The sequence below is a fragment of the Enterococcus sp. DIV1067f genome, from assembly GCF_050543505.1.
GTDB classification, from domain to species: Bacteria; Bacillota; Bacilli; order Lactobacillales; family Enterococcaceae; genus Enterococcus_D; species Enterococcus_D entomosocium.
Genome location: NZ_CP172940.1, coordinates 3,275,001 through 3,332,671, shown reverse-complemented (window position 1 = coordinate 3,332,671; position 57,671 = coordinate 3,275,001). Strand labels below are relative to the sequence as shown.

At 44.6% G+C, this 57,671-nt stretch carries 55 protein-coding genes and 1 rRNA gene (2 of these 56 cut by a window edge); 44 read left to right on the top strand and 12 right to left on the bottom strand.

The genetic code is table 11. From position 1 onward, the window contains the following. From IGJ42_RS15500 to IGJ42_RS15470, 7 genes are all read left to right on the top strand, one after another. A protein-coding gene (locus IGJ42_RS15500; protein ID WP_429946851.1) for a TIGR00730 family Rossman fold protein crosses the window boundary here: on the top strand, positions 1–264 show its end. 297 nt of this gene lie to the left of the window's left edge; 264 of the gene's 561 nt are visible here — the last part of the coding sequence; the start codon falls outside the window, past its left edge; it ends in the stop codon at positions 262–264. 147 nt (positions 265–411) lie between these two features. Further along, positions 412–1,398, top strand: coding sequence for a tRNA dihydrouridine synthase (locus tag IGJ42_RS15495; RefSeq protein ID WP_005230648.1), 987 nt, complete (start codon positions 412–414; stop codon positions 1,396–1,398). Positions 1,399–1,548: 150 nt separating this feature from the next. Next, a complete protein-coding gene (locus tag IGJ42_RS15490) occupies positions 1,549–1,989 on the top strand; it encodes a MarR family winged helix-turn-helix transcriptional regulator (RefSeq protein ID WP_005230651.1) in 441 nt (146 codons plus the stop codon). After that, on the top strand, positions 1,986–3,422 hold the full coding sequence (locus tag IGJ42_RS15485) for an MDR family MFS transporter (RefSeq protein WP_228100784.1): 1,437 nt from the start codon (positions 1,986–1,988) through the stop codon (positions 3,420–3,422). The genes IGJ42_RS15490 and IGJ42_RS15485 overlap by 4 nt, the downstream gene beginning before the upstream one ends. A gap of 156 nt (positions 3,423–3,578) precedes the next feature. Beyond that, positions 3,579–4,484 carry an EamA family transporter RarD gene (gene rarD, locus IGJ42_RS15480; RefSeq protein WP_008380213.1) on the top strand — a complete coding sequence of 302 codons (906 nt, stop codon included), beginning with the start codon at positions 3,579–3,581 and terminating at the stop codon, positions 4,482–4,484. 278 nt (positions 4,485–4,762) lie between these two features. Further along, entirely contained in the window at positions 4,763–5,605 is an 843-nt protein-coding gene (gene licT, locus IGJ42_RS15475; protein WP_005233287.1) for a BglG family transcription antiterminator LicT, read from the top strand. A gap of 137 nt (positions 5,606–5,742) precedes the next feature. After that, positions 5,743–7,614, top strand: coding sequence for a beta-glucoside-specific PTS transporter subunit IIABC (locus tag IGJ42_RS15470; RefSeq protein WP_086372413.1), 1,872 nt, complete (start codon positions 5,743–5,745; stop codon positions 7,612–7,614). A 187-nt stretch (positions 7,615–7,801) separates the two neighbouring features. On the opposite strand, the gene IGJ42_RS15465 is transcribed toward IGJ42_RS15470, so the two are convergent. After that, positions 7,802–8,473, bottom strand: coding sequence for a cyclic nucleotide-binding domain-containing protein (locus IGJ42_RS15465; RefSeq protein WP_005233292.1), 672 nt, complete (start codon positions 8,471–8,473; stop codon positions 7,802–7,804). Positions 8,474–8,669: 196 nt separating this feature from the next. Here IGJ42_RS15465 and IGJ42_RS15460 point away from each other — a divergent pair, with 196 nt between their 5' ends. The 5 genes from IGJ42_RS15460 (at position 8,670) to IGJ42_RS15440 (ending at position 12,898) form a co-directional block, all read left to right on the top strand. Further along, on the top strand, positions 8,670–9,599 hold the full coding sequence (locus IGJ42_RS15460) for a phosphate/phosphite/phosphonate ABC transporter substrate-binding protein (RefSeq protein WP_086372412.1): 930 nt from the start codon (positions 8,670–8,672) through the stop codon (positions 9,597–9,599). 160 nt (positions 9,600–9,759) lie between these two features. Beyond that, positions 9,760–10,551, top strand: coding sequence for a phosphonate ABC transporter ATP-binding protein (phnC, locus tag IGJ42_RS15455; RefSeq protein ID WP_005230661.1), 792 nt, complete (start codon positions 9,760–9,762; stop codon positions 10,549–10,551). Beyond that, positions 10,523–11,302, top strand: coding sequence for a phosphonate ABC transporter, permease protein PhnE (gene phnE / locus IGJ42_RS15450; RefSeq protein WP_008380208.1), 780 nt, complete (start codon positions 10,523–10,525; stop codon positions 11,300–11,302). Before phnC ends, phnE (IGJ42_RS15450) begins: the two co-directional genes overlap by 29 nt. After that, positions 11,299–12,081 (top strand): phosphonate ABC transporter, permease protein PhnE, encoded by a 783-nt coding sequence (phnE, locus tag IGJ42_RS15445; protein WP_005230666.1) that lies wholly within the window; start codon positions 11,299–11,301, stop codon positions 12,079–12,081. Before phnE (IGJ42_RS15450) ends, phnE (IGJ42_RS15445) begins: the two co-directional genes overlap by 4 nt. A 4-nt stretch (positions 12,082–12,085) precedes the next feature. Beyond that, complete coding sequence (locus IGJ42_RS15440; protein WP_016620314.1) at positions 12,086–12,898, top strand: metallophosphoesterase family protein; 813 nt, start codon at positions 12,086–12,088, stop codon at positions 12,896–12,898. Positions 12,899–12,967: 69 nt separating this feature from the next. On the opposite strand, the gene IGJ42_RS15435 is transcribed toward IGJ42_RS15440, so the two are convergent. Further along, positions 12,968–13,444, bottom strand: coding sequence for an ImmA/IrrE family metallo-endopeptidase (locus IGJ42_RS15435; protein ID WP_034858679.1), 477 nt, complete (start codon positions 13,442–13,444; stop codon positions 12,968–12,970). 5 nt (positions 13,445–13,449) lie between these two features. Further along, on the bottom strand, positions 13,450–13,782 hold the full coding sequence (locus tag IGJ42_RS15430) for a helix-turn-helix domain-containing protein (RefSeq protein ID WP_005230670.1): 333 nt from the start codon (positions 13,780–13,782) through the stop codon (positions 13,450–13,452). Between the two features lie 163 nt (positions 13,783–13,945). Between IGJ42_RS15430 and IGJ42_RS15425 the strand changes: the two genes are divergently transcribed. Further along, positions 13,946–14,311, top strand: a complete 366-nt coding sequence (locus IGJ42_RS15425; RefSeq protein ID WP_008380201.1) for a hypothetical protein — start codon at positions 13,946–13,948, stop codon at positions 14,309–14,311. A gap of 54 nt (positions 14,312–14,365) precedes the next feature. Here the strand turns inward: IGJ42_RS15425 and IGJ42_RS15420 are convergent, their stop codons facing one another. Both IGJ42_RS15420 and IGJ42_RS15415 read right to left on the bottom strand, forming a co-directional pair. Then, complete coding sequence (locus IGJ42_RS15420; RefSeq protein WP_008380198.1) at positions 14,366–16,117, bottom strand: ABC transporter ATP-binding protein; 1,752 nt, start codon at positions 16,115–16,117, stop codon at positions 14,366–14,368. Between the two features lie 59 nt (positions 16,118–16,176). After that, positions 16,177–17,022: a MarR family transcriptional regulator gene (locus IGJ42_RS15415; RefSeq protein WP_081119242.1), complete on the bottom strand. Its 846-nt coding sequence runs from the start codon at positions 17,020–17,022 to the stop codon at positions 16,177–16,179. Between the two features lie 201 nt (positions 17,023–17,223). Between IGJ42_RS15415 and IGJ42_RS15410 the strand changes: the two genes are divergently transcribed. The 9 genes from IGJ42_RS15410 to IGJ42_RS15370 all read left to right on the top strand — a co-directional run bounded on the left by IGJ42_RS15410 (position 17,224) and on the right by IGJ42_RS15370 (position 24,955). Continuing rightward, entirely contained in the window at positions 17,224–17,829 is a 606-nt protein-coding gene (locus IGJ42_RS15410; protein WP_005233311.1) for an NADPH-dependent FMN reductase, read from the top strand. Positions 17,830–17,864: 35 nt separating this feature from the next. Next, positions 17,865–18,386 carry an NADPH-dependent FMN reductase gene (locus tag IGJ42_RS15405; protein ID WP_005233313.1) on the top strand — a complete coding sequence of 174 codons (522 nt, stop codon included), beginning with the start codon at positions 17,865–17,867 and terminating at the stop codon, positions 18,384–18,386. A gap of 222 nt (positions 18,387–18,608) precedes the next feature. Next, positions 18,609–19,448, top strand: a complete 840-nt coding sequence (locus IGJ42_RS15400; protein WP_008380189.1) for a glycosyltransferase family 8 protein — start codon at positions 18,609–18,611, stop codon at positions 19,446–19,448. A 297-nt stretch (positions 19,449–19,745) separates the two neighbouring features. Beyond that, the gene (locus IGJ42_RS15395) at positions 19,746–20,063 is read left to right on the top strand and encodes a PTS cellobiose transporter subunit IIB (protein ID WP_008380187.1); all 318 of its coding nucleotides are present in this window, start codon (positions 19,746–19,748) and stop codon (positions 20,061–20,063) included. Between the two features lie 54 nt (positions 20,064–20,117). After that, the gene (locus IGJ42_RS15390; RefSeq protein ID WP_430615787.1) at positions 20,118–22,142 is read left to right on the top strand and encodes a BglG family transcription antiterminator; all 2,025 of its coding nucleotides are present in this window, start codon (positions 20,118–20,120) and stop codon (positions 22,140–22,142) included. A gap of 22 nt (positions 22,143–22,164) precedes the next feature. Next, entirely contained in the window at positions 22,165–22,479 is a 315-nt protein-coding gene (locus IGJ42_RS15385; RefSeq protein ID WP_016620318.1) for a PTS cellobiose transporter subunit IIA, read from the top strand. A gap of 15 nt (positions 22,480–22,494) precedes the next feature. Beyond that, the gene (locus IGJ42_RS15380; RefSeq protein ID WP_086332733.1) at positions 22,495–22,998 is read left to right on the top strand and encodes a hypothetical protein; all 504 of its coding nucleotides are present in this window, start codon (positions 22,495–22,497) and stop codon (positions 22,996–22,998) included. 7 nt (positions 22,999–23,005) lie between these two features. After that, a complete protein-coding gene (gene celB, locus IGJ42_RS15375; protein WP_008380179.1) occupies positions 23,006–24,361 on the top strand; it encodes a PTS cellobiose transporter subunit IIC in 1,356 nt (451 codons plus the stop codon). Positions 24,362–24,487: 126 nt separating this feature from the next. After that, the gene (locus IGJ42_RS15370; protein ID WP_005233316.1) at positions 24,488–24,955 is read left to right on the top strand and encodes a TspO/MBR family protein; all 468 of its coding nucleotides are present in this window, start codon (positions 24,488–24,490) and stop codon (positions 24,953–24,955) included. Between the two features lie 47 nt (positions 24,956–25,002). On the opposite strand, the gene IGJ42_RS15365 is transcribed toward IGJ42_RS15370, so the two are convergent. Continuing rightward, positions 25,003–26,808: a M3 family oligoendopeptidase gene (locus tag IGJ42_RS15365; protein WP_034872886.1), complete on the bottom strand. Its 1,806-nt coding sequence runs from the start codon at positions 26,806–26,808 to the stop codon at positions 25,003–25,005. Positions 26,809–27,199: 391 nt separating this feature from the next. On the opposite strand from IGJ42_RS15365, the gene arcA reads away from it, so the two are divergent. From arcA to IGJ42_RS15325, 8 genes are all read left to right on the top strand, one after another. Then, positions 27,200–28,423: an arginine deiminase gene (arcA, locus tag IGJ42_RS15360; protein ID WP_008380174.1), complete on the top strand. Its 1,224-nt coding sequence runs from the start codon at positions 27,200–27,202 to the stop codon at positions 28,421–28,423. Between the two features lie 19 nt (positions 28,424–28,442). Next, positions 28,443–29,462 (top strand): ornithine carbamoyltransferase, encoded by a 1,020-nt coding sequence (gene argF, locus IGJ42_RS15355; RefSeq protein ID WP_008380172.1) that lies wholly within the window; start codon positions 28,443–28,445, stop codon positions 29,460–29,462. A gap of 17 nt (positions 29,463–29,479) precedes the next feature. Then, the gene (gene arcC / locus IGJ42_RS15350) at positions 29,480–30,415 is read left to right on the top strand and encodes a carbamate kinase (RefSeq protein ID WP_142437230.1); all 936 of its coding nucleotides are present in this window, start codon (positions 29,480–29,482) and stop codon (positions 30,413–30,415) included. 42 nt (positions 30,416–30,457) lie between these two features. Continuing rightward, a complete protein-coding gene (locus IGJ42_RS15345; protein WP_005233329.1) occupies positions 30,458–31,147 on the top strand; it encodes a Crp/Fnr family transcriptional regulator in 690 nt (229 codons plus the stop codon). Positions 31,148–31,191: 44 nt separating this feature from the next. After that, positions 31,192–32,643 carry a YfcC family protein gene (locus IGJ42_RS15340; RefSeq protein WP_008380167.1) on the top strand — a complete coding sequence of 484 codons (1,452 nt, stop codon included), beginning with the start codon at positions 31,192–31,194 and terminating at the stop codon, positions 32,641–32,643. Positions 32,644–32,720: 77 nt separating this feature from the next. Then, positions 32,721–33,227 carry an arginine repressor gene (locus IGJ42_RS15335; RefSeq protein WP_086298764.1) on the top strand — a complete coding sequence of 169 codons (507 nt, stop codon included), beginning with the start codon at positions 32,721–32,723 and terminating at the stop codon, positions 33,225–33,227. A gap of 214 nt (positions 33,228–33,441) precedes the next feature. Then, positions 33,442–33,957 (top strand): VanZ family protein, encoded by a 516-nt coding sequence (locus IGJ42_RS15330; protein ID WP_008380164.1) that lies wholly within the window; start codon positions 33,442–33,444, stop codon positions 33,955–33,957. A gap of 63 nt (positions 33,958–34,020) precedes the next feature. Next, entirely contained in the window at positions 34,021–34,716 is a 696-nt protein-coding gene (locus tag IGJ42_RS15325) for a YoaK family protein (protein ID WP_008380162.1), read from the top strand. 33 nt (positions 34,717–34,749) lie between these two features. Here IGJ42_RS15325 and IGJ42_RS15320 read toward each other — a convergent pair whose 3' ends face one another. The 3 genes from IGJ42_RS15320 to IGJ42_RS15310 form a co-directional block, all read right to left on the bottom strand. Continuing rightward, the gene (locus IGJ42_RS15320; RefSeq protein WP_016611997.1) at positions 34,750–35,079 is read right to left on the bottom strand and encodes an SdpI family protein; all 330 of its coding nucleotides are present in this window, start codon (positions 35,077–35,079) and stop codon (positions 34,750–34,752) included. A 161-nt stretch (positions 35,080–35,240) separates the two neighbouring features. After that, positions 35,241–35,723, bottom strand: coding sequence for a VOC family protein (locus tag IGJ42_RS15315; protein WP_005233337.1), 483 nt, complete (start codon positions 35,721–35,723; stop codon positions 35,241–35,243). Between the two features lie 39 nt (positions 35,724–35,762). Further along, the gene (locus IGJ42_RS15310) at positions 35,763–36,641 is read right to left on the bottom strand and encodes an aldo/keto reductase (RefSeq protein ID WP_016611992.1); all 879 of its coding nucleotides are present in this window, start codon (positions 36,639–36,641) and stop codon (positions 35,763–35,765) included. Between the two features lie 97 nt (positions 36,642–36,738). Here IGJ42_RS15310 and IGJ42_RS15305 point away from each other — a divergent pair, with 97 nt between their 5' ends. Continuing rightward, the gene (locus IGJ42_RS15305) at positions 36,739–37,107 is read left to right on the top strand and encodes a winged helix-turn-helix transcriptional regulator (RefSeq protein WP_005233339.1); all 369 of its coding nucleotides are present in this window, start codon (positions 36,739–36,741) and stop codon (positions 37,105–37,107) included. A gap of 64 nt (positions 37,108–37,171) precedes the next feature. On the opposite strand, the gene IGJ42_RS15300 is transcribed toward IGJ42_RS15305, so the two are convergent. The 3 genes from IGJ42_RS15300 to IGJ42_RS15290 form a co-directional block, all read right to left on the bottom strand. Continuing rightward, positions 37,172–37,471, bottom strand: a complete 300-nt coding sequence (locus tag IGJ42_RS15300; RefSeq protein WP_005233340.1) for a hypothetical protein — start codon at positions 37,469–37,471, stop codon at positions 37,172–37,174. A 152-nt stretch (positions 37,472–37,623) separates the two neighbouring features. Next, positions 37,624–39,021: a L,D-transpeptidase family protein gene (locus IGJ42_RS15295; RefSeq protein ID WP_430615786.1), complete on the bottom strand. Its 1,398-nt coding sequence runs from the start codon at positions 39,019–39,021 to the stop codon at positions 37,624–37,626. 269 nt (positions 39,022–39,290) lie between these two features. Beyond that, entirely contained in the window at positions 39,291–40,274 is a 984-nt protein-coding gene (locus tag IGJ42_RS15290) for an L-lactate dehydrogenase (protein ID WP_005230720.1), read from the bottom strand. Between the two features lie 355 nt (positions 40,275–40,629). On the opposite strand from IGJ42_RS15290, the gene pth reads away from it, so the two are divergent. The 13 genes from pth to IGJ42_RS15225 all read left to right on the top strand — a co-directional run. Next, entirely contained in the window at positions 40,630–41,190 is a 561-nt protein-coding gene (pth, locus tag IGJ42_RS15285) for an aminoacyl-tRNA hydrolase (RefSeq protein WP_008380153.1), read from the top strand. 11 nt (positions 41,191–41,201) lie between these two features. After that, on the top strand, positions 41,202–44,720 hold the full coding sequence (mfd, locus tag IGJ42_RS15280) for a transcription-repair coupling factor (protein ID WP_016620327.1): 3,519 nt from the start codon (positions 41,202–41,204) through the stop codon (positions 44,718–44,720). A gap of 15 nt (positions 44,721–44,735) precedes the next feature. Continuing rightward, a complete protein-coding gene (locus IGJ42_RS15275; RefSeq protein ID WP_008380151.1) occupies positions 44,736–46,367 on the top strand; it encodes a putative polysaccharide biosynthesis protein in 1,632 nt (543 codons plus the stop codon). Beyond that, positions 46,354–46,620: an RNA-binding S4 domain-containing protein gene (locus tag IGJ42_RS15270; protein ID WP_005230745.1), complete on the top strand. Its 267-nt coding sequence runs from the start codon at positions 46,354–46,356 to the stop codon at positions 46,618–46,620. The genes IGJ42_RS15275 and IGJ42_RS15270 overlap by 14 nt, the downstream gene beginning before the upstream one ends. An 83-nt stretch (positions 46,621–46,703) precedes the next feature. Then, the gene (locus IGJ42_RS15265) at positions 46,704–47,150 is read left to right on the top strand and encodes an FtsB family cell division protein (protein ID WP_005233351.1); all 447 of its coding nucleotides are present in this window, start codon (positions 46,704–46,706) and stop codon (positions 47,148–47,150) included. Between the two features lie 74 nt (positions 47,151–47,224). Then, entirely contained in the window at positions 47,225–47,668 is a 444-nt protein-coding gene (locus tag IGJ42_RS15260) for a S1 domain-containing RNA-binding protein (protein WP_005233352.1), read from the top strand. Between the two features lie 100 nt (positions 47,669–47,768). Next, a complete protein-coding gene (gene tilS / locus IGJ42_RS15255; protein ID WP_008380147.1) occupies positions 47,769–49,169 on the top strand; it encodes a tRNA lysidine(34) synthetase TilS in 1,401 nt (466 codons plus the stop codon). A 19-nt stretch (positions 49,170–49,188) separates the two neighbouring features. Continuing rightward, a complete protein-coding gene (hpt, locus tag IGJ42_RS15250) occupies positions 49,189–49,734 on the top strand; it encodes a hypoxanthine phosphoribosyltransferase (protein WP_005230750.1) in 546 nt (181 codons plus the stop codon). Positions 49,735–49,807: 73 nt separating this feature from the next. Next, positions 49,808–51,916, top strand: coding sequence for an ATP-dependent zinc metalloprotease FtsH (gene ftsH / locus IGJ42_RS15245; RefSeq protein ID WP_005233354.1), 2,109 nt, complete (start codon positions 49,808–49,810; stop codon positions 51,914–51,916). Between the two features lie 142 nt (positions 51,917–52,058). Next, a complete protein-coding gene (gene hslO, locus IGJ42_RS15240; protein WP_005233356.1) occupies positions 52,059–52,940 on the top strand; it encodes an Hsp33 family molecular chaperone HslO in 882 nt (293 codons plus the stop codon). After that, positions 52,941–53,954 carry a tRNA dihydrouridine synthase DusB gene (dusB, locus tag IGJ42_RS15235; RefSeq protein WP_005233357.1) on the top strand — a complete coding sequence of 338 codons (1,014 nt, stop codon included), beginning with the start codon at positions 52,941–52,943 and terminating at the stop codon, positions 53,952–53,954. It abuts the gene before it with no gap. Between the two features lie 96 nt (positions 53,955–54,050). Beyond that, positions 54,051–55,544: a lysine--tRNA ligase gene (gene lysS / locus IGJ42_RS15230; RefSeq protein ID WP_005230758.1), complete on the top strand. Its 1,494-nt coding sequence runs from the start codon at positions 54,051–54,053 to the stop codon at positions 55,542–55,544. Positions 55,545–56,206: 662 nt separating this feature from the next. Further along, positions 56,207–57,671: ribosomal RNA gene (locus IGJ42_RS15225) — 16S ribosomal RNA — on the top strand (it continues 95 nt past the right edge of the window).

The following is a 57,671-nucleotide window of genomic DNA, read 5'->3' as shown; positions in this document are numbered from 1 at the left end:
TTTGTCGCACTGCCAGGTGGTCCGGGTACGCTGGAAGAAATCACGGAGATGATCTCGTGGTCAAGAATCGGTCAAAACCCGAATCCTTGTGCTTTTTATGATGTGAACAACTTTTACCACGCAACGAGAGCCTTGTATGACAATATGGTGGAAAATGAGTTCTTGACGCAGGCCGATCGCGAAAAAATCGGCTTTGCGCAAACAACCCAGGAGCTGGAAGCTTTTATTCAAGCCTACGAACCGCCAGTTATTCGGCAGTATTAAGCGTCTGTTGCAAAAGAGCAAGGCGAAGCACCGGCGGGTGTCGTCTTGCTCTTTTGCTTCTTTGACGCATTCTTAGTATAATGGGGTTTGTTTTGCAAGTGGGGGTCATAAAATAAGATCCTTGGACAAAGAAATGGAGCGTAAATCATGACAACAAATTTTTGGGCTGAATTGCCGAAGCCTTTTTTTATTCTAGCACCAATGGAAGATGTCACCGATGTCGTTTTTCGGCATGTCGTTCAAGCTGCCGGCGCACCAGATGTTTTCTTTACGGAATTTACCAACTCCGATAGTTACTGTCATCCAGAAGGACGCGACAGTGTGCGGGGACGTTTAGTCTTCACCGAAGATGAGCAACCGATGGTGGCGCACATTTGGGGTGACAAGCCAGAGTATTTCCGTGAAATGAGTATCGGATTAGCCGAGATGGGATTTAAAGGGATTGACTTAAATATGGGCTGTCCAGTGCCAAACGTTGCCGGACGAGGCAAAGGCAGCGGCTTGATCTTGCGACCAGAAGTTGCTGCTGAGCTGATCCAAGCAGCCAAAGCTGGCGGCTTGCCGGTCAGCGTCAAGACGCGTTTGGGCTATACCGAACTAGGGGAAATGGAAGCCTGGTTGACCCATGTCCTGCAACAAGATATCGCTAACCTTTCGATCCATTTGCGAACCCGCAAAGAAATGAGCAAGGTCGATGCCCATTGGGAATTGATTCCTGAAGTGGTGGCCTTGCGGGACCGAATCGCCCCACAAACGAAGCTGACGATCAACGGCGATATCCCTGATCGTACCAAAGGTTTAGAGCTAGCAGAAAAATATGGCGTAGACGGAATCATGATCGGTCGGGGTATTTTCAAGAATCCCTATGCCTTTGAAAAAGAACCGAAAGAGCATACCTCAGAAGAGCTATTAGGCTTGCTACAGCTGCAATTAGACTTGCAGGATCATTACGCCAAAATGGTGCCACGCTCGATCGCAGGATTGCATCGTTTCTTTAAAATCTATGTCAAAGGCTTCCCTGGAGCCAGTGATTTGCGGGCAAAATTGATGAATACCAAATCAACGGATGAAGTTCGGCAACTGCTGGCAGAGTTTGCGGAGAAAAAGAACCACGAGGAAAGTATTGAAGCGTAAGTTTCAATGCTTTTTTCGTTTTTGGTTGCTGTACCCGCTCTCAATGTCAATCCTTTCTTGACAATAGATAGGTACCTATGTAAAATGGAGAACGGACTTTTAACTAGGTACCTATCTAAATAGTGAAGAGGCGAAAGGAGCTGAAGATCGATGGTTTCCGAACAAGAAATCGTGGAACGATTGTTTGAAGTGTATAAATTAAATCGGCGGTATGCGGAACAAAAGTATGGACGCTTTATGCCGGGACGGGGGCAGTTCAATTGCTTACTGGTATTGGACGAAAAAGGCACGTTGACCCAAAAAGATCTCGCCGCGTATTTAGCGATTCGTTCGACATCCACTGGCGAACTACTAAAGAAACTGGCTGAAAAAGGGCTGATCCAAAAAGAAGTCGATCCGAAAGATAAACGCAGTCATTTGATTTCGCTGACAGAAGCAGGCAAGGAAGAGGCACAGCGAATGAAAGAAAAACGCAGCAAGGCGCACCAAGAAATGCTGACCTATTTGACGGCAGAAGAAAAACAAGCCTTTGGTCAAGCCTTAGCAAAAATCGAACAGTTTTATCTTGAGAAGGAGGCGGACGTTGATTGAGTGAAACAGTCCAACGAACGGAACGTCAGCGGACGCTGATTTTTATTAATTTAATGATTACATGTATTGCCGTATCCATGTTGGCGACCGCATTGACGACGGCTTTACCCGCCATCGTCAATGACTTGCAGATTTCCGTCACTACGGGCCAATGGCTGACTAGCGGGTATTCTTTGGCAATGGCGATCGTTATGCCCTTGACGGCATATCTTATGAATCGTGTGCCAACCAAAAAGCTCTATCTCGCTGCATTAGGAATCGCTCTGGTGGGTTTGCTGCTTTGTGCCACAGCGCCCAATTTTCTAGTCATGATGCTTGCTCGTATTTTGCAGGCCGTAGGCAATGGAATCTTGACCGCGATGGCACAAGTGATCCTCTTATCGATTTATCCGATCAATCGCATCGGTGTCGTGATGGGCTGGTATGGACTCTCAATCACCGCGGCACCTGTGATCGCACCGACGATCGCTGGGCTGATCGTGGACCGCTTGAACTGGCATGCGATTTTTTATATCGTTGCCGTGATTGTTTTGATCTCATTGATTTGGGCCATAAAGGTTTTTGATGATGTGTTGCCAGTAAGCAACAGCAAATTTGATCAGACCTCTTTTGTTTTGAGTGCCTTCGCCTTTGGTGGGATCACTTTAGGCTTTGGAAACATCGGCAGCTATGGCTTTTTCAGCTTGCCGGTTTTAGGAACCTTAGCGATCGGTTTAATAGCAGGGATCTTCTTTGTCTTCCGTCAATTAAGAGCAGAAACCCCATTTTTGGATCTGCGGGTCTTAAAAACAAAAGAGTATGCCATCAGTGTCTTTGGCAGTATCATGCTTTACTTGGTCTTGATGGGTTCGGCGATGCTGATGCCGCTTTATGTGCAGTCGATTTTAGGCAAATCAGCGACGATCTCAGGATTAGTCGTTTTGCCAGGTTCCCTAGTCTCGGCTTTTTTAAGTCCGGTGGCTGGACGAATCTATGACAAAGTCGGCATCCGTCTGTTGACGATTTTCGGCGGCGGCTCACTGGTCTTGAGCAACATCGGCATGTATTTCATCCATATACACACGGGTATTTGGGTAGCAGTGGTCTTGAACATGCTGCGCTGTGCCGCCACAGGCTGTTTGTTGATGCCCTTCGTGACGTGGGGAAATAAAAATATTCCGCCGCAGTTGACGGCGCATGGAACAGCATTATTGACTTCTTTGCGGACGGTGGCAGGCGCTATCGGGACAGCATTATTTGTCGGGATCATGAATAGTGTGGCGCAAAACAGCACGACCTTAACGGGGACGAGTGCACTGCTTCACGGGATGAATGTTTCTTTCTTATTGATGACGATCGCTTCTGGTCTGCTGTTTGCAACGGGGCTATTTTTGATTCGTGATCAGAAACCAGAAGCCGTGTGGCTGGAAGGTGCGGAGGAACCGCTGGAATAAAGAGGGGCACCTTTCTTTGAAGGGTGCTTTTCTTGATTTATTTCATGAAACTCTATGAAAAACCAAAAAATTCGATATAATAAGATAACTTATGGTTTAGGAGGAGTATTTTTTTTCAGGAAAGACTTGTTTTCATGGAAAAAAATCAGGGAGAAAATGAAGAATAAAGGCGTTTATTTTGGGTTGTCTGCCTATGTCTTGTGGGGCTTGGTCACACTATATTGGAAAATAATCGTTGGGGTTTCGCCATTAGCAACGATGTGCTACCGAATCGTGTGGTCCTTTGTTTTTATGGTGCTGTTTATTTTGCTTTCCGGGAAGAAAAAGCAATTTTTACAAGAAGCGCGTCTGCTGTGGAAGAACAAAGTGTTTGCTGGACTGATCGTTTTAGCTTCTGTGCTGATCTCCATCAACTGGTTCACCTTTATCTTTGCGGTGAGTGCGGGCCATGTGATGCAAGCCAGCTTAGGCTATTATATCAATCCGCTAGTCAATGTCTTGTTAGCAACCGTTTTTTTGAAAGAACGTCTTAGTCGTACTGGCATGCTGGCGTGTCTGCTGGCAAGTATCGGGGTGATCTTATTATCGATCCAAACAGGAACGATTCCTTATGCCTCACTGATCATGGCCTTTTCCTTTAGTACGTATGGCTTGATCAAAAAAAGAATCCCTATTAGTTCCGTCACTGGGTTAACGATCGAGACGATGGTGATTTTTCCCTTTGCGCTCGTGTATATTTTAGGGTTTTCAACCGTCGGCTTTATGAATTATCCCTTGCAAACCAATCTCTTATTGATGGGTGCCGGGATCGTGACGGCTATTCCGTTGTTGCTGTTTGCGGAAGCAGCGAAAAATGTTTCTTACATTACGCTTGGATTTATTCAATACGTCAATCCGACGATCATGCTTTTGTTGGCCATCTTTTTGTTTCACGAAACCTATTCACTGGCCCAATTTTCCGCCTTTGCGTTTATTTGGCTGGGGATCGCGGTCTTCACCTATGGTACGTTAGGCACGGCGATGAAAGAGCGGCGCATGGGACAGCAAAGAAAGCAACTCTGATACATTAGGAATGGCTGCAGCTGAGCCATTCCTTTTTTTATTAAAAAACAACTCAATTTAGATAGTGAAGGATGTTGCAAGGAGAATTGTTCAATGGTATAACAAAGGAAAAGCACGTTGCAGAAATTCTGATTGAAAAGGGTTGCATCTGCCACAGGGGTGTGTTATTATTCTTTCAGTTACAAGGATTGTTACTGTTCGGCAGGCAAAACCAGAATTGACCGTAGCGCGCTAATGGGGAGATTCTAGGTTTTTTTATTTTGGAGTGAGGGAAAACGATGGTTATTGGGAAAATATTAAATAATAATGTCGTCATCTCGACCAATGATGCCGGTCAGGAAGTGATCTATATGGGTCGTGGCATTGCGTTTAAGAAGAAGGTCGGCGATCCAGTGGATGAAGCCTTTGTCGAAAAAGAATTTGTGTTAAAGGATACGTTTACCGCAAATCAGTTTCAGCAATTGTTTTCAGACATTCCTGTGGAAGAAGTCGAAGCCGTCAAGCAAGTGGTGGATGATGCAGAAGCGTCATTGGGGATCGAGCTGTCGCCAAATATTTATTTGACACTGACCGATCATATCCATTATGCGCTAGTTCGGGCACGTGAAGGCATTGAGCTGCCGAATCCATTGTTGTTTGAGACCCGCAAATTTTATCCGAAAGAGTATGCGGTTGCAGCAGATGCCGTTGCTTATTTTGAAAAAGTCTTCGGGATTTCATTGCCGGAATCGGAAATTGGCTTTATCGCCTTTCATATCGTCAATAGCGAACAAGCAAATGGTACGATGGAAACCACGATGCAAGCGGTAGAGATCGTTCGTGACGTATTGGCGATCATCAGTCGTTTTTATGGACGAGTCTTTAACCCAGATTCCTTGAACTATCAACGGATCACCACGCATTTACAGTATTTTGCGCAGCGCTATTTAAGCGATGAACTTTCGGGGGAAAAAGATGAATTTTTATTTGCCCTTGTGCAATCGAAGTACCCTAAAGCGTTTCAAACGGTTCAACGGATCAACGAATATTTGATCAAAACCTACGACAAATCGATCGGTGAATCAGAAATGATCTACTTAACGATCCATATCGAACGTGTCGTCAATGATCAAACCAATTAACATTCAATCATTAACGGATTGTTACTGTCAGGCAGGCAATACCCAGATTGAAAAGACAACAGTCAGCGAGGAAAAGACTCGTTGGACGGTCGTTTTTTCAATCTGGGTTTTTTTATTAAAAAAGGAGTGTTGAAAAAATGAGTTCAAATAAAGAAATTGCCGTTCGCGTCCTCGATGCGGTGGGCGGCAAAGAAAATGTCAATAGCGTGGTGCATTGTGCGACCCGCTTGCGTTTCAAATTAAAAGATGAGAACAAAGCGGATACGGCACGCTTGAATCAAGACGACGACGTGATCCAAGTCGTTCAAAGCGGCGGACAATACCAAGTGGTGATCGGCAGTCATGTCAGCGACGTTTACCGTGAATTGAATGGAGTAGCGAACTTCGATGGTGAAGCAGACAGCAAAGGCGACAAAGGCAACCTGTTGAATCAACTGGTGGATATTATTTCGTCGATCTTCACGCCGTTTTTAGGCGCAATGGCAGGTGCCGGGGTCTTAAAAGGATTCTTGACGCTGGCAGTCACCTTGAATTGGTTAGCAGCTGATTCTGGGGTCTACACCGTATTGTATGCGATTGCCGATGGGTTGTTTACCTATTTACCAGTGATGTTGGCTTTTACTGCAGCGAAAAAGTTTCGCACCAATGAATTTCTAGCGGTTTCCTTAGCGATGGCGTTGGTTCATCCAGACATTACCGCTTTGGCTGGACAAACCTTGAGTTTCTTAGGCCTACCGGTCATTATTGGTGCTAGTGCTTATACGTCTTCAGTCATTCCGATTATTTTAGCGGTCTTTTTACAAAGCTATGTGGAGCGTTTCTTTAAAAAAGTCATTCCTAGCTTCTTACAGATCATCTGTGTACCTTTAGCGGTCTTCTTGATCATGGCGCCATTGACCTTTATTGTCGTCGGTCCACTAGGAACGATTTTAGGAAACTTGTTAGGTAGTGCTTACGACAGCATTTACCACTTCAGCCCACTGATCGCTGGTGCTGTTATGGGTGGTTTATGGCAAGTCTTTGTGATGTTTGGCATGCACTGGGGCTTTGTGCCGATCATCATGTTGAATCTCAGTCAAACCGGTGTCGATACCATGGTACCAATGCTGTTGCCAGCTGTCCTTTCTCAAGGTGGTGCAGCGCTAGCAGTGTTCTTTATGACAAAAAATGTGAAATTGAAAGGCTTGGCCCTTTCTTCAACGATCACCTCAATTTTTGGGATCACAGAACCGACGGTGTATGGGGTAACCTTGCCATTGAAAAAACCATTTATCGCCGCGTGTATCAGTGGTGCCATCGGGGGAGCCTTCATCGGCTTCAGCCAAGTCGAAAACTATACCTTTGGGTTAGTCAGCTTACTAAGTCTTCCTTCCTTTATCCCACAAGATACGAAAGATCTAAGTGGTCTGATCGCAGCTTCAATCGGAACGGCTATCGCTTTTGGCGCCGCGTTTGTCTTGACCTTCTTCTTACGTTTTGAAGATCAGCCAGCAACCGAAGCCAGTGCAGCACCAGCAAAAGAGCCAGCAGCACCCACAGATAGTTCGTCTAAAGAACGAGTGATCCTCAGTAGTCCGTTAGAAGGCAAAGTGGTTCCCTTAGCAGAAGTCAAAGACCAAGTCTTTTCTTCTGGTGCATTAGGAAAAGGCATCGCCATCGAACCGACCGTCGGGGCTTTGTATGCGCCGGCAGATGGCACCATCACGACGCTCTTTCCTACCGGCCATGCTGTTGGTTTGACCACTACGGATGGAGCAGAAGTCTTGATGCATATTGGTATGGATACCGTGGAACTAGATGGCAAAGGCTTTGAGGTCTTTGTTAAACAAGACGATCAAGTCAAACGCGGTGATTTGTTGGTGAAGTTTGATCTAGATACGATCAAAGCTGCCGGCTTATCCACGATTACACCAATCGTTGTGACGAATACGCCGCAATATTTAGATGTGATGGATATGAATCAAACCGATGTCTTGCAAGGAGAAGACTTCTTAGCCATCGTAAAATAAGCAAAAGAAACCCGATCCTCGACTGAATATCAGCAAGGATCGGGTTTTTTGTAAGAAAATAAGGCGCAGTTGCCGGTCTCGCTTGCCTTCTTCGGTGGAGAATGCTTGTCACAGCGCTAGTTAAGGGCAAGACCAACAGCAGGAACGCGTACTCAGGGAAAATCCGAACATTCTTATGGGCTGCTCCTTATACATGGCTTAAATTTTCGGCAAGCGACTCTAAAGCGGGGAAATCGAGAATTGCATAGCCCTGTTTTTGTTTTTCGATCAGCTTGTCTTCACGAAAGCTGGTAAAGGTTCGCAGCAGGTGGCGATAGCTGACATTCAAGATTGCGGCACAGGTGGTTAACTGAAAGGAAAAGTGTTGGTTTTCTTGATGCGCAAGAATAAATTTGGCCAACCGTGTCTCTACAGGTTCCGTCAATGAATTCGCTAAGTTGATCCCCGAATTCAAGCGGGAACTGAGCAACTGACAGATGGTTTGCAAAAAGCGGACGTCTTGTTGCAAGGTGCTGCGGTAGCGATTCAAAGGGATGCAGACGCAGACGCAAGCAGAAGCGGCTTTGACACTGCTTTTCGGCAAGAGTTCCCATAAAGAGGAAGCTTCCCCTAAAGGTGCAGCCGGCTTGGCGTAATCAATACAAATCGTTTGGGTATCCGAAGAGAAGGAATAGACCATCACGGTTCCTTCCACGAGAAAATACAAGTATTCAGAAGGCGTGCCCGTTCGAATCAGGTGCTCTTCTTTTTCAAAGGAATGCAAAGTGGCCATCGCTAACAAATCATTGTCCATATAAGATTGCAGATCGTATGTGTCAATGTAATTACTGAGGCGTGCGGTATCATCGATTTTTTTCATGGGAATCAGCCACTCCTGAATGGTTTTCTTTAAGTATAGCTTAGTTCCCCTTTTGACTCAACACGAACGATAAATAAAAACTAATGTAAATTGTATGTAAAAATAAGGTAAAATAGGACATGTGTCACTTCATTTTGAAGGGATACTTGGTATGATTTGAATGTAAGAAAGCTTCAAACCATTAGGAGGAGAAAAAATGCCATTGAAACGAATTGTTAAAGGGATGTTAGGAATTGCGTTAGTTGCAGCATTGACCGGCTGTGGGAATGGGAGCAGCAGCGACAGCAGTGCCGCAGCCGAAAAAGAAAAGCTGGTGGTACAATTCGTACCGACCAATAATGACGGCTCGATGCAAGCCAAAGCAAAACCGTTTGCTGAGTATTTATCAAAAAAATTAGACCGTGAAGTAGAAGTAACGTTAGCAACGGATTATTCGACGATCGTAGAAGCGATGGCTTCTGGACAAGTTGATTTAGGGATCATGCCGCCAGCCGCTTATGTTCAAGCCAAAGATATGGATGCAGCAGAAGCGATTTTGACTTCTCAATTAGGTGCCTATGATCCAGAGACCGGCTTGCCATTAGAAGGCGAAAAAACCAATACCTTCAAAGGGGAGATCTTGGTACGTGCGGATAGCGATATGACAGAATTGACGGACTTAAAAGGGAAAAAAATCGCTACATTGAGTCCGAACTCTGCCAGCGGCTATATTTACCCAGTTGCCGAGTTGAAAGATGCAGGAGTTGATCCAACGACGGATGCTACATTAACGACGGTGAACGATATTCCAAGTGAGATCACTGCAGTCTTGAATGGTCAGATGGATGCCGCCTTTGTGTTTCAAGGGGCACGGAATGTCTTTGCGTCAAGCTTCCCAGATAACGATTTATTCGAAGATCTAAAAGTTCTTTACTTAACCGAAGGGGACATCCCGAATGACGCCATTGCCGTTCAACCGACGATGGATGCTGAACTAAAAGAGCAGATCAAAGAAGTGTTCTTGAATATGGCAGACGATGAAGAAGGCGCCGAAGCAATGAGCTTGTGGGGACACCAAGGGTATGAAGAAGCAGCTGATTCTGCTTACGATACCATTCGCGACTATACTAAACGAGCAGCAGAGTAAAAAATCAGGGATTGCGGTAGAAGGATAACGGGACACGGAGATGTGCAGCGATTTACTAGGGGAATAGGTGGAATACGCAGTATCAGTGCATTTTTTAGTGAGATAGACCGTGACCGATTGGGGAAACTTTGCCGCGGTCCCTACATAATGGAGAAGACAGATGATAACTTTTGAGAATGTATCCAAAGTCTACCCGAATGGGGTCAAAGGATTACAGAACATAGATGTAACGATTGAACAAGGAGAATTTGTGGCAATCATTGGTTTGAGCGGTGCTGGTAAGAGTACCTTTTTGCGCTCGATCAATCGCTTAGTGCCAATCACTGAAGGAGATATCCGGGTAGATGGCAAATCAGTCACGAAAGCCAATAAAAAAGAATTGCGCTTGATTCGCCGACAAATCGGATTGATCTCCCAAAGCTTCAATTTGGTCAAACGTAGTACTGTCCAAAAGAATGTGCTATCTGGTCGTTTGGGGTATTACGGGACATGGAAAAGTATTTTAGGGTTGTTTACGAAAGAAGACTACGAAAGAACGAAAGAAGCACTAGCGACTGTCGGCTTGTCAGACAAACTGCAAACGAGAAGCGACCAGTTGAGTGGTGGGCAACAGCAGCGGGTATCCATCGCCCGTGCCTTGGTCCAACAAGCACCAGTGATTTTAGCAGATGAACCCGTGGCATCGCTAGATCCCATCACGACAGAGAAAGTGATGGAGGATCTGAAGAAGATCAATCAAGAAATGGGCAAAACGATTGTCATCAATCTGCATTCGATTCCCTTGGCTCGTCAGTATGCGACAAGGATCATTGCCTTAAAAGCAGGTGCAATCGTTTTTGACGGCAACGCAGCCGCTTTGACGGATCAGCGTTTAGAACAAATCTATGGGAAAGCAATTTTTGAAGAAAAGGCAGGAGAAATCGATGAAACTGAAAGAAACAGTTCATTTTAATTGGTACAAACACCTGCTGCTGATTCTTTTATTGCTGCTCTTTTTTCAAAGCAGTGCCTGGATCACGGGGGCTGATTTTGCCCAAGTGTGGTCGAATCGAAGCCAGATGACGGCTTTCATGGCTCGCTTTTTGCATCCGGATTTTAGTTATTTACCACAACTGATGATGCCCTTGATCAAGACATTGCAGATGTCCTTTTTAGGCACCGTTTTAGGAGTAGTCGCAGCGATACCGGTGAGTCTGTTGGCGACGACAGTCGTGACAGAAAGCCGGTGGGTCTCTGTGCCGATGCGTTTTCTCTTAGGTCTGGTGCGGACGATCCCCAATTTATTGTTGGCGGCATTGTTCGTAGCGATTTTTGGGATCGGTGAAGCCACTGGTGTTTTGACCATCGCGGTCTTTACCTTTGGGATGGTTTCACAGCTGATGTTCCAAGCGATCGAAACCATTGATTTTGCGCCAATCGAAGCAGCGGCGGCGGTAGGGGCAAATAAATTTCAAGTGACTGTTTGGGCGATCATACCTCAAGTCATCAGCCAGTTTGCCAGCTATACTTTTTATGCCTTTGAAGTCAATGTTCGAGCTTCGACGGTGTTAGGATATGTTGGTGCCGGCGGGATCGGGGTCATCTTGAACGCCTCATTGGCATTGTTGAATTATGAACGGGTCTCGATCATTATCTTGACGATTTTGTTAACGGTAGCGATCGTTGATTTTCTAAGTGAGCGGGTAAGGAGGTCATTCCTATGATGATCAGAGAAGTGAAGAAAACGACTTGGCTGTTATGGGGACTCTTTGCTATCTTACTGGCATTATCCGCAGCGACGCTGGATTATTCCGGATTGAGTACTTTTTCCTTAGCGATGGGAAGAGATGTCCTGCAAGGGCTGAGTCAGCCAGACTGGTCTTTCTTTTACGACGGTAGCGGGGAGGATCTGTGGAGCTTATTGTTACTGACGATCGGGATCGCTTGTCTAGGAACGATGATCGCAACAGTCTGCGCGATACCGGTGACCTTGCTGAGTGCCGCCAACCTATGGTCTTCTGCGCCGTGGGTCGCGAAGATCGGCAAAATGATCTGCAATATCTTGCGGGCATTTCCAGAGCTAGTTTATGCGATTATTTTTGTCCGTGTGGTAGGTCCGGGACCTTTCGCTGGGGTTATGGCGATCGGTGTCCACCAGATCGGTATGCTGGGCAAGCTGTTCACGGAAGAAATGGAAGCCATGGATGAGCGCTTGACGGAAGAGATGCAAGCAGTCGGTGCCAACTTTTGGCAAACGATGTTTTTCGTGCGGGTTCCTTATTTAGCACCCATCTATAGTTCCTTTGCGTTGAATCATTTTGAAATTGCGGTCCGCAGTGCGGCAACGTTAGGGTTAGTCGGTGCCGGCGGGATCGGTGCACCATTGATTTTTGCTATTCAAACCAGAACCTGGAGCAAGGTAAGTATTATTTTGTTGGGCGTCGTTGTGACCGTCTTCTTATTAGACCAGTTGACTGGAATCATCAGAAAGAAATTGAGATAAACCTATGAATGTATTGCATATATCAGATATCCATTTTCGAGAAAGTTACCTGCCTTGTGAAGAAGGGTATCAAGGAATGCTGGCAGCTATGCAAAATCCCTTGATTCCTCTTGAAGAGTGTATCCAAGATGCCAAGGCGCGAGGGGCGATTGATTTGGTGGTGATCAGCGGTGATTTGACCGAAGATGGCGCGCCTGCCGATTATGCCTCTTTGAAGCATTATCTAGAAAAAGCCTTTGGCTCAGTGCCGATCGTAGTAACGCTAGGCAATCATGATATTAAACGGCATTTTCGCCAAGGCTGGCAAGGCAAGTCAGTAGAAACGGCCAGTGATACACCTTTTAATCAAGTCTATGAAACGGAGACATTGGCGGTCGTGACTTTCGATAATTCCTGTTACGGCTATGCCGACGGTATCGTAGATGAGCGACAGTTTGAATGGCTGCAAGCCACGCTGGCGCAGCTCAAAGAGAAAAAGATCATCTTTGTGACGCACCATCATTTGTTGCCTTATCAAGCAAGCACGCCGGCATGGGCCGGTGCCAATCGTTTGGTGGCATTATTGCAGCAGTATCAGATCTCTTGTATTCTCAGTGGACATACCCATCATGCATTTACGGGAACGATCGCAGGGATTCCTTACTATACTGTGGCAAGTATGTCGTTTGTCGGGGAAGATGAAGGCGAGGGGATGGTCCGTTTTGAAGAACGCTATGGATACAATTTGTATCGTTTTGAGGAAGGCGCGCTGGTTCATCAATCCTCAGAAAACTATCGACCGAACCGCGTATTGATGCGGGTCAACATGCAAGGATAAAAAACAGACGTTCCGTCAACGCTGAATTTAGCAGCAGGAAAGGAACGTCTGTTTTTGTGCAAAAAAGGCTTAACCTTGATTGCCAAAGGTTTTGACAACTTCAATCGTGCCGTCGATATGGAAAAACAAGGTATAGTTTTCTTCGGTTTTGATACCGTCAAAGCGGCGAGCATAATAGGTGACTGCGTCTTTGAAGGTTTGTGGGGGGACACCTAAAAAATCAGCGCATGCCGCCAACGTTTTGCAGCCTTCTTCAAAACAAGCGATGATATCATAGGGCGTGACCACGATCGCAGAACCAATGTCACGGGCTTTGCGTTCTTGTTTGCGTTTTTCGTTGGTGTCTTGGGCGGTAATGTCGCCAGCACTGGTCAAATAATGACCGATTTCTTCACCGATGGTGCTCAAGAGGTCTTCTTGTGATTGGTCAGGGTTCAAGTAAATATGGTGATCGATGTACAATCCTTGCTGACCATCAGGCATATTTTTATCGAAAATAAAGTGCAAGTCTGGGTAGGCGGCCATCAGTTCTTCTACTTTATCCATTTCCATCATTCCTTTTGGGCGTGCCGCTGTTTTATAAATTCAATGTAGCTGAGGATATCTTCCATCTGCTCATCGGTGACGTCATCATCAATATGGGCCGCAACGGTTTGAACTTTTGCAGAGGGCGGCGTAAAGCCTGCCGGGACTTGTCTGCCTAATAAAAAATCGGTGGATACTTGAAAAATCTCCGCGAGTTTGACGATGGTCTCGCCATCGGGTTCGTTACGATCATTTTCGAAATGCGAATACGCTGCGCGGGTGATCCCTAGCTGATCTGCGATCTGCTGTTGGGTTTGGTTGGTTCGTAGTCTGAGTGTTCTTAGCCGTTCGCCAAGCATGAGTGATCGCCTCCTTTTTTGTAGTATAGCACGTTGGATATAATTTGTATCTATTTTTGTATTATTTGATATAAAAAATATCACATCAGTTGACGATACGAATCGTATCTTTTATACTGGAAACAGATGATATGAATCGTATCAAAAAGAATGGGGGAGGATCATGGATACATCGATCGTAACAGTTGTCTTGCCGTCACTCATTACTGGTGTACTTACTTATTTGGCTACCCGAGTATCCAGCAAAGCGAATTTGGAACAAACGAATATCGAAAATGCCCAAAAGCTTTACCTAAAATATGAACAGATCAATCAAGAATTGACCCATAAAATCGATCAGTTAGAAGAAGAAGTCCAAAAGACCGCCAAAACCTACCAAGAAGAAGTCTTGGTCTATCAAGGAAAGCTTGCTACTGCCCAAAGCGAACGGGATTTTTTGCGGGCAGAAAACCAGGTGCTGAAAGAATTACAGCGAGGGAATCAAGTGCCTGTGGCGCGTGAAGAGAAGCAACATTCAGCCGTTGGCTAATAGAAAAAAACTGCTTATCCATCAATAAGCAGTTTTTTTTCTAGTTTTTATTCTTTAATTGATCATTTGTTCATTCACGTAGGCAGCATAAAGCGGGTGATTGTTGATCAATTCTGCATGGGTACCTTGACCGGTAATGGTACCTTTTTCTATAAAGTAGATTTGATCGGCATCCACGATGGTCGACAAGCGATGGGCGATCACTAATGTCGTGCGCCCTTCCATTAGATGATCCAACGCCCGCTGGACCTTTTCTTCCGACTGAGAATCTAGGCTGGCGGTCGCTTCATCGAGCATCAGCAGCTTGGGGTCTCGCAAGAATGCTCGTGCGATGGCGATCCGTTGTTTTTGCCCGCCAGATAGTTTGACGCCGCGTTCGCCGATTTGTGTTTCTAGTTTTTCGGGGAACTCTTGGACGAACTGATCGGCATAAGCCAATGCCAGTCCTTGCCACAATTCCTCCTCTGACAGTGTTCGGCTTAATCCGTATTGCAAGTTTTCCCGAATCGTACCGGCAAAGACCGCACTGTCTTGGGAAACATAGCCGATCTGTGCCCGCCAGTCCTGCAGATCAATGTCAGCTATCGGCTGTTCACCAATCAGCAAGCGCCCGCTGGTGGGTTCATAAAAGCGTTCCAGTAAAGCGAAGATCGTGGATTTTCCGCCGCCGCTTGGTCCCGCAAAAGCAATCACGGTGTTGGGTTTGGCTTCAAAAGAAATGTTTTGCAAAATCGGCCGTTTGGGATCGTAACTGAAATCGATCTGTTCTGCCCGTAGGACTGCGCCGTCGATAGCGGCTTTGGGTGCTGCCTGGATCGGCTCCAGCGGCGTATCCAAAATTTCTTGGATCCGTTCCGTAGCACCCATCGCTTTTTGGACTTGTGAAAAGAACATCGCAAACGTCGTCACAGGCGCAATAATATTAAAGAGATACAGTAGAAAAGCAATCAATGCGCCACTCGTCAAGGTGCCGGCTTGGACACGGATCGCGCCATAACCGAGGATTCCTACGAGTAATCCCAGCATTGCCGTCGTCATGATTGGCTGCAAAATCGCACTAACTTTCGCATCCTTGACCCCGAGGGTAAAGATTGCCCCAATGTTGCGCCGACCGTTTTCTTGTTCACTAGCTTCTCCGTTGCTGGCTTTGATCAAACGGATCTCTGAGAGTTTTTCGCTGGCATCCGCATTGAAATCGGCAGTCGCTGCTTGTAGTTGGCGTCCTAGTTTCGACATGATCTTGCCGATCGGCCACATGATCAAGGTGATCAAAGGCACCGCACTGAACATGATCGCCGCCATCTTCCAATCCATCAAAAACAAGATGATCATCGAACCAACCAATTGGATCAAGCCAGTGACAAAGCTGGGAAATTGCGAGGTGACTAGTTCTTTGATCACGGAAGTATCATTAACGAGTCGCGAACTGCTTTCCCCCGACTTATGGTCATCAAAATAGCTGACTGGCAAATGCAGCAGATGTTTCCAAAGACGTTCTCGTAATGTTTTCACGGCACTTTCTCCCACATAGCGCAAGAGAAAGCCGCCTAAAGTGCCTACGCCTAATTGCAGCACAAAGGCTAGGATCAAAACGACCAGCATGGAGGTGCTGAACGTGGGGGTGCCGCTGGCATCGACTAGCGTTTTCGTCAGCTGCGGCACGACCAAACTGGCGGCACTCGTGATCAGGCTAAAGAGCATCCCTAAAAGAAACAAGCCTTTCTTGGGATTGACACTGACGATCAGGTGGATAAAGTCTTTCATTTTAAATTTGTTTTTGTTCACTGTTGGTGTCGTTGTTTCCATTCGTTTTCCTCCGCTACAAGCAAGATGTCCTGCAGCTTTTTCTTTTTCATTAGGTGCTATTAGAAATCCTGCCAATCATCTTCGGCTGCTTCGTCTTTAGAAGCGGAATCAGGTCTTGCTTTGCGGTCTTGTCCAAACCCGTAGGCATCAAAAAAGTTGCCTTTTCCCCATGTGTCCCGTGGATCATTCGCCTCGCTACTATCAAATGGCCCAAATGGCCCAAATGACCGATTGCCAAACATGCCGCGGTGTCCAGGAAATGGCATTTGCCGCATGGCTTCTTTGATCTGCTTTTTCATTTGACGCCGCTCGTCAGCGCCCATATCTTGCCAAGTATCTTTCATTTGTTGCTTCATTTTTCGGCGATCGTCATTCGTCATTTCCTGCCAATTTCCACCCCATTGCTTCATCATCTGTTCCCGGATCTCCTGCATAGCTTGTAGACGATCCATCGGGTCAATAAAGCGTTGCGTCTGTTGCTGAAAGTCAGCTTCCCACCCAGCGGCGATGTTTTCAAGCAGACGAGCAAATTCGGTTTGTTCTTCCTCTGTTAACCCAGCAAAAAACGTTTGACTGCTGGCGGCTTCTTTTTGTGCCAGTAATTTTTCTGCTTTTTTTCGTCCAGTCTCTGTCAGAAAGATTCGTTTGATCCTTTTGTCGGCTGCATCTTCTTTGCGTTGGATATCCCCACTGCTTTCCATTTTCTTCAATAGTTCTGCCAAGGAACTTGGCCGTAAATCTAAAACTTCTGCGAGGTAATTTTGCACCAAGCCATCTTCTAAATTTAAAACGGCTAGGACGCGTTGCTGTCCAGAAAGGCGTTGGTTATTTTGACTCATAAAAGCATTGCTGGCTTCGCTGATAAAACGAAGCTGTTTCATTAAGTGATCGGTCATTGTACTCATTGAGAACACTCCTTTTGAATTATTGTTCGGTACCTAATGATATCGATGAGTTGATTATAGTTCGGTGCCGAACGAATGTCAAGAGGAAGTAGCTGGGATTTTTTTCTAACAAAAAGTAAGCAAAATGATTGACTTACTAAAAGTAAGTTTGATATGCTGAGTCCATCGTTAAAGAAAACACAATAAAAGGAGTACAAAAGAATGGTCTTTGGATTTGGGAAAAAAGAACAAATAATTGAAAAAGAAGTAATTAAAGAGGTGTATCGCACTCCGGAAAAGAAAAAAGCGCAAAAAATCGGAATCATCGTTGGCAGCACGAGAGAAGGCCGCGTGAGTCCGCAAGTAGCCAATTACGTTTTACAAACAGCACGAGCACATAGCGACCGCTCATTTGAAATCATTGATATCAAAGACTACGACTTGCCCTTTATGGGTACAGGCGAAGCGAACCAAGCGTGGAATGAAAAAATCGCTGAATTAGACGGTTATATCTTCATCGTACAAGAATACAATCATGGGCTATCGGCTTCCTTGAAAAATGCGTTAGACAGCGCCCGCGAGGAATGGTTCAACAAAGCAGCAGCAATCGTCAGCTATGGTTCAGCAGGGGGTATTCGGGCCGCTGAGCAAGTTCGCTTGATTTTGGCGGAACAAAAAGTAGCCACGGTGCGCACTAATCCAGCCTTCAACTTATTTACTGATTTTGAAAATTTTGCCACCTTTACTCCTGGCGAACATATGACGGCAGGAATGAACGATATGTTGACGGAATTACTGGACTGGGCAGACACATTTGCCAATCGTTAAAAAACAAACGAAAACAATCTTAGGAGGAACCTATCATGAAATTTGGTATTATTTTAGGCAGTACAAGAGAAGGACGCGTAAGTCCGCAAGTCGGAGCATATATTCAAGAAATTGCTACTCAACGGTCAGAGCATCAGTTTGAGATCGTTGATGTAAAGGCATTTGATTTACCGTTTATGGGAACGGCTGAGCCAAACATGGCGTGGAACAAAAAAATCGCTGAATTAGATGGCTATATCTTCATCGTACAAGAATACAACCACGGTTTTGCGGCTTCCTTGAAAAATGCCGTAGACTCTGCACGGGAAGAATGGTTTGATAAAGCAGCTGGGATCGTCAGTTATGGTTCTGGCGGTGGGATTCGTGCCGCTGAACAATTGCGTAACGTTTTAGCTGAACAAAAAGTTGCCACCGTGCGGACTAACCCAGCCTTCAATCTCTTCACAGATTTTGAAAATTTCAGTACCTTCAAACCCGGTGCGCACATGGCTGCAGGTGTCAATGACATGCTGGATGAATTGTTGTTGTGGTCAAAAGCTTTTGCCACGATTCGCTGATCTGTTTTAGGAGGTCACCATTTATCATCGATCATTTGCTGTTTCATTCATTGAATGGAGCAGCATTTTTTTGCGTTTCCAAGGAATGGTTTTCACTGGAAAGGCTATTTCACTGAAAGAATGACTAAAAATCGGGTATACTAGAAGAACAGAAGATGCGGGCAACTGCGTTCGATTTTTTGCCCAACGAGTGCATCCAGTAACAGAGGAGTGAACAAGAGCATGAATCTACTTTTTGCGATTGATGATCGATTCAGTGAACAATTAAAAACAACGTTATATTCAATCAAACGCCATACGACAGCAGCATCTTTCGATGTCTATGTCTTACAAGAAAAAGAATTGAGGCAAGGTGCAGAGCTAGAGGTCTTTTGTCAAAAATTGGCGATGACCTATCATCCCGTCATCATCGGTTCTGGTTCGATCTTTAAAACGGCACCAGTTAGTGACCGCTACCCAGAATCAATCTACTATCGATTGTTGGCACAAAATTACTTGCCGCAGCAGGTGGAAAAAATCCTGTATCTGGATGCGGATATTTTGTGCATCAATGATTTGCGCCCCTTGTATGAGCTGACGTTAGGGGATTTTCTGTATGCCGCTGCCAGTCATTCCAAGCTGACAGAAGTGACGACGGTCATCAATAAAGTCCGTTTGCGCAATTATGAGTCAGAAGGCTACTATAATTCAGGTGTCTTGCTGATGAATGTGCACCAGCTACGGCAAGAGGTCAAAGAAACAGAAATCGCAGCCTTCATTGAGAAAAATCATTTGAACCTCTTTTTGCCGGATCAAGATATTTTAAATGGGTTATATGGTGATCGGGTGCTGGCGATTCCTGATCAGCTCTATAACTATGATGTACGGAAAAACCGTACGTATGAGACGATCAGCCTAGGGGAATGGAGTTTGGATTGGGTCATCGAACATACCGTTTTGCTGCATTTTTGCGGCAAAGAGAAACCATGGAAGAAAGGCTATCGCAGCCGCTACGGTTCGTTATACAAATATGTAGAAAATGAACGGCGGAAGTTTGAAGAGGAACAATCAAAGAGCGTATGATTAAAAAAGCTTTACTTGGACAAAAGACAGGTAAAGCTTTTTTTTCGATCATTTTTTGAAGGGAATTCTTGTAAAATCAAGTAGACGCATCTAATTTGCTTCCGCATCGATAAGGAAACACCTTGTGTTCAAAAAGAAAGCGCTATCTATTATGATGACATTATCAACCCATTGCCATGCTAAATCAGGTGAGCAACTGATTTATTCAACGTAAGGAAAATCAGTACTACACCACTATTTAGCAGCTACTGAACATAGATAGTGAAAATGAGTGTATTCGTTAAGGAGGAAAACTATATGAAAAAAGCATTAATCATCTGTGCAGGCGGTATGTCTTCATCGGTCATTGCCAAAAAAACGACGGAATATTTTAAAGAGCGAGGAAAAGAAATTGAACTAGATGCAACGTCTGCCTCTCAAGGAGCAGCCACGATCGCCAAAGATGAATACGACCTATACTTAGTCAGCCCTCAAACTAAGATGTACTTTGCGAATCTTGAAAAAGCTGCCATCAAGTACCAACGACCCATCGTAAATATTCCGCCCCAAGCCTATGTTCCGATACCGATGGGTATTGAAAAATTAGCTGCTGTGGTAGAACAAAATATCAAATAGCAGTTCAAACAAGTAGCTAGATGAAAATAGGTTGATGAAAAAGGTTGATGAATAATGTTGAGTAAAAAAGAAATCATCATGCTAAAGATGCTCTACCAAAACCGCAACACATACACTAGCAGCAAACAGATCGCAAATCAACTGGGGGTCTCGGATCGGACTGCTCGCAAGTACCTTCAAGGTCTGGGTCTTATCCTGAAGAACCATAAGCTTGGTCAAATTTGTGCCAAGCAAGGACAGGGGTATCGCTTGAACATCACGGACCAGCGTTCCTTTGATCTGTTTTATTCAGAGAAGACCAATCTCAGGCCAACAGCTGACGATCTAACCACGATCAATGAAGCCAATGACCGGCAATATTTTTTGCTAAATCAATTGTTATTTGGGCATAAGCCCGTTTTTGTTGATGATTTAGCAGCGGATCTATGTGTTTCGCGCTCGACGATTTCAAATGATATCGTTGAAATCAAGCAATTATTAAAGCCTTATACGATCGAGTTGAAACATCGAACCAGCCAAGGCATTTATGTTGAAGGATCTGAAAACAGTCTGCGGCATTTCATCATGAATTACTTTTTCATGAATCGCCTGCAAGACAATCTTTATGCATTCTCAATGTACAAACATCTGTTAGAGGGGATAGCGATCGAGGAGATCGTGATCATCGTCTTGGACACCTGCCGTAAATACTTTTTGAAACTCTCTGATTTTATGATCTACACGATCGTCCTGCATATAGGCTTAGCGATAAAACGGCTGCAGTCGGGCTTTGAGATCCAGCTGCATCCGCAGGATCCTGAATTGGAACAAGAAGCAGAATACCAGTCGGCTATAGAGATCGTTGAGAAGATTCGCCAACAGATGAGCATTGCTTTGCCGCCAGAAGAGGCTTTTTATATCGCCATTCACTTAAAAAACAAACTAGTTTCCGAAACTATCCGTGAACAGATCGATTTAGATGATAACGAGGTGAAACAACAGCTGTTAGCTGTTTTGCATAAAATCGATCAAGAAACCGGCTTTTGCTTAGTCGAAGATCCACTGTTGATAGAAGGGCTGATGATGCATATCACCCCCTTATTGCAACGATTGAATAACGGTACGAGTATGGAGAATCCTTTGCTAGAGACCATCAAAAAAGATTACAGTGACTTTTTTCAGTTAACGATTCGGCATTTTTCTGATGTTCCCTTCTTTGCCCCCTATAGAGTGACCGAAGGAGAGCTTGCCTATTTGACGATCCATTTAACTGCTGCGATGGAACGCTTAGCGAATCAACAAAAAGCCAAGGTCATAGTGATCTGTGCAACAGGAATTGGTAGTTCGCAAATGTTAAAAAATCGTTTGGAACACGAACTTGGTTCAAAAATCGTGATTGAAGATATGATCAGCTATTACGAAATCAGTGAACAAAAACTAGCAGGGATCGATTTGATCATTTCATCCATCAAAGTACCAGATGTGGTTCTAAATATCCCCATCGTCACCGTCAGTGTTTTTTTAGATAAAAAAGATATCCAAAAAATCAATCGCCAGTTGAAGCAGTATAAAATCAAAAAACAGTATGGTAGCATACTGAAACAACAGCCGAAATCTTTATCTGACAAGGAGCGGGAATTGATTGAGACCAGCTTTCGCTCAGAACTTTTTCTGCTGATAGAGGAAGAGACTGACAAAGCAACTGTTATGGATCAGTTGCTGACGAAAATTGAAGGCTTGGAAAAACGTTCAGTGAAAGAAGCGCTAGGCAAGCAGCTTGCTTTACGAGAAGCCTATAGCTCAGTAGCTTTTTCGGATCATTTGGCGGTGGCGCACCCCATTGAACCGATCACCAATGATGCTTATGCGGCCGTTGCTATACTAAAACAAGGCATAAAATGGGATGACGAGCATGACCAGATCCAGCTGATTTTCTTACTTTCCCCTGATCGATTGGGGCAATTAGAATTGAACAAAATCAGCCAACTGTTAGTACCGATCATTGAAGATGAATCATTTAAAGATGCACTCATAGCAAGTGGTGATTTTGAACATTTTATGAAATGTTTTATTGGGTATCACCTAGAAGCACATATATAGCACATGTAAGGGAGAAAGAACAATGGAATCAGAAAAATTACAAGAGACCGCTTTTCAAATCATTCTTAGCAGCGGGGATGCTCGGACAATCGTTCATGAAGCATTCCAAGAGATGCGCCAAGGAACTTTTGAAGCAGCACAAGCAAAACTGGATCAAGCAAATGAAGCACTAGTAGAGGCCCATAAAGCACAGACGGGCTTATTACAAGAATACGCCAGCGGCGAAAAAATCGACATGGAGATTATCATGGTCCATGCACAAGATCATCTAATGACAACGATGACTTTGCGAGAAGTGGCGATTGAAATGCTGGCGTTATACCAGCGAGAGCGGTAGAAAGGAAGGGAACAAATGACCAATCAAGAACAACAGAAAAAAATGGCAGAAAAAAATTTTCGGTTTAATCGCTTTTTATTTCTAAGGTATGTATTAGCAGTGTTTTTCTTTGCAAATCTTTATTGGTTATTGGCTGCGATGGCCAGCAATGCCCTACTCCTGATTCTTCCGCTGGCGCTGTTGGTTTTGGCTATTTCGGCAATTGGAGAATACGTGCGCCTTTATGGCAGCCACTCAGAGCAAATAGCAGAAAAACTGCGGTGGACGCGCTTGTTTTATCTTTGTCAACTGACGATGAATCTCCTTTTATGCGCCGTTTGTTTCTTCTCTCCTCTGTTTTCATTCGTTTTTCCTTTTCTTGATAATACACTGCACAATCGAGGCATTCTTACACTCTGGCTTAGTGTGGGGCTAACGTTAGCTGCGCTATGTTTGCAGCGTGTGAATAAGATCCGTCACAAAAAAGATACGTATTATGGATATATTAAAGAATACCAAAAACTCATTGAAGGGAAGTAGTTACATTATGGAACAATCAAATAGCAAGTTGTTCAGTCTCTTAGAAACGGCCGTCATGGGACCGTTAGGAAAAGTGGCACAGTTCAAAATCGTACGTGCCATCATGGCTGCTGGGATGGCTTCGATTCCTTTTACGATCGTTGGCTCGATGTTTTTAGTTATCAATGTATTGCCGCAGACCTTTACCTTTTTAGAAGATTTCTTCAATAATACTTTTTTCAGAGTCAGTGAATTGTATATGCTGGCAAACAGCACGACAATGGGACTTTTGGCATTATATTTTTGTATCGTTCTCGGCTATGAATACACCAAGATCTATGCGGAAGAAGAAGAGTTGGATCTTGCGCCTATGAGTGGGGCGTTATTATCGATGTTTGCCTTTTTCATGTCGATCCCACAATTGATGATTGTGGATGGCAACATGTCACGGATCACCGATCAAGAAAATGCTATCATCAATGGCTGGGCGATCGGTGGCGACGGGGTGGAGCGTTTAGGAACGACCGGGATATTTACCGGTATCATTATGGCGGTGTTGGCCGTTCAGTTGTACCGTTTATGTGTGACGAAAAAATGGGTCATCAAAATGCCTGAAGAAGTCCCATTAGGGGTTGCCCGTGCCTTTACAGCATTGATTCCCGCCTTTGTTGTGGCCTTCACGGTTCTTATCATCAATGGCGCATTAGTTGCAGCAGGAACGGATATTTTCCAAATCATTGCGGTACCTTTTGGGTTTGTTACCAATTTGACCAACAGTTGGTTAGGTTTGATGGTGATTTACTTTTTAGTCAGTGCATTATGGTTAGTAGGGATTCATGGCGCAAATATCATTTTTTCTGTATTGACGCCAATCACCTTAGGCAATTTGACAGCCAATGCTGAGGGCGCCAATTTTGCATTAGCTGGTGAGTTTAACAATGCGTATGTGACCGTCGGTGGTTCAGGGGCAACGCTAGGTCTCGCTTTATTCTTGGTTTATCTGGCGAAATCAAAACAATTAAGAGTGTTAGGAAAAGCTTCGATCATTCCAGCATTATTCAATATTAACGAGCCGTTGATTTTCGGGATTCCTTTGATTTATAATCCTTTCTTAGCGATTCCCTTTTTCTTAGCACCGATGGCATCCGCATCGATTGCCTATTTTGCGATCGAATTGGAAATCATTCGACCGATGATCGCCCAAATGCCATGGCCTTCTCCAATCGGCATCGGCGCATTTATTGGAAGTGGAGGCGATTGGAAAGCCGCAGTTTGTGCTTTCTTATGTGCAGGCGTTGCCTTTTTGATCTACTTCCCATTCGCTCGTTCTTATGACGCAGGCCTAGTCAAGCAAGAAGCCCAAGAAGGGGAACAAGCAGCATAAATCGAAAGGAATAAGAAAGAAACGTCCACACGGCCGTTTCTTTTTTTAAGCGTTCTATTCTGCTTTTTTTCGATTCGATGGTACGATGAAACTAGTGAGTTATGAAAAAAAGAAGGAGTGGAGAACATGAAATTTTTAATTTGGCTGGTCTGTGTGATCGGCATTGAAGCAACAGGAATCATCTCGAGTTTGTTTGCAGGGGACATTGCCGGAACGTATGCGCAAATGGAAAAACCCTTTTTAGCCCCTCCTGGCGGGATCATTGGGATCGTTTGGACGATTTTGTATGCCTTTATGGGAACGGCGTTGTATCTGTTGATCGTCGCCAAAGTCAATCCAGCGCTTAAAAAGAATGCCTACATCTTCTTTGCGATCCAGCAAGTATTAAACTTCTTTTGGAGTATCGTTTTCTTTGGCTGGAATGCTTACTGGGCAGGAACGGTCATTATTGTCTTGTTAGTGTTATCAGTGATTATTTGTATGATCCTCTTTGCTCGCATCGACAAAAAAGCGATGTACTTGTTTATTCCTTATTTGATTTGGTGTTTATACGCCGGCTACTTAACGATTGGCTTAACTTTATTGAATGCCTGATAGAAAAACCCTCTTCCAAGCGTCTTGTTGGAAGAGGGTTTTTTCTTTTAGATATAGTCTTCAGTCAATTCCATAAAGCTGGCAACATCTTTTAGGACCATGTCGATCCCTGCTTGCCAGAAGTCTGGTTTCGTTAAATCGACACCAAGGTGTTTTTGCGCCAGTTCTTCCGTCGTCATTGAAGCAGTATCTTGCAATAAAGCAATGTATTCTTCTTCAAAGCTAGACCCTTTTTCATTGGCATACGCGTAGATCCCCATACTAAAGAGGTAACCAAAGGTATAAGGGAAGTTGTAGAACGGCACATCGTCAATAAAGAAGTGCAATTTGGCTGCCCAGAAATGTGGGTGATAAGTCGCTAACCCATCCGCATAGCTTTCTTTTTGCGCCGCAGTCATCATTTCCGTGATTTGTTCCGCTGAAACCAAGCCCTTTTGACGAGCTTGATAGAAGCTGTTCTCAAAAATAAAACGTGCGTGGATGTTCATGAACATCGCGATCGCATTTTGCATTTTAGCATCCAATAGATTGATTTTTTCTTCTTTTGTCGTTGCTTCTTTGAGGGTTGCATCAGCAACGATCAATTCAGCAAAGGTACTTGCTGTTTCGGCAACGTTCATGGCATAGTTGCGGTTTAATTCTGGCAGCTCCCAAAGAACGCTGCTGTGAAACGCGTGACCTAGCTCATGGGCAAGCGTCGCTACTTCGTTGACTGAATTGCTGTAGGTCATGAAAATACGTGACTCTTTGGTTTCTGGCAAGCTGGTGCAATAGCCGCCAGGACGTTTGCCGGGACGATCTTCTGCTTCGATCCAGCTTTTTTCAAAAGCAACTTGGGCAAAGTCAGCCATTTTCGGACTGAACTTACGGAAGTTGGTCAAAATAAAGTCAGCTGCTTCATCAAAGGTGTAGGTTCTTTCTTCCATGTCCCCAAGGATGATTGGCGCATCTTGGTCTTGCCATTCCATTTTTTCTTTGCCGAAAAGCTGGGCTTTGCGAGTCAAGAAATCAACGATTGGCTGTTTGTTCTTTTGGATTGTGCCCCACATAGCATCCAATGTCGCTTTTTGCAGACGATTGTATTCTAATGGTTCCTTCAAGTAATCAGTGACACCGTGAAGTTTGAAGGTAGAAAGGCGGAAACCGTCTAAGTGGTTCAAGGTATCCGCAAAGAGGTCTTCTTTTTCTGCCCACGTCTTTTCCCAAGTGTCGAATAAACGCGCACGAACTTCCGGATCAGGATCACCCATCATTTTATTGAAGGCTTGACCAGCTGAAAACTTGATCGTCGTGCCGTCTTCTTGAAGGAAAGGAATTTCGATCGAGGCAACGATCGTATCGTAATGTTGGCTCCAAGCATTCAAGCCATCTAAATTTAAAGTGTTGATGATGGTCTCTTCTGCTTCGGATAACAATTCTTTGCCGTCGCGGCGAATCTCGCTTAAACGAAAAGCGACAGGTGCTAAGTTTTCCGCTTTAACTAGTGCTGTCCAATCATCCTCAGAAATTTCTGTCAATTTTTTCGAGAAAACGGTTTGTGCTGCTTGCAGTGCTGGCAATTTTGCGTAGAGGTCACCCGTCAGGATTTTGGCTTTGCTGTCATTGACATTCGCTGAAAGCAAGGCATTGATAAAGCTGCCGCATTGTGAAAATCCTTGACTAATAGTTGCGGATAAATCAAGTAACTCTTCTAATTTTGCTGCATCGTCTTCGCTGTTGGGCGACCATGCATCGACTGTTGTTCGGTAATTTGCAATTTGTTCTTCCAGTTGGCTCATGCGTTCTTTTAATTGAACAGAATCGCTGCCTCCCGGAAAGATTGTTTCCAGATTCCAATTGATTGAATAGGTCATTCCTATCAAACCCCTTTCTTTTCCTTCGATCTTATTAAGTATAGCATAACGAAATTTGGTCGCAACCATCAGAATCCTTATGAAATAAGGGTTCTTGATGAAACTGTACCAAAAACAAAAAATGGAATGTATAACTCCTTGATCTATTGATAGGGCGGAAAAACGTCAAAAATAAAAAAACTATCACATCCTCATCAAATTCTTAGAAAAAAATCGATGGATAAATATTACATATGAAAAAAAACAGCGAGTAAAAAAACGCCTGATGAGCGATATTCGCTTTTTCATGCATAATGCCAAATCCTTTGCGAAAAGAACACGAAATATACCACTGCGAAAGCGTATACAATTAGGTAGCATAGAGGTGTAAACAGAAGAAGGAGGAAGAAAAATGCCAAATGCTATTCATGTTTTTTCAGAGATTGGACGATTGAAGCAAGTCATGCTTCACCGCCCTGGTCGGGAATTGGAGAACCTTGTTCCTGATCATTTGAACCGCCTGCTATTTGATGATATTCCTTTTTTGGAACAAGCCAGAGCAGAACATGATCGGTTTGCGGAAGTCCTACGTCAAAATGATGTGGAGGTGTTGTATCTAGAAGATTTAGCTGCTGAATCGCTCACGTCACCAGAAATCAAACAGCAATTTCTCAAGGATTATTTAGCGGAAACTACAATCCAAAGTTCTGAGATCATCAAAGAAGTCACGGATTATTTTATGTCTTGTGACAATGATCGGGAACTGATCGACAAAACTATGGCTGGTTTAGCCAAAAATGAACTGGAGCTGCCAAATACCCAGAGCCTCGCTGGGACCGTGGATGATCAATACCCATTTCTGATCGATCCAATGCCAAATTTGTATTTTACACGAGATCCCTTTGCGACGATTGGTAACGGAGTATCCTTGAATCGCATGTATTCAGAAACAAGACGGCGCGAAACGTTATACGGCAAATATATTTTTGCTCATCATCCAATGTTCCAGCAAAATCCGCCTCATATGCTTTATGATCGCGCTCAACCAACCCGCATCGAAGGTGGCGACGAATTAGTTCTGTCAAAACATGTGTTGGCGATTGGTATCTCGCAACGAACGGATGCCGCTTCGATTGAGCAGCTGGCCCGCAAAGTGTTCGAAAATGAGCCAAGCTTTGAGTATGTTCTAGCGTTTGACATTGGTCAAGAGCGCAAATTCATGCATTTAGATACGGTATTTACAATGGTCGATCATGACAAGTTTACGATCCATCCAGAAATCGAAGGAGAGCTGACGGTTTATTCAATCTCACGAGCAGGTGATGGGGTGACGATCAAAGAAGAAAAGGACACGTTGGAAAATATTTTATGTCGCTATCTAGAACTAAATACGGTTGAATTGATTCGTTGCGGCGGCAGTGATTTGATTGCAGCAGCTCGGGAACAATGGAATGACGGTTCCAATACCTTGACGATCGCACCTGGCGAAGTCGTCGTATATGACCGCAATACCATCACCAATCAGAAGTTGGCAGAAGCCGGTATCAAATTGCACAAAATCTCCGGCAGTGAATTGGTTCGTGGTCGTGGCGGTCCTCGTTGCATGAGCATGCCATTTGTTAGAGAAGATATTTAAATCAGAGGAGGAATCATCGATGGAACAAGTATTTAAAGGAAGAAGTTTTTTAGCAGAAAAAGATTTTACGAAAGCCGAGTTAGAATACCTCATTGATTTTTCAATCTATTTAAAACAATTGAAAAAACAAAATATTTCTCATCGTTATTTAGAAGGCAAGAACATTGCCCTTTTGTTTGAAAAAACATCGACTCGGACACGGGCGGCCTTTACGACAGCTGCCATCGATCTTGGTGCCCATCCAGAATTTTTAGGCGCGAATGATATTCAGCTAGGCAAAAAAGAATCTGTCGAAGATACAGCAAAAGTTTTAGGCAGCATGTTTGACGGTATTGAGTTTCGTGGATTCAGTCAACAAGTCGTTGAAGATTTAGCCAAATTCTCCGGTGTTCCTGTTTGGAATGGCTTAACCGATGAATGGCACCCAACCCAAATGATCGCTGACTTTATGACCATCAAAGAAAACTTCGGCACCTTGGAAAACATTACGCTAGTTTATGTGGGCGACGGCCGGAACAATATGGCGAATAGTTTGTTAGTGACGGGGGCAATTTTAGGGGTCAACGTTCGTATCTGTGCACCAAAAGAACTTTTCCCAGCGCAAGAAGTGACAGACTATGCCAACAAATTTGCTAAAGAATCTGGCAGTCAGTTGATGGTAACAGATGATATCCAAAAAGGCGTCAAAGATGCAGACGTCTTGTATACCGATGTTTGGGTGTCAATGGGGGAAGAAGACCAGTTCGAAGAGCGGGTGAAGCTGTTGAAAGATTACCAGATCAACCGCGAAATGGTGATGGCCACCGGAAAACAAGACGATGGCTTGATCGTGCTGCACTGCTTGCCAGCGTTCCATGATACGAATACGACGTATGGAAAAATGATCGAAGAAAAATTTGGCATTTCTGAAATGGAGATCACAGACGATATTTTCCGTAGTCACTGGGGTCGTCAATTTGAAGAGGCTGAAAACCGGATGCACTCGATCAAAGCGATCATGGCAGTAACATTAGGCGATCTATTTATTCCTAGAGTGTGAGAAGGAGCAGTGAGCAGATGAGTGAAAAGAAACCAACGATCGTTGTCGCCCTTGGCGGCAACGCCATCTTAGCAGAAGATGCCAGTGCCAAAGGGCAAAAAGAACGACTCAAACAGACCGTGGACTATCTGATTCCCTTGATCCGAAAAGACGTCAATTTGATCATTACTCATGGGAATGGTCCCCAAGTGGGAAACCTGGTTTTGCAGCAGCAAGCGAGCGATTCTAGCAAAAACCCAGCAATGCCTTTAGATACCTGTGTCGCCATGACCCAAGGCAGTATTGGCTATTGGTTGCAAAATGAGCTGAGAATCCAGTTGAAAGCAGCACAAATAGCGAAGCCGGTGGTGACTGTGGTCACGGAAATTACAGTCGATGCCCAAGATCCAGCATTTGCCCATCCGACAAAACCAATCGGGCCGTTCTTAACGGAAACGGCTGCCAAAGAAGCCATGGCGGCTTCAGATGCCATCTACCGGGAAGATGCTGGTCGTGGCTGGCGGAAAGTCGTGGCTAGTCCTGCACCACAAGCGATCCAAGAAGTTGCCAGCATCAAAGCGCTGATTGAACAAAACACGATCGTCATTTGTGCAGGAGGCGGCGGCATTCCCGTGCTAGACAATGGCCTGGGTGTTGAAGCCGTGATCGATAAAGATTTTGCTTCTGAAAAATTGGCTCGATTAGTCGATGCGGATCAGCTGATCATTTTAACGGGCGTAGAAAAAATCGCTTTGAACTTTGGCAAGGAAAGTGAGCAGTGGTTGGATCATGTGACCGCCGCGGAATTGGAAACCTATGTCGATGAAGACCATTTTTCACCAGGTAGTATGTTGCCGAAAGTACAAGCCGCTTTGAACTTTGTCAAAATGGGGGCGGAAAAACGGGCAGTGATTACTTCTTTAGACAAGCTGGCAGCTATCGATGATGCTGGCACGCAGATCACCTGGAAGTAAGCGAAGCAGCAAAGCAAGACCCAAAACATTGGAGTGAGAAAAATGATCGACCACCAAATAAAAGATCCATCAACAAGAGCGAACAGCTTTCAATGGCTGGAAGAAGAAAATCAGCAGCGTTTGAAAGAGCATATTTACTGCCGTACGTACAAAAAAGGTCAAGTGCTTTTTTATGAAGGCGACGTAAGAGATCGGATATTCCTTGTGATAGAAGGACTTGTACGGATCGAAAAGACCGACGGAACTGATTCCTATTGTTATGTAGATTTTGTTGGGCCAGATCAGTTATTTCCTTTGATTGGCTTGTTTGAAAGAGACAACTATGATGTATCGGCATTCGCTGCAACAGACATTGTCGTGCAGTTTGCAGCGATGTCACTGTTTGAACCGCTAGTCGTTTCGTCTACAAGTCAGTTGCTGTGGCTCAATCAGCAAATGAGCCGGCAGTTGGAAAAGCAAAGACGCCGTGTCGAGTATTGTGTCACCTCCAGCGCGCAAACAAGAGTCGTTAATACGATTGGTCTTTTGATGATCGAGCATGGGCAGACACAAGGTGAGCAGATTCGCATCCCTTTTCCAGTTTTTATCAATGATATAGCCAAGTACAGTGGAACGACGCGAGAGACAGTCAGTCAAACGCTCAAGGCGCTCGTGCATAAAAGAAAGATTTATTATCGCTACAAAGAACTCATTATTTATGACCAAGATTATTTTTCTCATGTTGCCAAGTAATGGCTGGCAGCAAATAGGATCGATTCAAAAAAGGGGGAACACAGATGAAAAAAAAGCAAAAAGAAAAAAAGTCGCTGACATCATTCAGTATCTTATTTCTGATCATTATCGCCTTGACGGTCGCTTCCTGGCTCTTAGCAGGGCAGCCTTTTGCGCCTTCTTTACCAGCAGGCCAAGAAGAGATGGTCAGCCAAGTGGTGGGTGCCAAGTTTTCTGATTTCTTTATGGCGCCTTTTAACGGATTTCGTGATGCGATCGAGATCTGTGTGTTTATTCTCTGTTTGGGTGGTTTTTTGAATATCGTCACGCGAACAGGCGCTTTGGAAGCCGGGATTCAGCATTTGGTCAAAAAACTCAAAGGCAATGAGTTGATTTTGATTCCGATTTTAATGATCTTGTTTTCGATCGGCGGCTCCACTTATGGAATGGCGGAAGAAACGATTCCTTTTTATTCCTTATTAGCAATAACGATGGTGGCATCAGGTTTTGATACGATCGTCGCAGCAGGAACCGTTATGCTGGGTGCTGGTGCCGGCGTGATTGGCTCCACCGTCAATCCCTTTGCGACCGGCGTTGCGATGGATGCCTTGCGAAGCATCGATATTGCCCCAAACAATGGCACGATCTTAGTAGTCGGGGCATTGCTTTGGTTAGTCACGACCGCATACTGTATCTTTGTGGTGATGTCTTATGCCAAAAAAGTCAAAGCCGACAAAGGCTCCACGATCTTATCGCTGCAAGAGCAAAAAGAAATGGAAGAACATTTTGTCAAAGACACGAACGAAGCCTTGGTGTTTACGCAAAAACATCGCCTGATTTTGACGATTTTTGGTTTATCCTTTGTGATCATGGTGGTTTCCTTGATTCCTTGGGGCGACTTTGATATCCATGTGTTTGACGGTTGGACCGCCTTTTTGACCGGCAATAGCTTCGGTGAATGGTATTTTGGTGATTTGGCCATGTGGTTCTTCTACATCAGTATCATCATTGCGTTGATTCAAGGATTCTCAGAAAAAGAAATCGTGACCAACTTTATCGATGGGGTCAAAGACATTTTATCCGTTGTCTTGATCATCGTTGTGGCACGGGGTGCTTCCTACATTATGCAAACGACGTACTTGGATCTGTTTATTTTGGATCGGGCTTCCCATCTTTTAGAAGGTCTATCACCTGTCCTGTTTGTGATTGGCGCCTACATTTTGTATCTGCTCTTATCGTTCTTGATTCCATCGACTTCCGGACTAGCGTATGTATCGATCCCGATCATGGGGGCCTTGGCGCAAAGCATCGGACTCAATCCGAACGTCATGGTGATGATCTTTACTGCTGGTTGCGGATTAGTGAATTTGATCACACCAACTTCTGGCGTCGTGATGGGGGGATTGGAGCTGGCTCGGGTCAACTATTCCACTTGGACCCGCTTTATGCGCAAACCGTTACTGGTTATCGGAATTTCCAATCTTGCCATTTTAATCTTCTCAATGTTGTTCTTGTAAGCTACGTTTCAAGATGTGAACGAGACGGATCAACTATTTCAGTAAGCGAGGCGACTTGAGAGGAGCGGATCAAGTAAATGAAAAAAAAAGAGCGACAAGCAATTATCAAAAAACTCTTTGTCCTACATCGGATTGAGTCTCAAGAAGAATTGATGAATTTATTAAAAAAAGAAAATGTTTCAGCTACCCAAGCCACGATTTCTAGAGACATGCGGGAAATGAACATCGCTAAAACGTATGCCAAAAACGGTCGGCCGTATTATTCGATCTTTGAATCCAAAGAGCAGGATCTAGAAGACAGAATTGCGTTTTCGATGTATGAGTACCTAAAAAAGATTACGCAGATTGACTTTTTAGTTGTCGTTCATACGGCTGAAAACGGCGCCGATGTGATCGCCAATTATCTTGATGAAATGGAGCTACCAGAAATTGTAGGCACGATTGCAGGGTTTGATATTTTATTGATCATCACGCCGTCACAAGAAGCGGCAGCAGAGGTGGTCGATCGGTTGAACCATTATGTAGAAGGCTACGAGATGGGTTCGTCATTGTTTACTGGAGAAAAAAACGCAAAACTGCCCTGAGAATCGTTGAAGGAGCTGAACGTCACAAGCCCCAAAATCTCACGACCAAACGGGTGACGGCTTTTCATACCGATGGCTATTTTTAAAAAGAAAGAGTGCTTCTAATCTTCACGGAAGCACTCTTTTTGTGTGTGCAATGTCACCACGGTTTGCTGGAAAAACAGTTGCATCACCAAATGAAAATGGTAAGATAGGAAAATGAGGAGTGAAAACTATGAAAAAATTACTGAAAGAACCGAATTTTTACTTTTGTATCGCACTTGCGGTTATGGTCATCCTCTTTATCAGTTCTTCACAAACCTATGAGCAGCAATCACAAATCGGGTTGCTTTCACGAATCTTAAAAAATGAACCATTGAAAGAGTGGCTAGAGAAGATTTCTTTTTCCTATGCTGGTTCGGAGATCAGTATTGCGGAAAAAGGCTATTTCTCATTTGTGGAATTTTTCATTCGTAAAGGCGCACATTTCTTTACCTATTTTGTCTTAGGGGGCAGTCTGTTCTTCGTTCTCGTATATCGCCGTACGCCGTATTGGCTAGCCGCTTTTTTTGCTTGGTTAGCAGCTACCGGCTATGCTGGGATCGATGAATACCATCAAATGCTGACGGGAGGACGGACGCCGCTTTTTCAAGATGTCATGCTGGATTCAGCTGGAGCACTGACCGCCGTTCTTTTGGGGTGGTTGATTTGTCAGTTATCGAAAAAGTCACCTAAACGCCGCAAAACATAACGAGTTGTCGGCGTTTTTAAGCGTTAAGCTGTTAGAAAGTATAAAAAACAAGAGGCGAAACCAATGGAAAAAAGTTTGAGTAGTGTCAAAGGCAAAACCGAGTTTGTCGTGCATGAAAGTTTGCCGGTGGGGGTTCTTCTCGCGATGGCTGGCGGCTTTTTAGATGCCTATACCTATCTCTTTCACGGTGAAGTGTTTGCGAGCATGCAGTCGGGGAATGTTATTTTGTTAGGGATCAATCTTTCAACGGGGCAGTTTGAACAAGCCTTTCGGTATCTGCCACCAATCTGTATGTTTTTAGTGGGGATCGTGGTGACGAATTATCTGCAGCATCATTTTCCGACTGGTGGTTGGATCGTTTGGCAAAATGCTGCGTTGATCTTTGAAGCAATCGGTATTTTGGTTCTGGGCTTTTTTGCGCGTTCTTTACCCAATGTCCTGGTTGATTCCGGATTATCTTTTTTTGCAGCGATTCAATATGCCGCTTATCGGCGCTTGGCAGGGATGCCCTATGCCACCACGATGACCACTGGCAATTTACGTTCGCTGGCTGATTACTTGTATTTGCGCGGGTTTAAGCAGGACCGATCAGTGACACCCAAGATCATTTCTATTTCCTTGATCATCGGCGGTTTCTTTTTTGGGGCGGTTTTAAGCAGCTTGCTAGGAATTTTCTTATTCCACCGGACCATCTGGGTGGTTTCAGGAATTTTAGCCCTGGTGTTGGGAATCACGATCCACAGTCAAAATAAAGAATAGAAAAAAGACATTCCCCGGAATGTCTTTTTCGTCTTACTTTTTGGTGCTCGCGCGTGAATCTTTGAGATAAAGCGCTATTTCTACCAGCAGTGCTGCTAGAAGATAGCTACCAAGGACGGCTATCTGGTAAAATTTCTCTTCAATCAGCTCGTTGCGCTGCAGCAAAATGACCCCACCTAGAAAGAGCATCGCCAACAGGGAGAACCACTGCTGGGAAAAACGCCAATTGCTGACACTGGCTGTACTGCGCTTGGTGCGAAAGCCGAATATATAATTGGGTTCTTCTCGGTAAAAGAACCGGAAGACGATGAAAAAAATACCCGTAAAAATCAACAACAAAAGACCAATATCGATCGAGATCACTTCCTTTCAAGCGAGGTTTGTTGGGAAAATCAGCGAATAAAAAGGATTATCTATTTATTGTACTCGCTGTAAAGGGTTCTATGAAGGGGAACTATTGAAAAAATAGATAGTTTTGCGTAAATAAAAAGGGAGGGCGCTATAAGTCGCCATCCCTTTTTCAATTATCCGCGTTGAAATGGTCCTTTAGGTGCAATCAGTTCAAGATTGGTACCATCTGGATCTGTAAAGTAGGCAACACCTGTCCCGAAGCCGCTTTTTAAACCATCTTGTTCTTCAAAAACGATTGGGGTACCGTCAGGTTCAACCCCGATGGCTTTTAGACGAGCAACGGCTTCATCAATATTTTCGACTTCAAAACAAAGATGCATGGCACTGATTTGCTCATTGGAATAGCTAGCTTTGTTGGATTTTGGTTCGACGTATTCTAAAAGGTCGATGTTGAGATTGTCTAAATGAAGATTGGCGTATTTGATCAATGTATCCTCTAAACCTTGCGTTTGCGCCATTCGTTTGCCACCGATCGTATCTTGATTGGCGATTTTCTTTCCAGTTAATGCTTCATAAAATTGGATGGAACGTTCGAGATTGCTGACGGTGATTCCCACGTGGTTCACCATTGAAAAGCCTGTGTTTGTGTTTGTCATTATACTTCCTCCTAAGGTTTTGTTTAGTATATCGTTTGGTTAATGAAAATCGAATGTGTCTGGATCTGGACCCACTCGCAGGTCCTCATTTAATGCGTTCAAGCGAGCCATTTCATCTTCTGATAAATGGAAATCAAAAATCGCTGCATTGGCGCGCATTCGCTCAGGGTGTGTCGATTTGACATTGACTAAGATTCCTTGTTGGATAGCCCAGCGTAAAAGCACTTGTGCCGCTGATTTTTGCTGTGCATCGGCGATCGCCAAGACGGTTTCCTCTTTCAGCAGTTTGCCTTGCATCAAAGGTGACCAAGCTTGGATCGCAATCCCCTTTTCAGCACAAAAGTCCCGCAGGTCTTGCTGCGTAAGTTTGGGATGCAGTTCGATCTGATTGACGACAGGAACGACCTTAGCAGCGGCCAATAGTTGCTCCAAGTGATGAATCTGGAAGTTGCTGACCCCGATTGCTTTGATTTTTCCAGCGGCATACAAGTCTTCCAAGGCGCGCCATGACTCTTGAAATGCCTGGTTTCCCGGCCAATGGATCAAGTACAAGTCGAGATACTCGAGGTTTAAGCGGGCCAAACTTTCATTGAAAGCATGGATCGTTTCATCATAAGTTAAATGATCGTTCCAAAGTTTGGAAGTGACAAAGAGTTCTTCACGAGCCAACCCCGTTTCTTGTAAGCCTTGTTTGATTCCTTCCCCTGTTCCTGTTTCGTTGCCGTAAATAGCCGCCGTATCAATCAGGCGATACCCATTGATAATGGCCTGTTTCACGACCTCTGCTGTTTCAGCTTCAGGGATTTGAAAGACACCTAACCCCAAACCGGGGATTTTGCTGCCGTTGTTCAGTGTAACGGTATCCGATAATTTTTCGATCATAAAAACATCTCCTTTATTTTTTTCTGTAATCATCATATAATGAGGAGGTAAGGTTGTATAGTACGTACTTTTTTGTTTGATACACACCTTTTGGTAACATTTGTGTGTTTACAGACTTGATGAGGTGAAAAAAATGGAAGAAAAAATTTATAATATCGGTGTAGAAGCAACGATGGATGTCATCGGCGGGAAATGGAAACCAATCATTCTTTGTAATTTACGCCATGGGGCATTGCGTCCTAGTGATTTACGGCGAAAAATTCCTGGCATCAGTCAAAAAATGTTGACGCAGCAATTGCGGGAACTAGAAGAGTCTGATATCGTTACCCGCAAATCCTATAATCAAGTACCACCCAAAGTTGAGTATTCCTTGAGTGAATATGGAGAAACGTTAGGCGGCTTATTGGATACCCTTTGCCAGTGGGGCACGATGCACGTCGCTGCGCTACAAGACAAAGGAGAACAAGTTACTTTGTTAGAACAAGAAGAGGCGATTGTCTAGCAGAGGGCAAGTGGCATGAGAAAAGGCCGGCAGAAACCATTGGTTTCCGTCGGCCTTTTTTAGGCTATGCTTGTTGGATCAATTCTAGAATGGCTTCAGCATTCATGCCGCTGTAATGATTGATGGGAAATGACAGGCGCTTGATTCGCGGCGGGATGGCCTGCTTGATCATCGGATCTGTTAAAGAAAGCAAAGGATCGACCAAAACGATTTTTTCTTGCGAAAAACGATAATTCATCAGACGTTCTGGTGTCACAACAGTCACGCTGATTTGATCCTCGGACAGCATTTGGATGTTGCGGGCGAAAATTTTAATCAGACTTCCAGCTAAAGTAGAACGATCAATAAAGACAACTTTTTCCAAAGTGATTCTCCTTTTTAATTAATATGCTTAATTAAGTATATTAATTAAATGGCGCTTTGTAAACAGGAACATTTGGAAACAACAAAAAAGCCGCAAAAGAATTTTTTTGCGGCTTTTGGTTCATCTATAAAAAGGTTTGACTCTTTTTTCCATTAAATCACGATCACGGGTGTCCCGACTTCGGCTTTACTGTACAATTCTTTCATCACGCCTGGCGGAGTATTGATACAGCCGTGAGAGCCGCGGGTTTTCCAAAGATCACCACCGTATTCCGTTTGCCAATCAGAATCATGGATTCCGACACCGGTCCAATCGATCGGCATCCAGTAATCAACAGGGGACGCATAATCTTCACCGGTCAAGGTTGCATCTTCTTCTTTGTTCCAGACATAGAAGACACCAGTTGGCGTTGGTGTGGCTGGTTTTCCAGAGATAATTTTCGTATCTAGCACCAGCTCGCCATCTTTGTAATACCACATGTGTTGGTTTTTCAGATCAACTTCGATATACGTGTTGCCAAATAACGGGCTGCCAGCATCGGTGCTTCCTTGAGCGATCGGTGTGCGCGTGAAGTCTTCGCCGGCTTTTAACGCCTCAATCAATGCTTCTGTTTCCGCATCGGTTTGGATCGTCCAGCTGAGGGTGCCGGCTGGAACCGTTACTTCGCCTTGTTTGGTACTCTTGAAGGGCGAAGAATTGGTGCTGGTGTTGTATTGCTCTCCGATAGAAGCGACATAGCTTCTTACTTTGTCTTCGTCGATCGTGGTGTTGCCATCTTTGTAAGAGAGCCAATCCATGATCGATTCTCTTGGAATTTGAAACGTGTTTCCGTTGATCGTATAATTGCCGGTTACTTTGGCGATTTTATTCAACGAATCCATTTCTTTGGTTAGATCAGGATCATCAGCGGTCACACTTGGTTTTGTGACGTAATCGACGAGATTTAATTCCTTTTCGCCACTGACGATGGCTTCTTGTAAGTCTGCTACTGCTTTGTCCACATCAATGGCATCGCCGTCAACTTCTGGTTTGATAGAAAAGCCGTCTTCGCCTTTTTCCAATGTTGCATCGGCTGACTTGGTACGATCCTCATTTAAAGTTTCTAGTTCCTTTTGGATCGTGTCCGTTTCGCTGTTTAGCGTATCTTGATCCACCGAGAGATTGTCCAGTGTTTTTTCTTCTGCAGCGGAAACATAAGCCATTCCCCAACTCCACTGGTTCTGTTCATCTTTTAATGATTGCAGCTCATTGGTGAAATCCGTTTGTAACCCAAATTGAGCAAGGTTGATTGTCTTCCATTCGCTATCGCCTTCTTTGATGGTGAAATCTTCTTGCGAGTAGCGGTCATGCAGCAGGGCATTGGCCTCGGCAACAGTTTTGTTGCTGATGTCGATCCCATCGATTTCAGTCTTTGGTAAAAAACGGTTTGCATAATATGTACTTCGGTAGGTATAGCCGCCAGCGATCACTACTAATATAGCAGCCACAACGATTAGAACAATTTTCTTGGTATTGTTCTTGGCGTCAGTATGTTTGTTTGAACGAGTCATTCAACTACTCCTTTTTTTCTAATGGCATAATAGATAATAACGCTTAAATCATACCATATTCCCCCAAGAAAGCGAATATGGCAAATGAAACTTCCATGAAAAATAGAAAATTCTTAAACTATCTTTAGCTAAGCTGTAGAAAAGCATTTCTTTGCATAAAAAAACTGAACGAACCGCAGCAAATCATCTTGATCAAATTGTTCTGAAAAAGAGTGAGCTGTAAGGTTCGTTCAGTGGCATAGTTGACTAGCTAAACGAAGTGAAAGAAATTATTGATTGTCTTCTGCATCTAGTTTCGCAAAAGCTTCATCAAGAATATCTTTTAATTGTTTTGCAGAAGCGGCCATCCGGTCTTTTTCACCATCCGTCAATGGGATCTCAATCACTTTTTGAATCCCTTGGGCGTTGATAACTGCAGGCGCACCGATGTACAAGTCGTTTAAGCCGTATTCGCCGTTCATGTACACAGACAATGGTAAAACAGCATTTTCATCGTCTAAGATCGCACGAGTGATCCGTGCTAAGGCTACCGCGATCCCATAGAAAGTCGCACCTTTTTTCTCGATAATGGTGTAGGCTGCATCACGAACGCTGAAGAAAATGTTGACCATTGCTTCTTCATCGATATCTGGGTTGTTTTTGACCCATTCATAGATTTGCAAGCCGGCTACGTTGGCATGAGACCAAACAGGGAATTCTGAATCCCCGTGTTCGCCTAAGATATAGGCATGGACGTTACGGGCATCAACATCGACTAATTCAGCCAAAGCTTGACGGAAACGTGCAGAGTCTAAAGAAGTACCTGAACCGATGACGCGTTCTTTCGGGAAGCCTGAGAATTTCCAAGTCGAGTAAGTCAAAATATCGACTGGGTTCGCTGCTACTAAGAAGATTCCGTTGAACCCTGAATCAACGATTTGGGTAACTACTTCCCGGTTGATTTTCAAGTTTTTATGAACCAAATCTAAGCGGGTTTCACCTGGTTTTTGAGGCGCACCAGCTGTAATAACGACTAAATCAGCATCATGTGCATCTTCATAAGAAGCGGCATAGATTTTTTTAGGGGAAGTAAAGGCCAAGGCATGGGACAAATCAATTGCGTCGCCTTCTGTTTTTGCTGTATTTATATCAATGATTCCGACTTCTTGCGCAATGTTTTGGGTCACCAGCGCAAACGCGTAACTAGAACCAACCGCACCGTCTCCAACAAGAATTACCTTTTGGTGATCTTTTTTGTTCGTTTTTGCAGTCATCTGTGTATCATTCCTTCCGCATAATTGTTTTACTCGCTATCATCCTACCATTTTCAAGTATATTTGTCATGTGATTTGCACAACAATATTACACAAAATATCGCTGTTTCAGTTGTAAATGCTTTCTTTGTTATTACGTCAAAAAGAGGATATATCAACGTTTTATTAAGATTCGTTAAGAAAGATAAAAACTGAGCAAGAGGACGCCACCATAACAGTCCATTTCGTGTTATAATTATTTCAGCAAAAGAACTGGGCGCATTTGTGTGCCCAGTATTTTGTGTTTGGATAAGAAAACCGATAAAATAGATGAAGAATCAGCTTGAAACTAGAAATAATGGAGCGTAATCGAAAAATGAAAATGATTGTAGGCTTGGGAAATCCCGGCAAAAAATATGAGAAAACCAAACACAATGTTGGCTTTATGGTAGTGGATGCCTTGGCACAAAAGTACCAAGCAACCTTTAAAAAGTCGGCTTTTGAAGCAGAAGTGGCAGAGTTTTTCTTGAAGGGTGAAAAAATCCTTTTGGTCAAACCGCAAACCTTCATGAATGAATCCGGTCGTTCGGTAGGTCCGTTGATGACCTATTTTGGCATCTATCAAGAAGAATTAGTAGTGGTCTATGATGACCTTGATTTAGCATTAGGGAAAATCCGCTTGCGCCAAAAAGGCAGTGCGGGGGGACACAATGGAATCAAGAGTTTGATCGCGCATTTGGACTCGACAGTCTTTGACCGCATCAAAATCGGGATCGATCGGCCACGTCCAGGACAAACCGTGGTCAATCATGTACTGAGTCCTTTTGCAAAAGACGATCTGCCCATCGTTTTACAAAGTATTGATAAGGCAGTCGAGGCAAGTAGTGATTACTTGACCAACGGCGACTTTCTTGCCACAATGAATCGATTTAACTAAGGAGGGCCGAGATGGATTTAATTGAATTAATAAATAAAGTGCCGACAGTGGCGGCTTGGCATGCAGGTTTACGTGAACAGGCCCCCCGGCAATTATTGACCGGTCTAGCTGGATCGGCAAAAACATTGGCGATCACCGGTGTGTATCAGGCATTTCAAAAACAAGTGATCGTGGTGACACCAAATCTGTATTATACGAATCAACTAGCCGAAGATCTGCGCAACGTGACGGATGATGTCTATGTTTTCCCAGTGGACGAAGTGTTGTCAGCCGAAATGGCTTTTTCTTCACCAGAAGCACGAGAAGAACGAGTGGCAGCGCTGAATGCTGTTTCTCAAGGGAAAACCGGGATCTATGTGTTGCCGGTAGCGGCTTTGCGAAAGTATTTACCTGAGAAGAAAACCTGGTTAGCCAACCAATTCCAATGGCAAATCGGCGATGAGATCGATTTAGAGCGTTTGCCGCAACAATTGATCTTGATGGGTTACGAACGGCAGTCAATGATTGGCAAACCCGGCGAATTCAGTATTCGTGGGAGCATCCTCGATATTTATCCATTAAATGCCGAATACCCCGTACGGATCGAGTTATTCGATGTAGAAATCGACTCGATGCGTTCTTTCAACGTGGAAACGCAACGCTCAGTGGAAACGCTGCAGCAAGTGGCTATTTTACCGACTACCGAATTGGTTTTCTCAGCGGAAGATTTAGCGGCGGGGCAAAAGCAGCTACAAGAATTATTGAACAAACGGTTGGCGGTCACCAAAGAAGTAACTGATCGCGCGTTTTTAGAAGACTATTTCGGCCAATTGGCCTCCCAATGGCAAGCGGGGATTCCCGGTGAAAGTGCCCGTTATTACACGGATTTGCTTTATCGTCAGCAAACGAGTGTCTTAGATTATTTTTCTGAAGACGCCTTTTTGATGATCGATGATTATGCTCGGATCATGGAGACCAATCGTGAGATCGAACGGGAAGAAGCGGAGTGGCATACCCAAAAATTAGCGGAGCTGCGGGTCTTTTCTGAACAGCAATTCGGGATCGATGTCCATCAACTGCTGCAAAAAGAAACCTTTGTGACCAGCTTCTTTTCTTTATTCCAAAAAGGAATGGGGAACATTCGCTTCCAAGCGATCCATCAATTCCAATACCGGCCGATGCAGCAGTTTTTCAGCCAAATGGGTCTCTTGAAAGTTGAGATCGATCGCTGGGAGAAGCAACAGCAAACGGTGATTTTTCTGGTCAGTGACCAAGAACGGGCCAAGAAGTTAGAGCAAGATCTGCGAGATCATGATATCTATGCCGTGCAGACGCAACAAGACCGCCTGTTTACGGGACGCACCCAAATCGTGGTGGAACGTTTGCAAAGCGGCTTTGAAATGCCGCAAGACAAGCTAGTGGTGGTTACAGAAAAAGAAATTTTCCAAAAGATGAACAAAAAAAGAGCCCGCCGGCAAAATGTCACCAATGCGGAACGGCTCAAAAGCTACAATGAGTTAAAAGCCGGCGATTATGTCGTCCATGCGAATCATGGGATCGGGAAGTACATCGGCATGGAAACCTTAGAAGTCGATGGCGTCCATCAAGATTACATGACGATCTTGTACCAAAACGAAGACAAGCTCTTTATTCCAGTCACCCAATTGAATTTGATTCAAAAATATGTGGCTTCCGAATCGAAAACACCAAAAATCAATAAATTAGGCGGCAGTGAGTGGGCGAAGACCAAGCGCAAAGTGACGGCTAAAATTGAAGACATCGCAGATGATTTGATTTTATTGTATGCCAAACGCGAATCAGAAAAAGGCTATGCCTTTCAACCAGACGATGCCTATCAAAAAGAATTTGAAGATGCCTTTCCTTATTCGGAAACCGATGATCAGCTGCGCAGTACGGCAGAGATTAAGCGGGATATGGAAAAAGAAAAGCCGATGGACCGTTTGTTAGTTGGAGATGTCGGTTTTGGGAAAACAGAAGTGGCGCTGCGGGCTGCTTTTAAAGCGATCAAAGAAAGCAAACAAGTGGCTTTCTTAGTGCCGACAACGATCTTGGCGCAGCAGCACTATGAAACGATGGTCGATCGTTTTGAAGGATTCCCCGTCAATGTTGGGGTGCTGAGTCGTTTTCGGACGAAAAAACAGCAGAATGAAACAATCGAGCAAGTGCGCAAAGGGCAAGTCGATATTTTGGTGGGGACCCACCGATTATTGTCAAAAGATGTCGAGTTTGCTGATTTGGGCTTGTTGGTGATCGATGAAGAACAACGTTTTGGGGTCAAACACAAAGAGCGCTTGAAACAACTGCGTTCGCAAGTCGATGTGTTGACGTTGACGGCAACGCCGATCCCAAGAACATTGCATATGTCGATGCTGGGCGTGCGGGACCTATCTGTGATCGAAACACCACCGGAAAATCGTTACCCGATCCAAACCTATGTGATGGAGATGAATCCAGGAGCGGTGCGAGAAGCGATCCAACGGGAGATGGCACGCGGGGGCCAAGTGTTTTATCTTTATAATCGTGTCGATACGATCGAGCGAAAAGTCGAAGAACTGCAGGCGTTAGTGCCAGATGCACGAATCGCTTATGCCCACGGGCAAATGACCGAGATCCAATTGGAAAATACCCTGTTTGACTTTATTGAAGGGCAATACGATGTGTTGGTGACGACGACGATCATTGAAACCGGTGTGGATATTCCCAATGCCAATACGTTGTTTGTGGAAAATGCCGATTACATGGGGCTTTCGACGTTGTATCAGTTGCGTGGCCGTGTCGGTCGGAGCAATCGAGTCGCTTATGCGTATTTCATGTATGAACAGCAAAAAGTGTTGAACGAAGTCAGTGAAAAACGTCTGCAAGCCATTAAGGACTTTACGGAGTTAGGTTCAGGATTCAAAATCGCGATGCGAGATCTTTCGATTCGTGGGGCAGGAAATCTATTGGGGGCGCAACAGCACGGCTTTATCGATGCAGTCGGGTTTGACATGTACTCACAAATGCTGTCGGAAGCAGTCACTCGTAAACAAGGGAAAAATACCCAAACAGAAAAAACGACCGTTGAGATCGATCTGGGGATCGATGCCTACTTACCGACTTCGTATATTGAAGACGAACGGCAAAAAATCGAGATCTATAAACGAATTCGTGAGCTGGAATCACAAGAAGCAGTTGATGAACTTCAAGATGATTTATTAGACCGTTTCGGAGAATACCCTGTAGAAGTGGCGCACCTCTTAACGGTGGGCGAGATCAAAATGAACGGCGATCGTGCCTTGTTAGAAACTATCCGCAAGCAGCAACAAACCGTGTCGTTTACTTTGAGTAAAGTCGGCACGAAAAATTATTCGGTGGAGCAGCTGTTTGAAGCATTGAAAGCCACTAAATTAAAAGCCACGATGGGTGTCGATCATGAGCAAATGACCATCAAATTACAGATTCCGCCAGTGATGAAAGAAAGCACCTGGCTATTAGAAATCCAAGATTTTGTCAAAGCGTTACGGGAACAAAAATACGCCAGCCAAGGCTAGAAAGGAACCAGAGGGATGCCGAAATCACAATTGAAGCGTACGATGGAAGGGGCGTTTATTTTAACGATCGCTTCCTTTATCGCAAAAATCTTAAGTGCCGTTTATCGGGTCCCTTTTCAGAACCTGGTAGGCGACGAAGGGTTTTATGTGTATCAACAGGTCTATCCGATTTATGGATTGGCAATGACTTTGGCGTTGTCAGGTTTGCCGCAGTTTATCTCCCGCATTGTTGCTGAAGAACCTGATCCTTTGAAAAGCAAGGAGCGGCTGCAAGCGTTGACGTCTTATGTGCTTTGGTCGGCGATTGGCTTATGGGCTGTGACCTTTTTATTTGCCGGTCCAATCGCGCAAGTGATGGGGGACCATCAACTGGCAGGCTTGATTCGAGTCGTTTCCTTTACCTTTTTGTTTGTCCCACCCTTGACCTTTTATCGAGGAATGTTTCAAGGAAATCTACAAATGGTGCCAACCGCAGTGTCTCAAGTTGTAGAGCAGCTGCTTAGAGTTGGTGTGATTTTAGGTGCTGCGGCAGCTTTCCAGCAATTGGGCTGGACGATTTATCAAACGGGGACTGTCGCCATGATGGGTGCCTTAGTCGGGGGCCTTGCGGCGTGGTGGATTTTAAGTTATTATAGCCGACAAATCAACGGCAAACGCCTATCGCTATGGCATAAACCAGTCACCCGTACAGGAGAAAATACCGCTGGTTTATCCGCCTCGTTGAAAAAACGGTTCTTCTTAGAAGGCGGTCTGTTGACGATTTATAGCGGCTATTTGATCTTGTTCCAGTTAGCGGATTCGTTTTTATTGACCAATGCGCTAGAAGCGGGGGGATTGACGGCACAAGCAGCCCGGATTTCGAAAGGGATCTATGATCGCGGACAACCCCTCGTCCAACTAGGTCTTGTGGTGGCGATGGCGTTAAGCTCGACGTTTTTGCCAACGTTGACCAAGTATTTGACGGTAAAAAATCAGCAGCTGTTTGAAAAGTCGGCAAAAATGTATTTGCGCCTAACGATCGGGATTGCTTCGGCTTCTGCGGTAGGGTTAGCGATTTTGCTGCCTTATATCAACTTTGCTTTATTTAAAGACGGATCTGGCAATGCGGCGCTGGTATTGTTTGTCTTTTCCATCGCTCTGATGGCGACGATCCAAGCCTATCAAAGCATTCAACAAAGTCGCAATACCTATACCTTCGGCTTGCTCGCTGCGGGAATTGGTCTTTTAGTCAAATGTCTATCGATGTGGCCGCTGACCGCTTCTTATGGGACTGCAGGAGCAAGTATCAGTACGCTGTTGGGGTTAGGCGCGACCTTATGCTGTTTTGTGGTTTCCGAACAGCGTCGAGCACAAAGTAGCATCAATCGCTTTTGGTATGAAGGAAATTATGGAAAAAAATTATTTCTTTGTTTAGGGATCATGGCAAGCGTGCTATTCTTATATTATAGCTTCGTTGCGATCTTATTGAACGGTCCTTTGACCCATCGACTACAGGCGCTGATTTTTTGCCTAGGCGGTGTCGGTTTGGGAGGCGCAGCCTTTATCGGGGCAGCGATCAAAATCAAATTGTTAACGATTCGCGAATGGCTGTTAGTTCCATTTGGAAAGAAACTATTAAGAAGAGGTGAAAAACATGAGATTAGATAAATTTCTTAAAATCTCCCGCATCATCAAGCGTCGCTCTGTGGCCAAAGAAGTGGCAGACAAGGGACGCATTCAGATCAACGGCAAATTAGCCAAGTCAAGCAGTGACGTCAAAGTAGGCGATACTATGCGTATTCAGTTCGGGAATAAGGTCTTGGAAGTAAAAGTCAATGAATTGCATGAATCGACGAAAAAAGAAGACGCTGCAAAAATGTATGAGATTGTTTCAGAGGAAAGAATCTCAGAAAATGCTTGATTTTTACGGCATTTTCAGTTAGACAAGCTTTGCGGATGTTGGTATAATGTAAAAAACAAAGACAGCGACGGGAGCGAGTTCAGGTGGCAAAAGAATCAAATAAAAAAATAGAACTATTGCAGACCGATTATGCGAAAGAGCAATTTGCCAAGTTTGAAAAAGAGCGGCGGCAAGTCGTGTTTCGCCGACGTCGGCTGGTGGCGTTTTTCGTGGCGGCATTAGCGATATTTGCAGTCGTGGGGATTCAGATGTTTAACGACCAAATGCGCCTGCAAAAACTAAAGGAATACAAGGCGGAAACAGTCGCCGAACAAAAAGAAGCTGAACAAAAAGTGGCTTCATTGGAGCGAGATGTTGCCTTATTGCAAGACGATGAGTATGTGGCAAAATTGGCCCGCAGCCGATTCTTCTACTCAAAAGATGGCGAAAAAATTTATCCTGTCTTGCCAGATGGAACGGATTCTCAAAACACTAATGAGCGTTCTGCGCAAAGCGAACAAGAATCATCATCCACAGAGTCACAAGATTAAGCAATGTCATACCTACTCAGCGCAGTAGTTTGAATTATTTTAAATGGGTAAAAATTAGGAGGAACATTTTTTATATGTCAATCGAAGTTGGAGCGAAACTAAAGGGCAAAGTGTCTGGTATTACAAATTTTGGTGCGTTCATTGATCTTGGTGAAGGGAAAACTGGTTTGGTGCATATCAGTGAAGTATCAAACGGATTCGTCAAAGACATTCACGACGTGTTGTCTGTTGGGGATGAAGTGACAGTACTTGTTACGGCAATCGGCAACGATGGAAAAATTGGACTATCGATCCGCAAAGCAGAAGATAAGCCGGAAGAAAAACGTGAATACCCTAAAAAAGAATTCAATCGACCAAATCCGAAAAAATCTTTTTCACGCAATCAAACTACGAATGTAAATAAACAAGACTTCGATTCATTGATGAGTTCTTTTCTAAAAGATAGTGATGATCGTCTTTCATCATTACGTCGAAATACAGAAGGAAAACGCGGTGGCCGCGGCGGACGCCGTAACTAAACATGAATAGCAAGTTGGAAAAAGCTGAAACAAAACTGTTGGTTCGTTTTGTTTCAGCTTTCTTTCTTGTGGGTCTACCAAATGAGAAGGAGGGCAAATGATGGTCATTCAAACCGTTCGAGGGCAACTCACTGCCATCGATCCTGAAAAAAAACGCCGCTTTTTGCTGGCGGTATCGACGGGAGTCGACTCCATGGTCTTGCTGCAGGTCTTTTGTCAGTTGTTTCCCGAAATGCAAAAAGAGCAGGTCTTTGGTGTGGCACATGTAAACCATCAATTGCGTCCAGCATCTGCTGAGGAAGCTGCTTTTTTACGGCAGTACTGCCAAGAACGCGGCATTCCTTTTTATGAGCGGTGCTGGGAAAATCCGCCAGAAACTGGCATAGAAGCTAGCGCTCGGGACTTTCGCTATACGTTTTTTGCCGATGTCATGTCCCGAGAAGGCTATGATGTTTTGCTGACTGCTCACCACAGTGATGACCAAGTAGAAACGATGCTGATGAAGATGATGCGAGAAGGCCGCTTGCAATCGGCTGGCGGGATGCAGCAGCAGCAGCCTTTTCACGCTGGAATCCTGTTGCGGCCGTTGCTTAGTGTCAGTAAGACAGCGATTTACGACTATGCGCAAGTACAGCAGATTCCCTACTTTGAAGACGAAAGCAATCACGAACCGCTGTATTTGCGAAACCGACTACGCCAGCAAGTAGTGCCGGCATTAAAAGCGGAAAATCCGCAACTGTTGCCGCATTTTCAACAGCTTTCTGTAGAAATGCAGTTCGCCAATCAGTTGATCCAGCAAGAGCAGCAGCAATGGTTGTCTGCGTTCGTTCAACAGCAAGCTACTCGCTTAGTGATCGATCTGCAACAGCTGCCGACGTTTTCGCCGGCGCAGCGCTATTTTTTCTATGCGGGGTTTTTGCAACAAGCAGAAGCTTTTACAAAGCATCCACTCAATCAAAAACAGCTGCCACAGCTATTGCGTTTGCTAGACGAAAAGAAAGGGCAATGGCAATTGGCGTTGCACAAACAGTGGCAGCTGCGGCGCAGTTATGACCAATTACTATTGGAACCCATTGCTGTTCCCCAAAAGCCTGCAGCGCCGTTGACAGAAGTCAGTCAGCGTCTGGTTTTAGGAGAAGGGATCTATCTTTCTGAAAAGGAATGGATTGGGTATTTTCCGATAAATGAACAGCATATTCCCAAAAAAATCACAAATTGGTCAGAGTTTTCCCAAGATTTACCGCTAAACTATTCCTCTGAGCTGATCGTACGTAAGCGTCAGCCAGGAGACCGAATCCGCTTGGCACGTGGCCTGACCAAAAAGATCAGTCGTTTTTTTATCGATTCAAAAATTCCTAATGAAGAGCGAGAAAAAAGTTGGGTCGTCACAAACCTTGATAAACAGGTGATTGCCTTACTACCTCATGCATTTTCCTATTTGAGTATTACGCCAGAAACTGATAAAATACACTACATACTTCTTTATAAATATCAGAAGTAAGAGTTGGAAGGAGAACTTTATGCTAGATAAAGATATTGAGAAAATTTTGATTTCCCGTGACGAAATCAAAAATCGTTGTGTGGAACTTGGTCAAGAATTAACGGCGGCTTATGCGGATAAAAATCCTCTAGTCGTAGGTGTACTGAAAGGTGCCGTTCCTTTCATGGCAGACATCGTTCGTGAGATGGATTGTTACTTGGAGTTAGACTTCATGGATGTCTCAAGTTATGGCAATGCCATGATTTCATCTGGAGAAGTCAAAATCATTAAAGATTTAGATACAAATGTTGAGGGCCGCGATCTTTTGATCGTTGAAGACATCATTGACAGCGGTCGCACGTTGGCTTATCTGGTAGATCTATTCAAATACCGTAAAGCGAAATCAGTGAAAATCGTGACGTTATTAGATAAGCCGGAAGGCCGTGTTGTTGAGATCGATGCTGATTACGTCGGCTTCGATGTGCCAAATGAGTTTGTTGTTGGATATGGACTGGACTATGCAGAGCAATATCGAAACTTACCTTACGTTGGCGTCTTAAAACCTAGTGTTTATCAGTCAAATTAGTGACTGTTCTAAATCAATTGTGATACAATTAAATGGTCAGGATTGATAAAACAAAATAGCCAGGGAGGTACGCATGAATAAGAAAAATAACGGTATGGTAAAAAATACCTTATATTATGTACTTGTCTTGTTGGCGATGGTCATGGTCGTTTATTTCATTTTTGGAAATGGCAATCAGCAGACCCCAACGATCGAGTACTCCACGTTTACAGAACAACTGAAAGACGGGAAGGTCAAACAATTTACTGTCCAACCCGCTAACGGTGTTTATCGAATCGTGGGTGAATACAATGAAGAACAAACTGTCAGCAATGACAACAGCTTGTCTGTTTTAGGCAATACACAGGCGAGTTCGACCCGCTTTTCAACGATCATTTTACCAAATGATTCTACGCTGAGCGAAGTCACCAGTCTGGCCTCAGCACAAGGGGTCAAAACTACCATCGAAGAAGAATCCAACAGTGGTATTTGGTTATCGCTTTTGGTTAGCTTCTTACCACTTGTGATCATCATTTTCTTCTTCTATATGATGATGAGCCAACAAGGCGGCGGCGGTGGCGGTGGCGGCCGTGTGATGAACTTTGGCAAATCAAAAGCCAAAGAAGCGGACAAAAAAGCCAACCGCGTACGTTTTTCAGACGTAGCCGGTGCAGAAGAAGAAAAACAAGAACTTGTCGAAGTCGTGGAATTCTTGAAAGATCCTCGACGCTTCGTTGAATTAGGTGCCCGTATCCCAGCAGGTGTCTTACTTGAGGGACCTCCGGGAACCGGGAAAACGTTGCTAGCCAAAGCCGTTGCCGGTGAAGCTGGCGTACCGTTTTACTCGATCTCTGGTTCAGATTTCGTTGAAATGTTTGTCGGTGTCGGTGCAAGCCGGGTACGTGACTTATTTGAAACAGCGAAGAAAAATGCACCAGCCATCATCTTTATCGATGAAATCGATGCCGTCGGTCGCCAACGTGGTGCCGGTATGGGTGGCGGACATGATGAGCGGGAACAAACATTGAACCAATTATTGGTTGAGATGGATGGTTTTGATGGGAATGAAGGCGTGATCGTCATTGCCGCAACGAACCGTTCGGATGTTCTAGATCCAGCGTTGCTGCGTCCAGGTCGTTTTGACCGTCAGATTTTAGTTGGTCGTCCAGACGTGAAAGGCCGTGAAGCAATCCTCCGTGTTCATGCTCGGAACAAACCTTTATCAGATGATGTTGATTTGAAAGTCGTTGCCCAACAAACACCGGGCTTTGCCGGTGCGGATCTGGAAAACGTCTTGAACGAAGCCGCCTTAGTTGCTGCTCGTCGTAACAAGAAAAAAATCGATGCTTCAGATATCGATGAAGCAGAAGACCGCGTGATCGCTGGTCCTGCGAAGAAAGACCGTGTCATCAACAAACGCGAACGTGAAATGGTTGCTTACCATGAAGCAGGACATACCATTGTTGGTTTAGTCTTGAGTCGTGCCCGTGTGGTACACAAAGTAACCATCATTCCTCGGGGGCGAGCTGGTGGGTACATGATCGCCTTGCCGAAAGAAGATCAATTCTTGATGACTAAAGAAGATATGTTTGAACAAATCGTTGGCTTGCTAGGTGGACGTACGGCTGAAGAAATCATCTTCGGTGTGCAATCAACGGGGGCTTCCAATGACTTTGAACAAGCAACTGCGCTTGCAAGAAGCATGGTGACAGAATATGGAATGAGCGATAAATTAGGTCCAGTTCAATATGAAGGAAACCATCAAGTCTTTGTCGGTCGCGATTACGGTCAAACAAAAGCATACTCTGAACAAGTTGCCTTTGAAATTGATCAAGAAGTTCGCAAGATTTTAATGGATGCCCATCAAAAAGCCCATGAAATCATTGAAGAACATCGTGCCCAACACAAATTGATCGCTGAAAAACTACTTGAACATGAAACATTGGATGCTAAAGCAATCAAATCCTTGTTTGAAGAAGGCAAAATGCCTGCAGGGACTGAAAGCTCTGAGTATCCTAGTGAAAAAGCCCAAACGTTTGAAGAAGCGAAACGTGCGCTGGAAGAAAAAGATGCAGAGAAGCAAGCTGCAGAAAAACACAGCGAAGATGCATCATCAAACGATTTTGATCAACAATTGGAAGACGTTCGCCGCAATAGCGAAAGCCAACCGACTGATCAAGAAAACAAAGATGATAACGCCTAAAACAAGACGTATCAAGGCGCCGAGGAAACTCGGCGCCTTTTTGTTTCTATTTAAGAAGACTTTTCTTAAATTCAAACACATTCAGTTGAAAAAAGCGGCGCTTCCTAGTATGATTCATTAATGAATAAAAAGGAGAATCAAGATGAAGGATTATTTAGTAAAAGCACTCGCATATGACGGCTTCGTCCGAGCATACGCCGTATCGGCAACAGAGACGATCGCCGAAGCACAACGACGCCATGAAACATGGAATACGGCATCTGCTGCTTTAGGGCGAGCGATGGTGGGAAGTTTGTTATTAGGCAGTACCTTAAAAGGGGAAGACAAATTGACCGTCAAAATTCAAGGAAATGGTCCTGCTGGGGCAATCGTCGTAGACAGCAATGGCCGTGGGGACGTAAAAGGATACATAAAAAATCCACAGATCAGTCTGCCATTGAATCCTCAAGGAAAATTGGATGTTCGGGGCGCAGTGGGAGACCAAGGAATTTTTACCGTAATCAAAGACTTAGGGCTAAAAGAACCTTTCTCTGGACAAACACCGATCGTCTCTGGGGAACTTGGGGAAGACTTTACTTATTATTTAGCAGTGTCAGAACAGATTCCTTCTGCTGTTGGTCTGAGTGTATTAGTAGAAACCGATGATTCGATTCGGGCAGCCGGTGGATTTATGCTACAGATCATGCCTGGTGCCAGTGAAGAGATCATTGATGCCATCGAAAAACGTTTGGGAGAATTGCCCCGAGTGTCAACCTTGATCGATGAAGGCCAATCACCAGAAGAGGTCTTAGCGACATTGTTACCAGACACGACGATCGAAGTACTAGAAAAAATGCCCGTCCAGTTCCACTGTGATTGTACGAAAGAAAAATTTGCGACAGCGATCATCACCTTAGGGGCTGAGGAGATCCAAGCGATGATCGATGAAGATCATGGGGCAGAGGCAGTCTGCTCGTTTTGTGGCAACAAGTATCATTTTGATGAAACGGAATTGGCGGCGTTGAAGAAAGAGGCGGAAGCGTAAGTGAAAGATAGACAGACATGGCAGATCGGCTCGGTTGAGATTCCTAACCGCGTCGTCGTTGCGCCAATGGCGGGGATCACCAATTCTGCGTTTCGTGTGACAGTCAAAGAATTTGGCGCGGGTTTAGTCGTCTGTGAGATGATCAGTGATCGAGGGATTCAACTGCGTAACAAGAAGACCCTTGAGATGCTGTTTATTGACGAGACCGAGCATCCTCTTAGTATTCAGATTTTTGGTGGGAATAAAGCATCCTTAGTAGAAGCAGCGCAATTTGTCGCAGAGAACACAACTGCCGATATCATTGATATTAATATGGGGTGTCCTGTAAACAAAATCATCAAAGCAGAAGCTGGTGCGAAGTGGCTTTTAGATCCCGACAAGGTTTATGAAATGGTCCATGCTGTTTCCAGTGCGATCGACAAGCCCGTTACCGTCAAAATGCGGATCGGTTGGGATGAGCAGCACGTCTTTGCGGTTGAGAATGCCCAAGCCGCGGAAGCAGCGGGTGCTGCAGCAATCGGTATGCATGGCAGAACCCGTGTACAGATGTATGAAGGATCGGCTGATTGGGACGTTTTAAAACAAGTGAAGCAAAGTATCACCATTCCCTTTATGGGCAACGGCGATGTCAGAACCCCTGAAGATGCGAAACGAATGTTGGAAGAAGTCGGCGCTGATGCAGTGATGATCGGACGGGCAGCCTTAGGCAATCCGTGGATGATTCACCGCACCAAGCAATACTTGGAGACAGGCGAGTTGTTGCCGGAACCAACACCACGAGAAAAAATTTCGACAGCGAAACTTCATTTAGAACGGTTGGCTGATCTAAAAGGGGAAAAAATCGCTTCGCGAGAATTCCGCCAACATGCTGCGTACTACTTAAAAGGTATTTCACGGGCAGCCAAAGTGAAGGCAGCTATCAATCAAGCAGAAGATAAGCAAACGATTTTTGATTTATTAGATGCATTTGTAGAGAAGACCGAAAAACAGCCGGTAGCAACTTTTAAGGAATAAGAAACAAATCAAGTCGATTCGAAAGTTCGGCTTGATTTTTTGCGTCATCATTGGCATTATAAGAAGGAAACCCAAGTTAAGAATGGAGGAAAACTCGTGACAGAGGAACGACAAACACAAGAAGAATTGAATGATCAAATGTTGGTTCGCCGTGAAAAGATGGAAAAACTACGGGAAGAAGGCATTGATCCTTTTGGCAAGCGATTCGAACGCACCCATAATTCTGCCGAGTTACATGAGTTATTTGATCAAAGAACCAAAGAAGAATTAGCCGAAATGAATCTTTCAGCAAGCATTGCAGGAAGAATCGTTACAAAACGTGGAAAAGGGAAGGCTGGTTTTGCGCATTTACAAGACCGCGAAGGCCGTATTCAAATATATGTACGTAAAGACCAAGTCGGGGACGAACCTTACGAAGTATTCAAGCATGCAGATCTAGGTGATTTCTTTGGTGTATCTGGTGAAATCATGAAGACCGACACTGGCGAAGTGACCATCAAAGCCAAAGAAATCGTGATCTTATCCAAAGCATTGCGTCCATTGCCAGACAAATACCATGGCTTGACGAACGTAGAACAACGCTACCGTCAACGTTACTTGGATTTGATCAGTAATAAAGAGAGCTTTGATCGTTTCATGAAACGAAGCCAAATCATTAGCGAAATTCGTCGTTACCTTGACGGACATGGATATATCGAAGTCGAAACGCCAGTATTGCATAATCAAGCAGGTGGTGCAGCGGCTCGTCCCTTCATTACACACCACAATGCCTTAGACATGGATCTGTATTTACGAATCGCACTTGAGCTTCACTTGAAACGATTGATCGTGGGTGGCATGGAAAAAGTCTATGAGATCGGCCGCGTTTTCCGAAATGAAGGAATCGATACGACCCATAATCCCGAGTTTACGATGCTAGAAGCGTATACAGCATATACAGATTTCAAAGATGTGATGGATTTGACAGAAGGCATTATCCGTAATGCTGCTGAAAAAGTCTTGCATACAGCAACGATCCAATACGATGGACAAGAAGTCGATTTAGCTAGCGACTTTGCACGAATCCATATGGTCGATGCAATCAAAAATCAAACAGGTGTTGATTTCTGGCAACCAATGTCCGTTGAAGAAGCGCGTAGTTTAGCGAAAGAACATCATGTTGAAATCACTGATGCCATGACTGTTGGCCATATCATCAATGAATTCTTTGAGACATTTGTTGAAGAAACGTTACAGCAGCCAACCTTTGTCTTTGGTCATCCAGTGGAAGTTTCGCCATTAGCGAAAAAGAATCCAGAAGATGAACGCTTTACGGATCGCTTTGAATTATTTATCGTTGGTCGTGAATTTGCGAATGCCTTCACGGAATTGAATGACCCAATCGATCAAAGAGAACGTTTTGAAGGACAAGAAAAAGAGCGCGAAGCAGGAAATGATGAAGCCCATGGGGTGGATGAAGATTTCTTAGAAGCACTTGAATACGGTATGCCGCCAACTGGTGGATTAGGGATCGGGATCGACCGCTTAGTGATGCTGTTGACCGATGCACAATCGATTCGTGACGTTTTATTATTCCCGACAATGAGATAAAAAAGCTCCGTCCACTCGCAAGAGATGGGCGGCTTTTTTTCTTGTCTGCTGGATCAGGGAGAAAAACAGTGAGGAATTAGAGGGGAAAAAGCCAAGGTAATTGCTAGAAAACGGATTAAATGCGAACGATAAAAGCTGGATTCAATGTGATTAGACGGGTTTGTAAAAATTAAAAAAAGCCATAGAAAATGATTGACCGCAAGGGATTTAGTTGGTATATTATTACATGTGCCAAATGACTGAAATGAATTCGTAAAAAGAATTGAAAAAAGTGGTTGACGCACAGCTCGACAGATGATATTATAACGAAGTCGCAATTTTAAAATAGTTAATCGACGTTGATACATCAACAAAATTAATTAAAAAAAGTTGTTGACAAATAACGAATCATTTGTTATTCTAATGAAGTCGCTGAGACAGCCGCTGCGAAGTTGAAAAACAACGAGCGAAAAAAACTTTTAAAAAAGAGTTGACAATCAATTGTCGCTCTGATATGATATAAAAGTTGCTAACACAGCACTGTAGACCTTTGAAAACTGAACAAAGCAAGCAAACGAACCAATGTGTAGGACGTTTCAATTTATTGAAACAAATACATGCAAGCAATAGCTAGCAAAGTTAATTTTTATGAGCTTAATGACCGTATGGTCATTCAAACAAATCATTATGAGAGTTTGATCCTGGCTCAGGACGAACGCTGGCGGCGTGCCTAATACATGCAAGTCGAACGCTTTTTCTTTCACCGGAGCTTGCTCCACCGAAAGAAAAAGAGTGGCGAACGGGTGAGTAACACGTGGGTAACCTGCCCATCAGAAGGGGATAACACTTGGAAACAGGTGCTAATACCGTATAACACTATTTTCCGCATGGAAGAAAGTTGAAAGGCGCTTTTGCGTCACTGATGGATGGACCCGCGGTGCATTAGCTAGTTGGTGAGGTAACGGCTCACCAAGGCAACGATGCATAGCCGACCTGAGAGGGTGATCGGCCACACTGGGACTGAGACACGGCCCAGACTCCTACGGGAGGCAGCAGTAGGGAATCTTCGGCAATGGACGAAAGTCTGACCGAGCAACGCCGCGTGAGTGAAGAAGGTTTTCGGATCGTAAAACTCTGTTGTTAGAGAAGAACAAGGATGAGAGTAAAATGTTCATCCCTTGACGGTATCTAACCAGAAAGCCACGGCTAACTACGTGCCAGCAGCCGCGGTAATACGTAGGTGGCAAGCGTTGTCCGGATTTATTGGGCGTAAAGCGAGCGCAGGCGGTTTCTTAAGTCTGATGTGAAAGCCCCCGGCTCAACCGGGGAGGGTCATTGGAAACTGGGAGACTTGAGTGCAGAAGAGGAGAGTGGAATTCCATGTGTAGCGGTGAAATGCGTAGATATATGGAGGAACACCAGTGGCGAAGGCGGCTCTCTGGTCTGTAACTGACGCTGAGGCTCGAAAGCGTGGGGAGCGAACAGGATTAGATACCCTGGTAGTCCACGCCGTAAACGATGAGTGCTAAGTGTTGGAGGGTTTCCGCCCTTCAGTGCTGCAGCAAACGCATTAAGCACTCCGCCTGGGGAGTACGACCGCAAGGTTGAAACTCAAAGGAATTGACGGGGGCCCGCACAAGCGGTGGAGCATGTGGTTTAATTCGAAGCAACGCGAAGAACCTTACCAGGTCTTGACATCCTTTGACCACTCTAGAGATAGAGCTTCCCCTTCGGGGGCAAAGTGACAGGTGGTGCATGGTTGTCGTCAGCTCGTGTCGTGAGATGTTGGGTTAAGTCCCGCAACGAGCGCAACCCTTATTGTTAGTTGCCATCATTTAGTTGGGCACTCTAGCGAGACTGCCGGTGACAAACCGGAGGAAGGTGGGGATGACGTCAAATCATCATGCCCCTTATGACCTGGGCTACACACGTGCTACAATGGGAAGTACAACGAGTTGCGAAGTCGCGAGGCTAAGCTAATCTCTTAAAGCTTCTCTCAGTTCGGATTGTAGGCTGCAACTCGCCTACATGAAGCCGGAATCGCTAGTAATCGCGGATCAGCACGCCGCGGTGAATACGTTCCCGGGCCTTGTACACACCGCCCGTCACACCACGAGAGTTTGTAACACCCGAAGTCGGTGAGGTAAC

Excerpts from the sequence above, each read along its gene's own strand:
- argF (WP_008380172.1), top strand. The coding sequence starts at position 28,443 with ATGGAACAAGTATTTAAAGGAAGAAGTTTTTTAGCAGAAAAAGATTTT.
- hslO (WP_005233356.1), top strand. The coding sequence starts at position 52,059 with ATGAAGGATTATTTAGTAAAAGCACTCGCATATGACGGCTTCGTCCGA.
- phnE (WP_005230666.1), top strand. The coding sequence starts at position 11,299 with ATGATGATCAGAGAAGTGAAGAAAACGACTTGGCTGTTATGGGGACTC.
- IGJ42_RS15430 (WP_005230670.1), bottom strand. The coding sequence starts at position 13,782 with ATGCTTGGCGAACGGCTAAGAACACTCAGACTACGAACCAACCAAACC.
- IGJ42_RS15405 (WP_005233313.1), top strand. The coding sequence starts at position 17,865 with ATGAAATTTGGTATTATTTTAGGCAGTACAAGAGAAGGACGCGTAAGT.
- IGJ42_RS15495 (WP_005230648.1), top strand. The coding sequence starts at position 412 with ATGACAACAAATTTTTGGGCTGAATTGCCGAAGCCTTTTTTTATTCTA.
- IGJ42_RS15275 (WP_008380151.1), top strand. The coding sequence starts at position 44,736 with ATGCCGAAATCACAATTGAAGCGTACGATGGAAGGGGCGTTTATTTTA.
- IGJ42_RS15440 (WP_016620314.1), top strand. The coding sequence starts at position 12,086 with ATGAATGTATTGCATATATCAGATATCCATTTTCGAGAAAGTTACCTG.
- IGJ42_RS15340 (WP_008380167.1), top strand. The coding sequence starts at position 31,192 with ATGAAAAAAAAGCAAAAAGAAAAAAAGTCGCTGACATCATTCAGTATC.
- pth (WP_008380153.1), top strand. The coding sequence starts at position 40,630 with ATGAAAATGATTGTAGGCTTGGGAAATCCCGGCAAAAAATATGAGAAA.
- tilS (WP_008380147.1), top strand. The coding sequence starts at position 47,769 with ATGGTCATTCAAACCGTTCGAGGGCAACTCACTGCCATCGATCCTGAA.
- IGJ42_RS15465 (WP_005233292.1), bottom strand. The coding sequence starts at position 8,473 with ATGAAAAAAATCGATGATACCGCACGCCTCAGTAATTACATTGACACA.
- IGJ42_RS15295 (WP_430615786.1), bottom strand. The coding sequence starts at position 39,021 with ATGACTCGTTCAAACAAACATACTGACGCCAAGAACAATACCAAGAAA.
- IGJ42_RS15400 (WP_008380189.1), top strand. The coding sequence starts at position 18,609 with ATGAATCTACTTTTTGCGATTGATGATCGATTCAGTGAACAATTAAAA.
- IGJ42_RS15395 (WP_008380187.1), top strand. The coding sequence starts at position 19,746 with ATGAAAAAAGCATTAATCATCTGTGCAGGCGGTATGTCTTCATCGGTC.
- IGJ42_RS15305 (WP_005233339.1), top strand. The coding sequence starts at position 36,739 with ATGGAAGAAAAAATTTATAATATCGGTGTAGAAGCAACGATGGATGTC.
- IGJ42_RS15260 (WP_005233352.1), top strand. The coding sequence starts at position 47,225 with ATGTCAATCGAAGTTGGAGCGAAACTAAAGGGCAAAGTGTCTGGTATT.
- IGJ42_RS15345 (WP_005233329.1), top strand. The coding sequence starts at position 30,458 with ATGATCGACCACCAAATAAAAGATCCATCAACAAGAGCGAACAGCTTT.
- arcA (WP_008380174.1), top strand. The coding sequence starts at position 27,200 with ATGCCAAATGCTATTCATGTTTTTTCAGAGATTGGACGATTGAAGCAA.
- hpt (WP_005230750.1), top strand. The coding sequence starts at position 49,189 with ATGCTAGATAAAGATATTGAGAAAATTTTGATTTCCCGTGACGAAATC.
- rarD (WP_008380213.1), top strand. The coding sequence starts at position 3,579 with ATGAAGAATAAAGGCGTTTATTTTGGGTTGTCTGCCTATGTCTTGTGG.
- IGJ42_RS15370 (WP_005233316.1), top strand. The coding sequence starts at position 24,488 with ATGAAATTTTTAATTTGGCTGGTCTGTGTGATCGGCATTGAAGCAACA.
- licT (WP_005233287.1), top strand. The coding sequence starts at position 4,763 with ATGGTTATTGGGAAAATATTAAATAATAATGTCGTCATCTCGACCAAT.
- celB (WP_008380179.1), top strand. The coding sequence starts at position 23,006 with ATGGAACAATCAAATAGCAAGTTGTTCAGTCTCTTAGAAACGGCCGTC.
- phnC (WP_005230661.1), top strand. The coding sequence starts at position 9,760 with ATGATAACTTTTGAGAATGTATCCAAAGTCTACCCGAATGGGGTCAAA.
- IGJ42_RS15390 (WP_430615787.1), top strand. The coding sequence starts at position 20,118 with ATGTTGAGTAAAAAAGAAATCATCATGCTAAAGATGCTCTACCAAAAC.
- ftsH (WP_005233354.1), top strand. The coding sequence starts at position 49,808 with ATGAATAAGAAAAATAACGGTATGGTAAAAAATACCTTATATTATGTA.
- IGJ42_RS15470 (WP_086372413.1), top strand. The coding sequence starts at position 5,743 with ATGAGTTCAAATAAAGAAATTGCCGTTCGCGTCCTCGATGCGGTGGGC.
- IGJ42_RS15315 (WP_005233337.1), bottom strand. The coding sequence starts at position 35,723 with ATGACAAACACAAACACAGGCTTTTCAATGGTGAACCACGTGGGAATC.
- IGJ42_RS15330 (WP_008380164.1), top strand. The coding sequence starts at position 33,442 with ATGAAAAAATTACTGAAAGAACCGAATTTTTACTTTTGTATCGCACTT.
- IGJ42_RS15385 (WP_016620318.1), top strand. The coding sequence starts at position 22,165 with ATGGAATCAGAAAAATTACAAGAGACCGCTTTTCAAATCATTCTTAGC.
- arcC (WP_142437230.1), top strand. The coding sequence starts at position 29,480 with ATGAGTGAAAAGAAACCAACGATCGTTGTCGCCCTTGGCGGCAACGCC.
- IGJ42_RS15420 (WP_008380198.1), bottom strand. The coding sequence starts at position 16,117 with ATGGAAACAACGACACCAACAGTGAACAAAAACAAATTTAAAATGAAA.
- IGJ42_RS15410 (WP_005233311.1), top strand. The coding sequence starts at position 17,224 with ATGGTCTTTGGATTTGGGAAAAAAGAACAAATAATTGAAAAAGAAGTA.
- IGJ42_RS15490 (WP_005230651.1), top strand. The coding sequence starts at position 1,549 with ATGGTTTCCGAACAAGAAATCGTGGAACGATTGTTTGAAGTGTATAAA.
- IGJ42_RS15460 (WP_086372412.1), top strand. The coding sequence starts at position 8,670 with ATGCCATTGAAACGAATTGTTAAAGGGATGTTAGGAATTGCGTTAGTT.
- IGJ42_RS15380 (WP_086332733.1), top strand. The coding sequence starts at position 22,495 with ATGACCAATCAAGAACAACAGAAAAAAATGGCAGAAAAAAATTTTCGG.
- IGJ42_RS15270 (WP_005230745.1), top strand. The coding sequence starts at position 46,354 with ATGAGATTAGATAAATTTCTTAAAATCTCCCGCATCATCAAGCGTCGC.
- IGJ42_RS15415 (WP_081119242.1), bottom strand. The coding sequence starts at position 17,022 with ATGAGTACAATGACCGATCACTTAATGAAACAGCTTCGTTTTATCAGC.
- mfd (WP_016620327.1), top strand. The coding sequence starts at position 41,202 with ATGGATTTAATTGAATTAATAAATAAAGTGCCGACAGTGGCGGCTTGG.
- phnE (WP_008380208.1), top strand. The coding sequence starts at position 10,523 with ATGAAACTGAAAGAAACAGTTCATTTTAATTGGTACAAACACCTGCTG.
- IGJ42_RS15325 (WP_008380162.1), top strand. The coding sequence starts at position 34,021 with ATGGAAAAAAGTTTGAGTAGTGTCAAAGGCAAAACCGAGTTTGTCGTG.
- IGJ42_RS15335 (WP_086298764.1), top strand. The coding sequence starts at position 32,721 with ATGAAAAAAAAAGAGCGACAAGCAATTATCAAAAAACTCTTTGTCCTA.
- IGJ42_RS15425 (WP_008380201.1), top strand. The coding sequence starts at position 13,946 with ATGGATACATCGATCGTAACAGTTGTCTTGCCGTCACTCATTACTGGT.
- IGJ42_RS15365 (WP_034872886.1), bottom strand. The coding sequence starts at position 26,808 with ATGACCTATTCAATCAATTGGAATCTGGAAACAATCTTTCCGGGAGGC.
- IGJ42_RS15290 (WP_005230720.1), bottom strand. The coding sequence starts at position 40,274 with ATGACTGCAAAAACGAACAAAAAAGATCACCAAAAGGTAATTCTTGTT.
- IGJ42_RS15310 (WP_016611992.1), bottom strand. The coding sequence starts at position 36,641 with ATGATGATTACAGAAAAAAATAAAGGAGATGTTTTTATGATCGAAAAA.
- IGJ42_RS15435 (WP_034858679.1), bottom strand. The coding sequence starts at position 13,444 with ATGGATAAAGTAGAAGAACTGATGGCCGCCTACCCAGACTTGCACTTT.